Here is a 57,671-nt window from a genome sequence, read left to right on the forward strand (position 1 = left end):
GAAAAGCAGCTCCGGGAAGTAGACAAGAAACTGGACAACCTGATGAAAGCCATTGAGGATGGCTTATTCACCCGGACAACGAAAGAACGTCTGGAAGCGCTGGAAATTCAGAAGGATGAGCTGACTGAAAAAATTGCAGATGAAAAATTGAAGAAGCCCAGCTTCAACGAAGATTTCATTCGGTTCTGGCTGCTGAAATTCAGAAAGTTCGATATTTCGCAGAAAAAACAGCGGAAAGCGCTAATTGAAATTTTTGTGAATGCCATTTTTCTGTACGATGACCGGATGCTGATCACGTTCAACTACAAGGATGGCACCCAAACCGTCCGTTTTGAGGACACTTTGACCGCTGATTGCGGAGAAAAAAGTTTGCGTTTGCGAAGCAACGAAAGCCCCAGTGGGGCTATTGAGCAACAGAACGGTCTTGCGCAAGCAAGATGGAGGGGCCTTGCCCCGACAAGTTCGGATTTGTCCAGTCTTGCTGGACCATAAATCCAACGATTTCACGTTAGAAATCGTTGGATTTTTTTGTTTGTGGGCCGACTTCATTTGGTTTTGACCACAATTTTGACCACAATGCCAACGATTTTATCTGGTCCAATTCGTGTCGTTCCGTCCAATTTTCAGGCCGAAAATGCCTCACTGAACAACTGGATCGCACTCTGCCGAATGGATTCCTGAACATGGAGATAATGCTCAGTCATCTCGGTGTCGGCGTGGCCTACATTGTCTCCATGGGCTGGATCTTGTTTATGCAGAAAAAGGGCCTTTGGCAGCAGCTGATCCACGCAGCCGCCGGATGTGAAAAGTTCTTCTTCACACTGGGTGGTTTAGTGTTGATGATGAACCTGCACATTTTTCCATTCATGCTAACCATCTACGATTATTTCCTCAATAGGTCGCTTTGCATTTTATGCCATGCAAAAGGCAGAATCATATATAAAAAGTTCTTTCGTATGTAAAAGCCTTCAAAAACAACTTGAAACACTTTTGTTGCAATGGTACAATAATAATGTTATTTTATGGAAGCTCGGCGCAAAGCCCATGCGGACAGGCCGCCGGTGTGCTGACAGCCACGGCGGCGGTAAGACCGAAACGGCTAAAGAAGACGATGCGCACGAAGCCGTTACCTTTATGGCACCGTATATGGAGGTAGGAGCCTTTATCGAGCAGGTTCACAGCGTTTACCCGGAAGTGAATGTTGAGATCGTGCCGTACAGCGGCGATAACACCACTACCTGCCTACAGAATATGTTTACGGCGGGCGACCTACCGGATGTATGCACCCTTACGGTCTATGTTTCCAGCTCGCTGACTGTGGACGACTCCCGGATGTCCTATTTGCACGGTTCTTCCTTTGCGGAGGCAAAGGAGCGGCTTGACCGCATCATCCGCCAGCAGGCAGGCCAGCGCCGCCAGACCTTTACGGTAAACACCCATCTGCAGCACGAAAACGTGCTGGCAGACCCCAACCGTCTAAATCAGGTGCTGATGAATATCCTCTCCAACGCAGTCAAGTATACGCCCACCGGCGGGCATATCCGGTTTGAGGTGGACGAGCTGCCCCGAAACGAGCACTACGCCCGATACCGCTTTGTGGTGCAGGATGACGGCATTGGCATGAGCGAGGCCTACCAGAAGACCCTTTTTGACCCCTTTACCCGCGAGGAGCGCTCCGGCACCAACAAGGTGCAGGGCACCGGCCTTGGTATGGCCATCACCAAGAACATTGTTGACCCGCTGAGCAGGATCATTCCCACCCTTGCCATGACCGCCAATGCCTTCCTTGAGGATATGCAGAAGAGCAGGGAAGCCGGCATGGACAAGCGCGTTTCCGCAGAGGAAGCACACAAACGATGTAAATGATGCAGGAGAAGATTAGAACGTGAATACACTTTCCGAGATCGAGGAATATTACAAAGCGCGTGAGCAGCAGCTGTTGGAAAAACTTCATCAACAGGAAGCCGCTCTTGCCGCAGCGGAGCAAACGCTGAAACAATTGACCGAAAATCAGAAAACACGGATGGACGAAACCACCAAGCAGCGTGCTGCACGGGAGCGGGCATTCAAAGAAGAACTCTATCGGGATTCTCTGACAGGTGCTTACAACCGCCGCTATTACGAAGAGGTCGTCCGCAAGACCATCGGCCCGGCGGGTGTCGCACTGCTGGATGTGGACAATTTCAAGATCTGTAACGACACCTATGGGCATTACGCCGGGGACATGGCACTGAAAACGGCAGCAAACGCCATTCAGTCCTGCATCCGGGAGTCGGACCTGCTCATCCGCTACGGCGGGGATGAGTTTCTATTGGTCCTGCCCGGCATTCCGGGAGACTTCCTGCAAACCAAACTGGAACAGATCCGCACTGCCGTGCAGATGGCATCCGTACCCGGCTGTTCGCATTTCCGCATCTCGCTGAGCATTGGCGGAACGATACAGTCCCTCGCCGACCCTATGAAAAACATCGTTCGTCGTGCAGATTGGCTGATGTATCAGGCAAAGTGCCGCAAAAATGCCGTCATGGTGGAGGTTCCGGGGCATAGCCTGACCACACGGGAAACGCTTTTGCAGGAAAAATCCCAGATCCTGCTTGTGGACGACTCTGCAATGAACCGCATGATACTGGCAGAGATCTTAGAAGATAGCTACCATATTCTGGAAGCAGAAAACGGGCAGGAATGCATGGAAAAATTGCAGGCAGAAGCCGGAAACATTGCACTGGTGCTGCTGGACATCAATATGCCGGTCATGAACGGCTTTGAAGTGCTGAAAGCCATGAATGTCAACCACACCATCGAGGATACCCCAGTCATTATGATCTCCAGCGAGGACTCCGACGCTGCAATTCGGAAGTCCTACGAACTGGGCGCAAGTGATTATGTCAACCGCCCCTTCGATGCACGCATCGTATACCGCCGCGTGACCAACACCATCAAGCTGTACGCCAAGCAGCGGCGGCTGGTGCAGATGGTCTCTGACCAGATCCGCGCCCGTGAGAATAATACGGATATGCTGGTGGGTGTACTGAGCCATATCGTAGAATTCCGCAACGGCGAAAGCGGTGCCCATGTGCGGCACATTCGTATCATCACAGAAATGCTGCTCCACTGCCTATTGGGGGTCAGCAACAGGTACTCGATCTCTGCGGAACAGCAGGATATGATCCCGCTGGCCTCCGCCTTGCATGACATCGGAAAAATTGGCATTGACGAAAAAATTCTTAATAAACCCGGAAAACTGGCCCCGGAGGAATTTGAAATCATTAAGACCCACAGTATGCTTGGAGCCGGGATGCTGCATGATCTGGATGAATTTGCCGAGCAGCCGTTGCTGCAAACCGCCTACGAGATCGCCCGCTGGCACCACGAACGCTGGGATGGGCGCGGCTACCCGGATGGGCTGAAGGACGATGAAATTCCCATCAGCGCACAACTGGTTTCGCTGGCCGATGTATACGATGCGCTGACCAGCGAACGCTGCTATAAAAAAGCCTTCTCCCACGAAAAAGCCGTGCAGATGATCCTGAACGGTGAGTGCGGAGCATTCAACCCGCTTCTGCTGCAATGCCTGACGGATATCCAAGCTGCCCTGAAAGAAGAATTACAGCAGCACAACTGAGCTGCGGATGCAATCAAAACAGGAGTATAAAAAGCCCGAATGAAACACAGAATCTCACGCCGTGCATTCCTGAACGGATGCACGCTGCTGGCGGCAGCTGCTGCCGTAAGCAGTCTGACTTCCTGCGGAGGAAAGGAAGTGGAAGACAACGGTCTTGCACAAATCGTTGTGGGAAGCGACACCTATCCACCTTATATCTATCTGAACAATGACGGTGTTCCCACCGGGATCGATGTGGAGATCGCCACCGAGGCGTTCCGCCGCATGGGGTATGCTGCCCGGTTTGAAACGATCAACTGGGAGCAGAAAACAAATCTTGTGGAAAGCGGCGCCATCGACTGCATCTGGGGCTGTTTTTCCATGGATGGACGCGAAGAGGTATACCGCTGGGCGGGGCCTTACATGGTGAGCCGTCAGGTGGTTGCGGTGGATGCCCACAGCAGCATCCGATCCCTCAGCGACCTTGCCGGCAAGACCGTCGCCGTGCAGAGCACCGGCAAGCCGGAGGAGATCTTTCTCAGCGGCTCCGACCCGCGCATCCCGCAGACGGTGGAGGTGCTCAGCATTGAAAACCGCAGCGTGCAGTATGCAATGCTGGCCTGCGGCTATGTGGATGCCATCGCCGCCCATGAGATGGCCATCCTGCAATACATGAAGGACAATGATGTGGAGTTCCGCATTTTGGAGGAACCGCTGCTGGTCACCGGGCTGGGCGTCGCCTTTGCCAAGAACGACACCCGCGGGCTGGACAGCCAGCTGACCGATACCCTTGCGCAGATGCGCGCGGATGGCACGCTGGAGCGGATCGTTGGCCGATACCTTGAAAATGCTTCGCAGTATCTGGAGGTGGACACCGTTGGCGCGTAAAAACAGAACCACCCCGGATAAAAGGATATGGACAGCCTATCTGATCATCGGCGTGCTCTTGATGGCCGGTGTTGCTTTTTTCTCCAGCTGGCGGGCAATGCGCACAGCAGAGGAACGCTTTTGCCAGACCCTTGAGTTTGTCAAATCCCAGTCCACCAGCTTTGAAAAGCACAACGATACCATCACGGCAAAGGCACTCCGCCGCACGGCGGTCGCAGTCCATCAGCTGGCAGAGGACACTGCCCTCGATCTCTCCGACCCACAGTGCCTGAACAGGCAGGCAGAAAAGCTCTGGCTCACCGGCGTTTCGGTTCTGGGACCGGATGGCACGCTCCGGTGCGAGTCCACGACCAACGGCATCGGCTATGACCGGTTTGGCGACCGGCTGAAAAATGACGCTGTTCTGAACGTTTTATCTTACCCGCGAAAGACCTATGTGAAGCGCGTCCTGCTGGAAGATGGCTCTGCTGTGGATGTTGCGGCACACCGGGCAGAAAGCACAGCGCTGCTCCTGCTTGCCTACCGGTACACCCCGGCGGAATTTGTGGAGGAAACGGCGCTGTCCATCCAGAGCATACTGGATGGCTACCCGGCAGAAACCAGCGGCACGCTGTTCATCGTGCAGAACAATCAGGTCGTTGCCGCAAACCGCCCGGAGCTGATTGGGCAGGATGTTGCAGGCAGTCCGCTGGCGCAGGGGATCCGCAAAGCCGGGGCCGCAGAGAAGCTGACCCATACCCGGGACTGGAACGGCTCCGGCTGCTATTTCGGGATGTTCTGCCATGGCAGATCCTTCGATCTCTATGCATATACGGACGAAAAAATAATCTTCCGGGAGGCGCTTTTGCTGATCCTGACGGTTCTGGTTGGCTACATCCTGCTTGTAATGATCCTTCAGCTGCTGCGCCGCCGCTCCGTGCAGGAGATGGAGCTGCAGAAAAAAGAGCAGGAGAGGAAGTACCAGACCCAGCTGGAGGAACAGAACCGCAAGCTGGAGATCGCGCTTCAGCACGAGGGGGCGGCAAACCGCGCCAAGCGGGAGTTCCTGTTCAATATGAGCCACGATATCCGCACCCCCATGAACGCCATCATCGGCTTCACCTCGCTGGCTGCGACCCATATCGACAATAGGGAACAGGTGCTGGACTACCTCAAAAAGATCTCCACCTCCAGCCAGCATCTGCTTTCCCTCATCAATGATGTGCTGGATATGAGCCGCATCGAGAGCGGAAAGGTAAAGATCGAGGAAAAAGCGGTGCATCTGCCGAACCTCGTCCACGATGTGCGCTCCATCATTCAGCCCAATGTTTCGGCAAAGCGGCTGTCGCTTTTTATTGATACCATGGATGTGGAAAACGAGGATATCATCACCGACCCGCTGCGGCTGAACCAGATCCTGCTGAACATTTTGTCCAATGCCATCAAGTTCACTCCCACAGGCGGCATGATCAGCATTCGCATTGCTGAGAAAAACGGTGCGCCTGCGGGCCGGGCCTGCTATGAGTTCCGCATCAAGGACAACGGCATCGGCATGAGCGAGGAATTCCAGAAGCACATCTTTGAGGAGTTCGCCCGTGAGGAAAACTCCACCGTCAGCGGCATTCAGGGTACCGGCCTCGGCATGTCCATCACCAAGAACATTGTGGACCTGATGGGCGGCACCATCGCCATTGAGAGCGAGCCGGGCAAGGGCAGCGAGTTCATCGTGAATCTCTGCTTTGCGCTCAGCGGACAAAAGGTGGAACTCAGGCAGCTCCCGCAGCTGGAAGGGCTGCGGGCACTGGTGGCGGACGACGATACCGACACCTGCCTGAGCGTCAGCACCATGCTGTCCAAGATCGGGATGCGGCCGGAGTGGACGATCTCCGGCAGGGAAGCGGTGATCCGCACCCGGTATGCCATGGAGCAGGGGGATGAATTCAGCGTTTACATCATCGACTGGCTGATCCCCGATATGAACGGCATCGAGATCGTGCGGCAGATCCGCAAGGTGATCGGAAAAAGCTGCCCCATCATCATCCTGACCGCCTACGACTGGGCCGATATTGAAGAGGAAGCCCGCGCTGCCGGTGTTACCGCCTTCTGCGAAAAGCCGCTGTTCCTCTCGGAGCTGCGCAGAGTGCTGGCAGAGCCGTTCGGTGCAGAGCCTGCCTGCAGGCCGGTGCAGCTGAACGCGGAGGCCTTCAAAGGGAAAAAGATCCTGCTGGTGGAGGACAACGAGCTGAACCGTGAGATCGCAGTGGAGATCCTGAAGGAAGCGGGCTTTGAGGTGGAATCTGCCGAGGATGGCGAGATCGCCGTCCGGAAGATGAAGCAGGCGGCAGACGGACAGTATGACCTGATCCTCATGGACATCCAGATGCCCAACATGGACGGCTACGAGGCAACGCGGCAGATTCGTGCGCTGCCGGATGCCGCAAAGGCTGGCATCCCCATCTTTGCAATGACGGCAAATGCCTTTGAGGAAGACCGTCAGAACGCACTGCAGGCCGGTATGAACGGCCATATTGCAAAGCCGCTGGATATTCCGCACCTGCTGCAGGTCCTTGCAGATGTACTGAAATAAACAGCGCCCAAAAGCAAAAGCACCCACAGCAAGCGCCACAGAGGTTTTGAATCTCCGGTGAGCAAATTGCTGTGGGTGCTTTATTTTTTTATGCCTGACAGGCGGCTTGTTACAAAATTTTGCGCAGCTCCTGCACAAGGTCGCCGATCACGATGGGTTTGGACAAAAAGCCGGTCATGCCGCTTTCCAAGGCATTGCGGCGGTCTTCATCGAATGCGTTGGCAGTCATGGCAAGGATCGGGATCTTTGCCAGTGCAGGGTCGCCCAGTGCGCGGATCTGCCGGGTGGCGGTATAGCCGTCCATCACCGGCATCTGCACATCCATCAGCACCAGATCATAGCTGCCCGGTGCGGCAGTGCTTACCTTTTCCACCGCCACGGCACCGTTTTCCGCCGTATCGACCCGGAAGCCGTACTCGCACAGGATCTCCTGCGCGATCTCACGGTTCAGCTCGTTGTCCTCTACCAGCAGGATGTGCCTGCCCTTGAAGTTGGTGTTCTTTTCCGGCAGCAGCTCCTGCGCCGCATCCGTCTGTGTCTGTCCGATGGCGTTCATCAGGGTCTCGCGCAGGTCGGATATGAACATGGGCTTGGAGCAGAAGGCGGTCACACCGGCAGCCTTTGCCTCCACCTCAATGTCGGACCAGTCGTAGGCGGTCAGGATAATGATGGGCGTATCATCGTTCAGGCTGCGGATCTGGCGGGTGACCTCGATGCCGTTCATATCCGGCAAGCGCCAGTCGATGATATAAGCATGGTAAGCGTCGCTCATCTCGATGGACTGCCGTGCACGCAGCACCGCTTCCTTGCCGGAAAGGGTCCACTCGGCACGCATGCCCACCTTGACCAGCATCTTTGTCACGCTGTCGCAGGTGTTGAAATCGTCATCCACCACCAGTGACTTCAGGCCTTCCAGTTCGGTGATCTTTTCCACCGGACGGCGCTCTGCTTGCGCACGCATCGGCACGCGAATGATAAACTCGCTGCCCTTGCCCTGCGCCGTCTGCACCTCGATGGTGCCGCCCATCATATCCACGATGTTTTTGGTAATAGCCATGCCAAGGCCGGTGCCCTGGATCCGGCTTACCGTGGAGGTGCGCTCCCGCTCAAACGGCTCAAAGATCTTTTTGGCGAACTCTTGGCTCATGCCGATGCCGTTGTCCTTGACGCGGAACTCGTACTGCCCGCAGCCGCGCACCGTTCCGGCAAGCTGTCGCACCCGCACCGAGACTGTGCCGCCCGCCGGGGTGAACTTGATGGCGTTGGACAGCAGGTTCAGCAGTACCTGATTCAGCCGGGTCTTATCACAGTAGACATCCTCATCGGTCACATCCATGGCATCCATATAAAGCTCCAGCTGCTTTGCGTAGATCTGCCCGCTGACGATGGTTTTCAGGTCGTGCAGCACATCCGAAAGGTTGACTTCCACTTCTTCCAGATGGATCTTTCCGCTTTCGATACGGCTCATATCCAGCACATCGTTGATGAGGGAAAGCAGATGATTGCTGGAAGCGAGGGTCTTGGCAAGATAATCCTTCACCCGGTCTTTATCGTCAATGTTGCTGAGTGCCAGCGTGGTAAAGCCGATGATGGCGTTCATGGGGGTGCGGATGTCGTGGGACATATTGGAAAGGAAGGTGCTCTTGGCGCGGTTGGCCGTTTCGGCAGCTGCAACGGCATCCGAAAGCGCCTGGTTTATCTGTTTGTCGGCGGTGCGGTCGGACATGACAAGGATATATTTTGTCCTGCCTGCTACATCGCTGCCCATGGCAACGATGTGGAACCAGCGCAGCTCTTTTGTCTCCTGATGCATATACGCCGCATCCCACTCGCGCTGTTCCCCGCGGTGAAGCCTCTCCAGAAAGTTCTTGTCACGGTCCGGGTCGTCTTTCGGGTGCAGGTTCGCCAGAACATGGACATCCTGCCGCACTTCTTTCCACGGGATGCCCAGCAGCCGTTCGACGTTGGGGCTGACATAATCCACCTTGGAGGTTTTTGCGTCCAGCATCAGGAAAACGTCGTCCACGTTCAGCGAAAGCTTTTGGAACAGCTCATCCCGGTACAGGATCTCAGTGTCCTTCCGGCGCAGGGTCGTATGGCTTCTGCGCAGGATCAGCAGGATGATCAGCACAGCAAGGCCAAAGGCGATGCTCGCCACGATCTGCACCGTGTGGAACCACAGCTTATCCAGACTGGCATTGACGATGCTGACCGGCACAAGCCCCACCATCGTCCAGTTCTGGACCGCGGTATTCTCGTAGACCAGATAATAACTGATGTCGCCAAGTTTGACCCTCAGGTTTCCGCTGCGGCCCTGCGCAAAATCATCCGAAAGGGCAAGAATCTGTTCCTCGGAAAGGTCGGAATGGTCGCGCAGCATCGCAATGAAGTTGTAAATGATTTCCTTGCGGTTTACGGAATTGTCGATGACCACCCGCCCATCCGGGTAGATCACATAGTTGCTGGCATTGCCCTGAAAAGCAGAGTTGTCCAGCAATCGCAGCACAGCATCATTATAATAGGTGATGGCAACAGCATCGTAGGCAAAGCCCCGGTAGCTGCCCTGCGTTTCGGGGCAGATGAACGCAAGCATCGGGGCTTTGCCGGGCAGCGCCGTATTCACGACGATATCCTCGCCATCGGAGAGCTTTTCGTCCAGATTGGTCTGCAGGCCAAGGTAGCCGGTTTCCCCGGTCACGGTCGTGTAGTTGCCGTCATAGGAAAGAAAGTAGAAGTCAACAAATCCGGTTGCCTGCTGTGCTTCCTCGATATATGCCTGAATTTCATCCTCATTCGAGGTGCTTTTCAGAAAGCCGTTGTACAGATGCAGATAGGTCAGGTTTTTGCGCACCATCTCTTTCAGCATACTATTGGATTTATACAGTACCTCTTCCAGATGCGAGGTGCTTTCCTGATAGATGGTCTGCGACATAAACGAGATGTACCGGAAGCTGAAACCGGCTGCCAGAAAGACCAAAAGAAGGATGGCAGCGGCGGCAGGCAGCCACTTGTGCCGGGAATAGCAGCTGCGTTTGGATTCGTGCTTTTCGTCTGCCATTCCGCTCACCTCAGTGTCATGTAGTTTTCCGGCTCTGCAAGCGCTGCGCCGCCGGAGACATAATCGCGCCATGTGTTCTTTACCCACGCATCTTCGCCCGCAGACGTGCCGCTATCGCTCGCAAGCAGCGCTTCCATCTGCTTTTCCGTTGCAAGGCAGGTCACGGTAACGGTGTCGCCATCCCCCAGCGGCTGACCGTTCCGGGTGATGTCGGTCAGGGTATAGCTGCCGTTTGCCTCTTTTACCTCCACGGCAATGCCGCTGACCACCGGCAGAGAGCCGTGGTTGAAGGGCACAAACCCGCCCTCGCAGCCTTCCACAAAGGCGCGGACGGTCTCTTTCAGCTCCGCACCGGTCATGGTGCGCTGGCGGGACATCAGACCGTTCGGCATGATCATGGAAGCCGCCATTTTCTGGTTATAATCCGCCTGCAGCACACTGCCGGTAAAGCTGTTTGCGGTGGCAAGCAGCACATCGGTGCCATACACGCCGCGCAGCGTGTTTGCCATCACGGAGAAGGCAGCGCTGCCGCCGTTTGCGTGGAATACGTTGGAATAGGCCTTCCCGGAGGTCAGCACGGTCTCGTTGTCGGCAGGCTCCTCTTCGGCAAGGAGCTTGGCATTGAAGGCCTGATACGCCTGCGCAGCGGTAAGCTCGCCTGCGATCATTTTGGAGACCACATCCTTGGAAACGGCAAAGAAATCGTTGGAGGCGATGCGGATATACATGTGGTTTTCTTCCACTACGCTGCGCACGTCTTTCAGATACTCGGTCAGGCGCAGGGGGACGTTCTGGCTGTAGCTCAGTACGTCCTGCCCCTCCGAGACGATGCGGTTCTGCGCCTGTTCGGAGAGCATGACGTTCAGCACCTTCATGGCTTTTTCGCGGCGCGCAGTGTCCTGCTCCAGATCCCGGTTCAGGGCAACTTGGAAATAGGGGGTGGTCATGATCCACTGTTCGTCGTTCTGGCTGAAGAAGGGCAAAAAGGTGGTGTCGATGCCCTCATCCTGAAACATCTTCACGCCGGCAGAGCTGCCAAAGTACATGGCAACTTCTCCGTTCCGGAACATCCCGGTCACATCGTCGTAATTCAACGCAAGATCGTCTGCCGTAAGGTGGGTATCCTGAATGAACTGCTCCATCCGCTCAAATGCCCCCGGCCACACGGTGTCGTCCAGACCGACCCGTGCGGTGTTGGCGGGGTCGCTGTAGGCAGTACGCCACTTGCGCCCCGCGGTGGTGGTAAGCTCGGCAGCGGAAAGCCCCTGCAGCGTTTCCATGCAGGTGTAGTCGTAGGCGTAATCGGCGGTAAAGCCGCGGATGCCGATCTTTTCAAAAGCCTGACAGGCCGCTGCAAAGCTTGCGTAATCGGTGGGCAGGGGAATATCGTACTGCTCAAAAAGGCTGCGGTTGACCACAAAGCCGTGGGCATCCGCGCACACCGGCAGCCAGTTCACACTGCCATCCTCGTTTTTGAAGCTGTTGAGGTAGGTGTTGTACACAGCGCCCGCCTCATTGGTCATGGCAAGGTTCATCAGGCTGTCCTTCAACGGTGCCGCATCGTGCAGCGAGAAGCGGCAGCAGGTGATGATATCCGGCAGACCGCCGTTCTGCTGCAAAAACTTGTAAAAATCCAGATCGTTGTTGCCTACGATGAATTCAATGTTCACGTCCGGCAGCTGCGCCTGAACATAGGGCGCATAGTTTTCGTACAGGCTGGTGCTCCACAGATACACCTGAATGGTCTGAGCGTCTTCCAGCTTCTGTGTTCGTTCCGCATCTTTTCCGCTGCATCCGGTGAGCAGGGATAGCCCCATCACCAGTGCCGCAAGCATGGAAAATAGGCGGCGCAATGTTTTTGTTTTCATCCGATCCTTCTCCTCACACTTCTTGGGCAGCCATCGTTTTGCGGCTGGCTGCTTTGGCTTACTGATCATACATCACCGCCCGCAAGAGTGTGCGCTGTAAAACCCACCCACGGAAAGGATGCCGCAATTTTTGCGTCTTTTCTGTTTTGCGCTCTCCCTCTACCGCGAAGGGGCACAGAATGACAGAGATATAAAAATATTTTACCACTCCCATGAAGGATTATCAATAAAATTTCATAGATTGATCCATAAAAACTGTATGGGATTACAATAGATGTGTTACAAAGTGAAAAAGACGAATGAGTCGTTCTGTGGTACAGTTAAATTGCTACACCAAACATCACAGAAACACATCATTGACAAACCTGCATTGTGAACTCAAGGAGCCTGTCCAAAAGAAAGCATAAAAATGCGCATAACGCCCTATGAAATGGTGTTGCGGGGCGTTTTGTCTTGTTTTGTGGGCGATGCTGCGGTTTTGCGAAAACTTGCGAGACTAAATAAAAAAATCCTACGGAATTACGATTTTAAACGTAAATTCGTAGGATCTCTGGAGCTACTGACCTGATTCGAACAGGCGACCTGCTCATTACGAGTGAGCTGCTCTACCAGCTGAGCCACAGTAGCAGATGAAATTTTCTTGCATGTTCTGCAACGAGAAATATTCTATCATACTTCCTGTGCGCTGTCAAGATTTGATTTTGCGGCAGAACAGGTGCAAATCGTCTGTGATGCAAAAATATAACTGCCCTCCGAGAAAAACTCGAAGAGCAGCCTTGCACACAAGAATAATCAGTTGAACAGCTTACGGCCGATCCAGATGCAGATGCAGGCACCCACAACGGAAACGAGGATCTCACCCACGATGCCGGTAGCGCTCAGACCGATCAGGCCGAACACGATGCTGCCTACAAAACCGCCCAGAATGCCCAGCACGATATTGCGCACGGTGGAAGTTTCGCTGCCCATAATGCGGCCGGCGATGTAACCAGCCAGAGCGCCGATCAGCAGACTGAAAATAAAACCAAACATAATATTCTACCTCCTGAATTTTAAAGCTCTGCGCTCTGCCCGGCGGTTTCCCGGGCAAAGCGGCAAATATCCTTCAAACAACATTTTTCGCATTCTGGTTTGCGCGCATTGCACACTGCCCGACCATGCATCACAAAGCGGTGGCACAGGTCGCTGCCTTCTTCCGGAGGAACGATCTTCCACAGGGCCATTTCCACCTTCTGCGGTTCCTTGATGCCGTCCACAAGGCCGATCTTGTTGCACAGCCGGATGCAGTGGGTGTCTGTTACGATAGCAGGCTTGCCAAACACATCGCCCATGATAAGGTTTGCGCTCTTGCGGCCTACGCCGGGCAGGGCGAGCAGCTCTTCAAAGGTGGTGGGCACCTGACAACCGTATTTATCGCGCAGCACCCGCATACAGGCGGAGATATCTCGCGCTTTGGAGTGTCCCAACCCGCAGGGCTTGACGATGGCTTCAATGTCTTCGGGTTCCGCAGCAGCCAGCGCAGCAACATTGGGATATCTGGCAAACAGGTCTTCCACCACAATGTTCACGCGGGCATCGGTGCACTGGGCTGCCAGACGCACGCTGACCAGAAGCTGCCAGGCGTGGTCATAATCCAATGTACAGCCGGCATCTGGGTATTCTTTTTTTAACCGGTCGATCACTTCCAGCGCCAGCGCCTTTTTTGCAGTAAGGTCTTCTGGTGCCTTTTTGCGAACAGGCATTTCATCCACTCCCATCAACAAAAGCTGATACGATAATACCATGTTTTGCGTTTTTTGTAAACTGCGGGCAAAAATTATCTGAGAATGATTTTCAGATAAAACCTTGCTCTTACTGACAAAATGCGATATACTATAGAAAAATGCTGGGGGAATCGCACCTCGGTACGGGAGGAGGGAAACACGATGAACGAACCACTGGCACAGCGTCTGCGGCCCAAAACACTGGCAGATGTCTGCGGTCAGCAGCATCTGCTGGCACCGGGCAGGGTGTTCCGCCGTACCATCGAGAGCGGACGCATCCCGAACATGATCTTCTACGGCCCGTCCGGTACCGGAAAAACGACTGTGGCGCGCATCATTGCAGAAAACAGCGGGATGACGCTGCATAAGCTCAATGGTACTTCCTGCGGAACCGGGGATATCAAGGCGGTGCTCAAGGATATCGGCACGCTGGCAGGTGCGGGAGGCATCCTGCTGTATCTGGACGAGATCCAGTACCTGAACAAAAAACAGCAGCAGAGCCTGCTGGAATGCATTGAGGACGGCTCGGTGACGCTCATTGCATCCACCACCGAAAATCCGTACTTCTACATTTATAATGCGCTGCTGTCCCGCTGCACGGTGTTTGAGTTCAAATCGCTTTCGGCGGCGGATGTGGAGCGTGGGGTGCACAATGCGCTGAAAAAGCTTTCGGAAGGGGAGAGCACAAAGGTCTGCATGGACGAGGATGCCTGTGCCTACCTTGCCGAGAGCGCAGGCGGCGACCTGCGCAAGGCGCTGGGCTGTCTTGATTTTGCGGTGACGGCAGCTCCCATTGAGGATGGGGAAAAGCACATTACGCTGGAAATGATCCAGCAGGTCACCCGCCGCACTGCCATGCGGTATGACCGGGAGGGCGATGACCACTACGACATCGTGTCAGCCTACCAGAAGTCCATGCGCGGCTCCGACCCGGATGCGGCGCTGCATTATCTGGCCCGTCTGCTGGAAGCAGGAGATCTGCCCTCGGCCTGCCGTCGCCTGATGGTATGTGCCTGCGAGGATGTGGGCCTTGCCTATCCACAGATCATCCCCATTGTGAAGGCGGCAGTTGATGCCGCCAACATGGTGGGCCTGCCGGAAGCACGGCTCCCGCTGGCAGATGCCGTCATTCTGGTGGCCACCAGTCCCAAGTCCAACAGTGCCCACGATGCCATCAACGCGGCCATTGCGGATGTGCAGGCGGGCCGTACCGGGCCGATCCCGCGCCAACTGCAGAACAAGCACTACGACGGTGAGGATGCGCTGGTAAAGGGACAGAATTACAAATACACCCATGATTACGCCCACCACTGGGTGGAGCAGCAGTACCTGCCAGATGCCATCAAGGACGTAAAATATTATACCTTTGGCGATAACAAAAATGAGCAGGCGGCCCGTGCCTACTGGGCAAAGATCAAGGGCGAAGAGAACGTCTGAACAAGACCTTTTGTATGAGGAGAAAGCAAAGGAGAAGTTATGCGATATTCCAAACAGCGCGAGCTGGTCATGCAGACGGTGCAGAACCTGTGCGACCACCCCACCGCCGAGGAAATTTATGATGCTGCGGTCAAGGAATGCCCGGGCCTGAGCCTTGGCACCGTATACCGTAACCTGAATAGTCTGGTGGATGCGGGCCGGGTGCGCCGGGTGTCCATTCCAGGCAAGGCTGACCGCTTTGACCACACGCTGCCCTGGCACAGCCATCTGTACTGCACCGTGTGCGGCAGCGTGACCGATGCCGAGGTGGACGAAAAGCAGGTAATGAAACTGGTGAAAAACCAGAAGGGCCATGTGCAGGACTGCGCTGTTGTGCTGATCGGCGTATGCGAGGCCTGCTGCGAGAAGCAGGCGCAGGAAAACGCCCACTGAACCATAAAATTTGCACGGAACCTCTTGCCCGGAGCGTATAAACAGGGTATACTATAGAGAAGGCTCTTTTCAGAAAGTGCAAGTAGATTTTCGCCGCACAGGGCACTTCGGCCCGGTGGAGAAGGATGGTTTGATTGGAATACATTAGTTTTGAACATAATAACATTGCCGCTGAGCTGGTAAAGCAGGCCTATGATACGCCGCCGCTGGCCTTTGTGCACAGCTATGGCTGTCAGCAGAACGTGAACGACGGCGAGCGGATCAAGGGCGTGCTGATGGACATCGGCTATGGCCTGTGCGATAAGCCCGAGGATGCAGACCTGATCCTCTTCAACACCTGCGCCGTGCGTGAGCATGCCGAGCAGCGTGTGTTCGGCAACGTAGGTGCCCTGAAGGGACTTAAGGAAAAAAAGCATGATCTCATCATCGGCCTGTGCGGATGCATGGCCAACCAGAAGCACGTGGTAGAAAAGCTGCGCCAGAGCTATCCTTACGTTGACCTTGTGTTTGGCGTGGACGGCATCGACACCCTGCCGCAGCTCATTGCCCAGAAGCTGCAGAAGCATAAGCGTGTGCTGATGGAGCCCGCCCAGCGCCCGGTCATCGTGGAGAATATCCCCATCCGGCGTGAGAGCGAGTTCCGCGCATGGCTGCCCATCATGTACGGCTGCGACAACTTCTGTACCTATTGCATCGTGCCTTATGTGCGCGGCCGCGAAAAGAGCCGCAAGCCCGGAGATATCCTTGCCGAGTTCCGTGGTCTTGTGGAGGCAGGCTATAAGGAGATCACATTGCTGGGACAGAACGTCAACAGCTACGGCAAGGGTCTGGAAGAAAAGGTGGACTTTTCTGATCTGCTCAACCTGCTGTGCACGGTGCCTGGCGATTACCACATCCGCTTTATGACCAGCCACCCCAAGGATGCCAGCCACAAGCTGATCGACACCATTGCCGCCCAGCCGAAGTTGTGCAAGCACCTGCACCTGCCGGTGCAGTGCGGCTCCGATGAACTGCTGAAGAAGATGAACCGCCACTACACGGTGGAGCAGTACATGGAGCTGATCGAATACGCTCGCAAAACGGTGCCCGGCATCACCTTTTCCAGTGACATCATCGTTGGCTTCCCCGGCGAGACCGAAGCGGACTTTGTCAAGACGCTGGAACTGGTGCAGAAGGTGGGCTATATGCAGCTGTTCACCTTTATCTATTCCAAGCGCACCGGCACCAAGGCCGCCGATATGCCGGACCCCACCCCCCGCAAGGAAAAGACCGACCGCATGACCCGCCTGCTCAAGGTGCAGGACGAGATCGCCATGGCGCTGGTCAAGGCGCAGGTTGGCCAGACTGTGAAGGTACTGGTAGAGGGCTTTGGCCGCAATGAGGGCACCCTCTCCGGCCGTCTGGACAACAACCTGACGGTGGAGTTCACGGCAGACGCTTCCCTGATGGGCAGCTATGCCAACGTACATCTCACGGGCGCACGGGCGACTGTGCTGCTGGGTGAGCTTGCCTGAGTGATTCCGGGGCAGTGCCCCTGAACGTATAAATAAGAAGGAGACCATTCAAATGGATTGCATTGATCTTTTCAAGCGCGCAGCCGTTGCGCTGCAGACCGATAGCCGCTACCTCGTTCTGGATCAGACCCGCAAGGCAAACGATAAGGACGAAGAGCTGCAGAACCTGATCGGCGAGTTCAACCTCGCCCGCATGGATCTGAACAATGAGATCGGCAAGAGCGAGCGCAACGATGCCCGCATCGCCGAACTGAATGAAAAGGTGAACAGCCTGTACGGCCAGATCATGGGCAACGAGGGCATGGTGGCTTACAACGAGGCCAAGCGTGACTGCGAGAACCTCGTGAACTATATCGATGCCATCATCAACACTGCCATGAATGGCGGCGATCCCATGACGGTACAGGAGCCTTCTGCTTCCTGCACCGGCAGCTGCTCCACCTGCGGCGGCTGCCACTAAAACCGGCAAAAACAAAACGCGGCTGTGCAAAACAGACCGCGTTTTGTTTGCAAAAGCGGTTACAAGCCGCAAACTTGTGCACAGAACCATAGAACGGGAGAGAGGGTAAACCATGGCAGAGCTGTCGCCCATGATGCAGCAATATCTTGAGATCAAAAAACAACATAAGGACGAAATTCTGTTTTACCGCATCGGCGATTTTTATGAGATGTTCTTTGACGATGCCCTGACGGCATCCAAGGAACTGGACCTGACCCTGACCGGCAAGCAGTGCGGCATGGAAGAGCGGGCACCCATGTGCGGTGTGCCCTTCCACAGCTACGAGGGATATGTGGCGCGGCTGATCGCCAAGGGCTACAAAGTAGCCATCTGTGAGCAGGTGGAAGACCCGGCCAAGGCCAAGGGCCTTGTCAAGCGGGACATCATCCGCGTGGTCACACCCGGCACGGTCATTGAGAGCAGTATGCTGCAGGATGACCGCAATAACTACATTGCCAGTATCTTCCTCAAAGGAAAGAAAGCAGGTTTGTGCTTTGCGGATGTCTCTACCGGTACGGCCCATATCACAGAGCTGAATGCAGACAAGATCGCCCCGGCGGTCATTACGGAGCTGTGCCGCTACCATCCCAGCGAAGTACTGATGAATCCGGGGCTGCTGGACTGCCGCGAGGTGACAGCGTACATCAAAAAGAATATGACTTGTTCGGTGGAGCTGATCGAAGAGGAACGCTATGCACCGGGCCTTGTGGCGGCATCGCTGGAAAACCAGTTTGGCCGCGACTGGGCGCAGACCACCGGCATTGCAGCGGACGGCCTTGTGCGCTTTGCCATGGCGGCACTGCTGGAATATCTGCACGATACCCAGATCAAGGGCGTGGAACGTCTGAAAACGGTCATAACCTATAATAAGGCCCAGTTCATGCGTCTTTCGCCCGTGACCCGCGCCAATCTGGAGCTGACCGAGACGCTGCGCGGCCGCGAAAAGCGGGGTACGCTGCTCTGGGTGCTGGATAAGACCAGTACATCCATGGGCAAGCGTATGCTGCGCAGCTGGATCGAACAGCCGCTTATTTCCAGTGCACTCATCAACCACCGCCTGAACGCTGTGGAGAGCCTTGTCAAGCAGACCATGGCCCGCGGCGACCTGACCGAAGAGCTGGGTTACATTGCGGATATGGAACGCCTGATGACCCGCACGGTTTACGGCTCTGCCACACCCAAGGAGATCTATACGCTGGCCCAGACCTGCGACCGGCTGCCCGGCCTGCGCAGGCTGGCTGAGGCCTGCGGCTGCCCGGAGCTTGCTGAACTGGCAGTACAGATCGATCCGTTGGAGGACATCAAGGCCCGTATTTATGCGGCGGTGGACCCGGAAGCGCCCTCTACCCTCAAGGATGGCGGTGTCATTGCCAAAGGCTACCATGCCGAGGTGGACGAGCTGCGTTCCATCCGCGACAATACCAAGGGCGTTCTGGCGCAGCTGGAAGCCCGCCTGCGGCAGGAGACCGGCATCCCCAAGCTGAAGATCGGCTATAACCATGTGTTTGGCTACTTCATCGAGGTAAGCAACTCCTATAAGAGCATGGTGCCGGAGACCTACATCCGCAAGCAGACCCTGACTTCCGGCGAACGCTACATCACGCAGGAACTGAAAGAGCTGGAAAGCAAGATCTTAGGTGCCCACGAACGGCTCATCACGCTGGAGCACCGCCTGTTCAGCGAACTGCTGGAAAGCATCAGCGCTCAGCTGGACCGCATCCAGCGCACGGCCAATGCGGTGGCCCAGCTGGATGTGCTCACGGCGCTGGCGCAGGTGGCAGCGGAAAACAACTACTGCCGCCCCGTTGTGGACGACAGTGACGAGTTGATCATCACCGAGGGCCGCCATCCTGTGGTGGAGCAGATGCTGAAAGGCAGCCTGTTTGTACCCAATGATACCACCCTGAACTGTGGTGCAGACCGCTGCCTGATCATCACCGGCCCCAACATGGCAGGTAAATCTACGTACATGCGCCAGAATGCACTGATCGCGCTGATGGCGCAGATCGGCTCCTTTGTACCGGCTTCCAGCTGCCATGTGGGTGTGGTGGATGCCATTTTCACTCGCATCGGTGCGTCGGACGACCTGTCTGCCGGTCAGTCCACCTTTATGGTGGAGATGACCGAGGTAGCGGAGATCCTGAAAAATGCCACCGCCAAAAGCCTTGTGGTGCTGGACGAAATCGGCCGCGGCACTTCTACCTTTGACGGCATGAGCATTGCCCGCGCCGTAGTGGAGCACATTGCAGACCCCGCCAAGGGCCTTGGCTGCAAGACTCTGTTTGCCACCCACTACCACGAGCTGACCGAGCTGGAAGGCGGTGTGGACGGCGTAAAAAACTACAATATTGCAGTAAAAAAACGCGGCGAGGACATCACCTTCCTGCGCCGCATCGTGCGCGGCCCGGCGGATGACAGCTACGGCATCGAGGTGGCAAAGCTGGCAGGCCTGCCCGGCAGTGTGACCCGCCGCGCCCATGAGGTGCTGCGCGCGCTGGAAGCAACTGCACCTAAAAATAAAGTAGAGCAGATGGATTTTGATGCCCTGCAGGAGTATAACTCTCCGGCTGTGCCCAGCGAGATGATGGACAAGCTGGAAGCTCTGGATGTGGAAACACTCACCCCCATTGAGGCTTTGAACTTCCTCTACGAGCTGAAAAAGACCCTGAAGGGCAGCCTGAACAGATGAAACTGCTCTACCTGACCCAGACCATACAAGGAGGGAAAACACCATGGCAGTGATCCATGTTCTGGATAAGCACACAGCCGAGCTGATCGCAGCCGGTGAGGTGGTCGAGCGTCCGGCATCCGTTGTTAAGGAGCTGCTGGAAAACTCCATTGATGCCGGTGCCACGCAGGTGACCGTCAGCATTGAATCCGGCGGCGTCAAGCTGATCGAGATCAGCGATAACGGCACCGGCATCGAGGCAGAATATATCTCCACGGCGTTTATCCGCCACGCCACCAGCAAAATTGAAACACCGGACGATCTGACCAACATCCATACGCTTGGCTTCCGCGGTGAAGCACTGGCATCCATTGCCAGCGTGGCCCGTGTAGAGCTGACCACCCGAACCGAGGTGGACGAGTTTGCCACGGTCTACCGCATTGAGGGCGGGGAAGAGGTCTCCCGTGAGCCGGGTGCCAGAGCTGTGGGCACCACCATCCGGGTAAAGGATCTGTTTTACAACACGCCTGCCCGCATGAAGTTCCTCAAAAAGGACTCCTCCGAGGGCACCTTTGTGTCGGATACAGTTACCCATGTAGCGCTCAGCCACCCGGAAGTCAGCGTCAAGTTCATCCGTGAGGGCAAGCTGCAGTATGTCACGCCCGGCGACGGCCAGCTGCGAGGTGCAGCCTATGCGGTGCTGGGCCGGGAGTTCAGCCGGGACCTCATTGAGCTGAAAAATCAGGAGGGCGTGTACCGCATCACCGGTCTGGTCACCCCGCCCAAAAGCTGCCGCGCCAGCCGAAGCATGCAGCATTTTTACATCAATGGCCGCTATGTGCGCAACCGCACCATGATGGCCGGTATGGAGATGGCATTCAAGGGTACCATGATGCAGGGCAAGTTCCCGGGCGGCATTCTGCTGCTGGAAATGCCGGCCGACCTTGTGGATGTCAATGTGCATCCGGCCAAGATCGAAGCCCGCTTTGCCCGCGAAAATGATGTTTTTGATGTGGTGTATCATGCCGTCAAGCTGGCATTGGCTCAGCCCGGCACTGGTGAACGGCTTTTTACCTTTGAAGCAGACAAAGACGAAGAAAAAGCTGGAAATTCAAAAAAAGACACTGATATAATCAAAAATGACGTAAAGAATAATAACTTTACAGGGCTTTCTGCGATCATTCGGGGACAGGCAGACCCGGGCGTTCTGCCACAGCAGCACTGGGAACCGGCAAAACCCGCCGCAGCACCGCAGCAGCCTGCCCCGTCTGCTGCAATGCAAATACCGACAGCACCCAGTGTGCCGCGCTGGAAAGGCAGTGCTCAGAACGAGGATATGCTGGATCCGTTCGTGACCCTTCACAGCCCGAAGCTGGAAACGACAAAGGCACCAGAGCCGTTCCGTGCGGCGGCAAGTGAAACACAGCTGGATGTGGAACCGGAATTTGGTGAAACAAAACTGCATTCGCCTCAGGACCATATGGCAGCGTGGAACCCTGCGCAGGAAGCACCAAAGGAAGAACCTGAGAGTGCACTCTGTGCAGAAACAGAACCGGATGCGCCGGAAACGGCAGAACAGGAAACTGTACTGGCCGAGCCGGAGCAGATGAACTTTGATCCGACGGCGGATCAGCCGGAACCGCTGCGCTATGTGGGCGAGGTGTTCAGAACATATATCCTTGCAGAACGCGGCGACGAGCTGTGCCTGATCGATAAACACGCTGCCCACGAGCGCCAGCTGTACGAAAAACTGGCCGCGAACTATGGCAATGTGCCCAGCCAGATGCTGCTGGAGCCTGCTGCCATCGACCTTGCTGCGGAGGAAAAGCAGGCCCTGCTGGATAACATTCCTCTGCTGGAAAATGCGGGCCTTGAGATCGCGGACTTTGGCGGCAATACCGTGGTGCTGCGCGCGGTGCCCGCAGATGTGGAGCCGCAGAATGCCGAAAGCCTGCTGGTGGAGATCGCAAATAAGCTGCTCAAGGGCGGCCATGATGCGCTGAACGAGCACACCGAGTGGGTGCTGCATTCTATCTCCTGCCGTGCAGCCATCAAGGCGGGGGACAAGTCCTCGCCGCAGGAACTGCTGGCGCTGGCCGAAAAGATCCTTTCCGGCGAGGTGCCGCCGTTCTGCCCGCATGGCCGCCCCTGCGTACTCAAATTGACCCGGAAGGAGCTGGAAAAGCAGTTTGGACGCATCGTATAAACATCCCGTGGTGGCCGTCGTCGGCCCTACCGCAACCGGAAAGACAGCGCTGGGCGTAGAACTTGCAAAACATTTTTCCGGCGAGGTCATCAGCTGTGATTCCATGCAGATCTATAAAGGTCTGGACATAGGCACGGCAAAGGTGACACCGGAGGAGACCTGCGGTATCCCGCATCACGGCGTGGATATCCTTACGCCGGACAAGGCTTTCAGCGTGGCAGACTTTACCGCCATGGCCGGAAAGCTGGAAGAAGGAATCTCTGCCCGGAAGAAGCTGCCCATCCTTGTGGGCGGCACAGGGCTGTATGTTCAGAGCTTTCTGTATGGGGTGCGCTTTACAGAGGAAAAAGCACCTGCCGGTCTGCGGGAGCAGCTGGCGGCGGAACTGGCTGCAAAAGGCGGTGCTGCCATGTACGAAGAACTGAAGCAGGCCGATCCGGAAGCTGCTGCGGCTATCCACCCGAACAATCAGGTGCGGGTGCTGCGCGCACTCGAACATTATCGTGCCACCGGCAAAAAGCTGAGCGAACAGAAGGCGGAGTCTCTCCCACCGGAGCGGCCCTACCGCAGCCTGATCCTTGGTCTGGATTTCCCAGAGCGCGCGGTACTTTACCGCCGCATTGACCTGCGTGTGGACAAAATGCTGGAAGCGGGCCTTATAAAGGAAGCGGAGCATGTCTGGCAGAACCGGGAAAGCTTCCGCACGGCAGCGCAGGCCATCGGATACAAGGAGTTCTTTCCGTATTTTGAGCAGATGGCTCCATTGGAAGCCTGCACGGAAAAGCTCAAGCAGGCGTCCCGCAACTATGCCAAGCGCCAGCTGACCTGGTTCCGCCATATGGACGGTGTGGTCTGGCTGGATGCCGGTGCACCGGATGCAGTGCAGACTGCCATCCGCAAAACGAGCGAATTTTTAGCGAAAGGATGATCGATATGCCGGATGAGACCCAGAAGGAACGCCATGCGCCGCATGTGCTTACCACTCTGGCAGGCGTGCTGATCGCGTTTCTGCTGCTGGCAGCAATTTATGTGGTGTATCAGGCCGCACATATCCTGTTTCCGCAGAATGTTTATGAGACTGCGCTGCCTGCGGTCATTTCGGATACGGTGGAAGCCGACGGAGTTCTGCTGTTCGACGAAAGCTATGTGGCAGGCAGCGGAAACCTTGGATATCTTGCTGCCGACGGCGAGCGCGTTTCAGCGGGCACCGCAGTGGCAGAGGTGTACAGCAACGCTTCGCAGGCTTCGCTGCGCCTGCAGTTGAACCAGCTGAATGATCAGATCGACCTGCTGCAGAAATCGCAGAACACTTCTGCGCTGCAGCTGGATACCCTTTTAAAAGAACGTTCTTCTGCGCTGTATGACCTGCTGGATACGCTGGACGACAGCGATTATGAAGCGGTGGATGATGATGCCAATGCCTACCTGCTGGCCCAGAACAAGCTCTGGGTGGTAACGGGCGAAGCTGCAAACTTTACCGATCAGATCACTGCGCTGGTCCAGCAGTCCCAGAGCGTGCAGGCGCAGCTGGGCAGCCCGGCGCAGATCACTGCACCGCAGACCGGCTATTTTGTGCGCTCTTCCAGCAGCGGACGGCTCAATGCCAGTGCCGATGATATCCTTGCACTGAATGCACAGGAGCTGCAGGGCTATCTGCAGTCCGACCCAGTGCTGGCACTGGACGGCTGCGCCGGTAAGATCGTGGCAGGGTTCACATGGCGCTATGTGGGCGTGTGCACTGCAAAGCAGGGCGAAAAGCTGCTGGGTCAGAACGGCAAGCCGCTGAGCACAGCGGTGGAGATCAGCTTCCCGGGTCAGGTGGAGAACAGCCTCAAGGCCACCGTCACCGAGGTGGAGATCGATCAGGACAGCGGCCTTGCCCGCTTTGTGCTTGCCTGCAACTCCATCAATGGCGATGTGCTTTGCCTGAACCGGGCTGCAGCACGCATCTCGGTAGGAGAGCGCAGCGGCCTGCGAGTGCCTGCTGCGGCTGTGCACTATTTAAAAGAGGATGGCACCGAGGCACAAACGCAGGGCGAAAACTACATTCCCGGTGTGTACGTGAAACTTGGCAACATTGCCCGCTTCTGCCGGATCGACCCGGTGGACGCAGACCATCCCCTCATCACGGACGGCGATTACATCCTTGTTCTGCCCGAAGGGACCGAGGGCTCGGTCAGTAAGGTGAGGCTTTATGACGAAATAATCGTTTCCGGACAAAATTTGTATGATGGAAAGCTTTTGTAGTTATTGACATCTGAGGCAAAAAATCCGATAATAGATAAAGCTATTATTTGCATTCTTTTTGCAAAGAAAGCCAGGCAGCGCCATGCTGCCCGAATGAAAGGAGCAGATTGTATGTCTTTGCTTGACAGCATTAAGAAAGGTCTGTTTGACCAGGAAGACGATTACGAGGATCAGTACATTGACGATGGCCCCCAGATGGTAAACAATAACAATGGCATCGGCCTTGGTGCTGACGACGAAAATGAAGAGCCTGTTGAGGGTGCCAAGAAGAACGGCAAGGTGGTCAACATCAATGCCACCACTCAGCTCAAGGTCGTTCTGGTCAAGCCTGAGCGTTTTGAGGATGCCAGTACCATTGCTGACCACCTGAACAACAAGCGCACCGTGGTGCTCAACCTGGAGTCCACCAACAAGGAAGTGTCCCGCCGTCTGGTGGACTTCCTGTCCGGTGTTGCATATGCAAACAATGGCCAGATCAAGCGCGTGGCCAACAGCACCTTCATCATCACTCCGTACAACGTGGATATCATGGGTGATCTGCTGGACGAGCTGGAGAACAATGGCGCGTTCTATTGATCCGCAACCCAAGGCGGCGCGCGGGTTCATCCCTGCGCGTACCGATGAAGAACGCTATCTCATGCGCCATATCGAGGACTTGGCCCGCACGGCCTTTTCCCGGGACATTGCGCGGTATTCGGCTTTCCTGAGTGACCGCGAGCAGGACTTGGCCCGCGCGGCACTGGGCCGTGCCGGTGTGCAGGAGGGCTTCCGGTTTGAGGGCGGCTGGCTGAATGCGGAGCGCAGGGTGCTCTGTATCGAGCCGGAGTACAGCTGCGGCGAAGCACCCATCTGCTGTGTGCGGCTGCAATGCCGTGCGCAGGCGGGGGCTGTGCTGCCCGCCCACAAGGATTACCTGGGCAGTCTGATGGGCCTTGAGCTGCGGCGCGAGGCGCTGGGAGATATCGTTCTGCCGGAGGATCAGCCGGGCACAGCTTATGTGTTTGCGCTGGAACCGGCAGCACAGCTGATCTGCCGGGAACTGTTTCAGGCTGGACACACGGAGCTGACCACGGAACTGCTGACGCTGGACGAGGTGCCGCAGTTTCCGCAGGCGGAGCGTGAGATGCACAGTGCAACGGTATCGTCCCTGCGGCTGGACGCTGTGCTGGCAGCTATGCTGCACTGCAGCCGAGGACAGGCTTCGGAACTGATCGAGGCGGGCAGGGTGGAGATCAACCACCTGCCGGCGGATAAACCTCATGCGCAGGTATATGAGGGCGATGTGTTCACGGTGCGCGGCAAGGGCCGCTTCAACCTGACTGCACTGCCCGGAAAAAGCAGAAAAGATCGGTCGATCATCGAATTTTTTCAATATTAAAAGCAACGGGAGGAAATGACTATGCTGACTCCGCAGGATGTCCGTTCTGTGCAATTTGAGAAAAACCTCCGCGGCTACCGCACAGAGGACGTAGACCGTTTTCTGGATAAGGTGGAAGAACAGCTGCGGGAAGACGATGCGCAGGCGGAACAGCTTCGCAAGCAGATTGCGGACCTGACTGCTGAAAACCAGAAGCTGCACGATGAACTGAAGAGCTTTGAGGCAGATGGTGAAATGCTCAAGAGCGCGCTGATCAATGCACAGCGCATGGGCGAAAATGTCATCCGCGAAGCAAACCAGAAAGCAGAAGAGATCATCCATCGTGCAAATCTGCGCGGTGATGATATCATCCGCGATGCCAACGAACTGCTGCAGAAGGCAAACGACCGTGCAGACGAGATCGAGAACGAAGCAAACGAGAAGCGCCTTGCAGAGGAGCGCGAGTATGACCGCGTGCGTCTGGAAGTGACCCGCTTCAAGTCTGATGTGCTCAACCTGTACCGCAGCCATGTGGAGTCGCTGAGCCGTCTGCCGGAGTTCCAGAAGGAAACGGCTGCACAGGATGCCGAACAGGCAGAGCCTGCTGCAGAGGAAAGTGAGCCTGCCGCTGCAGCCCAGCCGCAGGCAGCGGACGTGCAGGAGCCGGAAGCAGAGCCTGCACAGCCCGCACAGGAAGATGCAGAACCTGCTGCCGTTGTTGAAAATGACGACGACAAGGCAGCTGACAGCAGCGAGGATTTCTGGGCAAAGGATGAGAGCCAGCTCAAGCTGGACCCGCCGCCCGCGCCTCCTGCTGATTTTAAGCCGGACGAGCCGGACTACGATGCTTTTCAGGGTGTCAAGTTCAGCGAGTAAGGCAACCCCATAAGGAAATATAGAGGAGAGTGTAAACCATTGGCTAAGAACAAATCGCAGTACGATAGTACTCTGAACCTGCCCAAGACCCTGTTTGAAATGCGTGCCGGCCTGCCCAAGAAGGAGCCGGTCATGCTGAAGGATTGGGACGACAACGACCTGTACAATCAGCTCATGAAGCACAACGAGGGCAAGCCGCAGTTCATCCTGCACGACGGCCCTCCGTACGCAAACGGTAATATCCACATGGGTACTGCCCTGAACAAGATCATCAAGGATATCATTATCCGCGACAAGAACATGGAGGGCTTCCAGGCTCCCTACGTGCCCGGCTTTGATACCCACGGCCTGCCCATCGAGCTGAAGGCTCTGTCCTCCGTCGGTGATAAGAAGAAGGACATTTCCAAGCTGGAACTGCGCCAGATCTGCGAAAAGTTTGCTACTGAGCACATCGATATCATGAGCGACCAGTTCAAGCGTCTGGGCGTTATCGGCGATTTCGAGCATCCGTATCTGACCCTGAAGCCTGAGTTCGAGGCACGCCAGATCGAGATCTTTGGCGAGATGGCAAAGAAGGGCTACATCTACAAGGGCCTGAAGCCCGTGTACTGGTGCCCGGACTGCCGCACGGCTCTGGCAGAGGCCGAGATCGAGTACGGCGAGGACGACTGCGATTCCATCTTCGTGCGTTTCCACGTCTCTCAGGACCCCAACGGTGTGCTGGCAAAGCACGGCATCCCGATGGACAAGACCTACTTCGTCATCTGGACCACCACCACTTGGACTCTGCCCGCTAACGAGGCGATCTGCCTGAACGGCCAGTTCGAGTACTCTTTCGTCAAGATCGGCGATGAGTTCCACATCATGGCCACCGAACTGGTCAAGAGCGTCATGGATGCCTGCCACATCGAGAACTACGAGATCGTGGGTGAGCCGGTCTCCGGTGCCGAGTTTGAGCTGATGCGCTACAACCACGTCTACCTGCCCAAGGAGGGCTGGGTCATTCTGGGCGATCACGTCACGCTGGAAAGCGGTTCCGGCTGTGTCCATACCGCAGGCGGCCACGGCGTGGACGACTTCAACGTCTGCCAGAAGTATCCGCAGGTGCCCATCACCGTCCCCGTGGACGATGGCGGCTATCTGACCGAGCTGGCCGGTAAGTATGCAGGTCAGCGCGTGTGGGCTGCCAACAAGACCATTCTGGCCGATTTGACCGAGTCCGGTGCTGTCATGGGTCAGGTGCACATCAAGCATCAGTACCCGCACTGCTGGCGCTGCCATCACCCCATCATCTTCCGTGCAACGGAACAGTGGTTCTGCTCCATCGCAAAGTTCCGCGAGGATGTCTACAAGGCCATCGACACCGTTACCTGGATGCCGGATTGGGGCCATGACCGCATGAAGGGCATGGTGCGCGACCGCAACGACTGGTGCATCAGCCGCCAGCGCACCTGGGGTGTGCCCATCCCCGCATTTTATTGCAAGAAGTGCGGCACCTACCACATCACCGATGCCACCATCAAGGCTGTCAGCGACCTGTTCCGCAAGGAAGGTTCCGATGCATGGTATAAGTACGAAGCCGAGCAGATCATCCCCGCAGGCGAAGTGTGCGAAAAGTGCGGTGCTTCCGAGTGGACCAAGGACACCGACATCATGGACGTCTGGTTCGACTCCGGCTCCACCCACGCCGCTGTGCTGGAGGAGCGTCCGGAACTGCGCTTCCCGGCTGATATGTATATGGAGGGCGGCGACCAGTTCCGCGGCTGGTTCCAGTCCAGCCTGCTGACCAGCGTTGCAAGCAAGGGCTGCGCACCCTATAAGTCTGTTCTGTGCCACGGCTGGGTCGTGGATGAGCAGGGCAAGCAGATGCACAAGAGCGCCGGCAACGGCGTGGAGCCCAGCGAGATCATCAAGGACTACGGCGCTGACATCATCCGCCTGTGGGTGGCTTCTTCCGACTACACCGTGGATGTGCGTGCCGGCAAGAACATCTTCAAGCAGCTGAGCGAGGCTTACCGTAAGATCCGCAACACCGCTCGCTTCATTCTGGGCAATTTGGACGGCTTTGATCCCAACACCGACTGTGTGGCTGACGACCAGCTGCAGGAGATCGACCGCTGGGCACTGGCTGCTCTGGATGACCTGATGGTCAACACCAGCGCAGGCTACGCTGTGTATGACTTCAACAAGGTCTATCATGCAGTGTACAACTTCTGCGTTGTTGCAATGTCCAATTTCTATCTGGATGTGACCAAGGATCGCCTGTACTGCACCAACGGCGCAGGCCGCAAGGCTGCTCAGACCACCATGTACAAGATCCTTGTGGCTCTGGACAAGATCATTGCTCCTATCCTGTGCTTCACCAGTCAGGAGATCTGGGACTTCATGCCCAAGACTGAGGGCATGAACCAGTACGTTGTCTTTGAGGAGATGCCCAAGGCCGGCCAGTATGCCGCCGATGAAGCCTTCAAGGCAAAGTGGGCACAGCTGATCGCCGTCCGTGACGAGGTGAAGAAGGTTCTGGAGCAGGCCCGTGCCGAAAAGGTCATCGGTGCTTCTCTGGAGGCTGCCGTCACCCTGTACTGCAATGATACTGTGTACAGCCTGCTCAACAGCATCCCCATGGACGAGCTGGCCGACCTGATGATCGTCTCTCAGGTAGAGCTGGTCAAGGGCGAAGGCGGCGCTGCAAGTGCTGTCGAGGGCCTGGGTGTTGCTGCTGCACATGCCACCGGCGAAAAGTGCGAGCGCTGCTGGAAGTATTCTTCTTCCATCGGCAGCCATGCCGCACATCCCACCCTGTGCGCACGCTGCGCCAGCGTTGTGGAAGCCTAAGCGTTCCGCATAAAACAATGTTTTAAAGGGCGGCGCTCCCTTATACCGGGGAGCGCCGTTTTTTATACTGAATGATTTTGGGAGTATCCTATGGCATTTGTTGTTTTTAATCTGCTCGCGGCTGCGGCACTCATTGGCATCGATCAGGTCATCAAGCTGTGGGCCACAAATGTGCTGCAGCCCGTTGGTGCAATGCCGCTGATCCCCCATGTGGTGGAGCTGCGGTTCGTGCTCAACCCGGGCATGGCGTTCAGCCTGCTCAGCGGCAAGCAGCTGTTCCTCATCATCGCTACCAGCATAGCGCTGATCCTTGTGGCCTACGGGCTGTTCTTCCGCAGCCGCGGCAGATACCTGCAGCAGGCCGCACTGCTGCTGATCCTTGCCGGCGGTGTCGGCAACCTGATCGACCGTGTGCTCAACGGCGAGGTGGTGGACTACATCAATCTGCTGTTCATGCAGTTTGCGGTGTTCAATTTTGCGGATATCTGCGTGTGTGTGGGCGTGGGCCTCTGGGTGCTGGTAATTTTTCTGGAAGAGCTGCACGCTGAGAACGGGCAGTCCCCGAAGGAGCAGTGAGCCATGGAACAGCGTGAATTTGTGGTGGAGCAGGAGACGGCAGGCCAGCGCATCGACCGCTTTCTGAGCGGCGAGGACACCGGCCTTTCCCGGTCTGCTCTGCAGGCGCTGGTGGCCGACGGTCATGTGTTGTGCAACGGCAAGCTGGTCGCCAAAAGCCTGAAGCTCAAGGCGGGCGACACCATCCTTTTGGAAATTCCGGACGCAAAGCCCATTGAGGCCGTGCCGCAGGACATCCCGCTGGAAATCGTCTATGAGGACGAGCATCTGCTGGTGGTCAACAAGCCCAAAGGCATGGTGGTGCACCCGGCTCCCGGCAACCCGGACGGCACGCTGGTGAACGCGCTGCTGTGGCACTGCAAGGGAAGCCTGTCCGGTATCGGCGGCGAGATTCGCCCCGGCATCGTGCACCGCATCGATAAGGACACCAGCGGCCTGCTGGTGGTGGCAAAGGACGATGCAACGCACATCGGCCTTTCCCAGCAGATGGCGGTGCACAGTGTGGAGCGCGCGTATCGCACCATCGTGTACGGCGGCTTTGCACAAGATGAGGGCTTTGTGGAAAGCAATCTGGGCCGCAGCAAGACCGACCGCAAAAAGATGGCGGTCTACCCGGCCAGTGAGCCGCACACCAAATATGCCTATACCGGCTATCAGGTGCTGGAACGGTTGAACAACTTTACCATGCTGGAATGCCGCCTGAAGACCGGCCGCACCCATCAGATCCGCGTGCACATGGCATCCATCCAGCACCCGGTGGCGGGCGACCCGGTGTATGGCCCGCACAATTGCATCACCAGCCTGCACGGCCAGTGCCTGCACGCCAAAACGCTTGGCTTTGTGCACCCGATCACCGGCGAACATCTGCGGTTCGATTCGGAATTGCCGGAATACTTCACTCGTTTTCTTGCAACGCTCAGGAGGGGAACGGTATGAACCATCTTTCTTCAACGCTTGTACTGTGTGATCTGGACCATCTGCTTTTGGGTACCGACGGCAACCTGACGCAGGTGGTGCGGGATGTGCTGCAGCTGTTCGTCCGCCGCGGCGGACGTTTTACGGTGTTTTCCCAGCGCACGCCGCGGGCAGTGCGGTCCATTCTGGGCAGTGTGCGGCTCAGCGCTCCTGCGCTGGTATGCGGCGGTGCCATGGCCTACCATTTTGCCGATGGCACCCGCCAGCCGCTGTGCACCTTTGCCGGGCAGGATGCCGACCTGTTCGCCCGCCTGCCGGTGGCAGAGGGCGTGGGCATTGCCCTGCAGATGACCGACGGTACCACCCGCGTGCTGCGCATGAGCGAGGCATTGGAGCGTCATCTGCGGCAGGAATGGACCCCTTATCTGCTGGCAAACGCGGCAGACATCAAGGGGGAAGAAGTGCTGCGGGTGCTGCTGTATCAGGACAGCAAGGCAGTGCCCATGATCTCGCTGCTGGAAAAATCTCTGGGCGACCGCACAGCGGTGCTGCTGGGCGAGCGTGCCGCAGCGGATACGCTGATCCTGACCCCCAGAACCGTCTCTGGCCGTGAAATGCTGGATGCCGTGTGTATGCCGGTGGGCATCGACCCGGAAGATGTGCTGGTACTTGCCGGAGGGCTGCCTATGCTGGACATGGTGCGCGCTTCCAGCCAGAGCACCGCAGCTGCGGATGCCCCGGCTGAGCTGCGTCTTGCTGCCCAAAAGGTCACTTTGACCGATGCTGCGGCAGGTTCTGCAGTGGAAGTGCTGTACCGTATGGTGCGGGATGCTGAAAATTTGGCGTAAAATTTGTGCAAGGCTTCTGCAAATTCTTTCGCAGAAGCCTTTCTTTTTGGAGGAAAGTCAGGTACAATGAGAGAAACGCATCTTCTGGTCCTGCAAAAGAAGGAAAAACTCTTTCTTGCGCTGTCGCTGGCGGCGGCGGTTTTGTGCACAGTGCTGGCCTTTGGCTTTGCCGTGCCGCTGCAGGCTGCCGAACCGCAGGTCCTGCCGGATACGACCGGGCTGGAACAGTATGTGCTGGTGGATCTGAACACTGCCGATCTCTCTGCGCTGTGCACACTGCCGGGCGTAGGGGAAAAGCGCGCACAGACGATTCTGGATTACCGGACGCAGAATGGCCCGTTTGAACGGGTAGAAGATGCAGCCAATGTTCCGGGCCTGACACAGACCATTGTGGATTCCTGGGCAGGAATGGCAACCGTGAGCTGAGCCGCAGCCGGCGGCCCGGCGCAGCAAAAAGGGGAATGATTATGAGTGACGATACCATTTTTATCAACCGGGAACTGAGCTGGCTGGATTTCAACCGGCGCGTTCTTGCATTGGGCAAAGATAAAAATGTTCCGCTTGCAGAGCGGGTCAAATTTCTTGCGATCTACGGCTCCAATCTGGACGAGTTTTTTATGGTGCGCGTGGGTTCTCTGCAGGAGCGCGCCAATCTGGAACAGGAACAGGGCAAAAAGGTCAAGAGGGAAAACAAGACCAACATGTCCGCGGCGGAACAGCTGACTGCCATCATGCCCAAAACGGCACAGCTGCAGGAGGAGTGCGATAAATACTACGCAAAGGCGCTGGAAGCACTGGCGGAGTGCGGCTGGTGCAAGGTGGATCTTGACCACTTGTCCAAGGAGGACGAGCACTTCTGGAAGAAGTACTTCCAAACGGAGCTGTTCCCCATCCTCAGCCCGCAGATCGTGGATAACCGCCATCCGTTCCCATTCCTGCGCAATAAGGAGATTTACCTTGGCGTTCTGCTCAAGGAAAAACACCCGGCAGGGCAGAGCCTTGGCATCATTCCCATTTCCAGCCAGATGGAACGAATGCACGTTGTAAAAAAAGACGGCGAAACGCAGTTTGCACTTACCGAAGAGCTGGTGCTGCACTTTGCGGCCAGCATCTTTGGCAAAGAGACGATTCAGGAAAAATGTCTCTTCCGTGTTACCCGCAATGCGGATATCGACGTAAAAGAGGGCATGATGGATCATGATATCGACTACCGCGAGATCATGACCGAGCTGCTCAAGCGCCGCCGCAAGCTGGCTGCGGTGCGTCTGCAGATCACGCCTGCCCCGGCCCCGGAGGTAGAACGCCTGCTGTGCAACCGTCTGCTGCTCACCCATAAACGGGTGTTCGAGCAGAAAAGCCCGCTGGATCTGAGCTTTTTCTACAAGCTCACCGGCCGCATGGAAGCGGAGGGTCAGCCGGAACTGTTCTACCCGGCTGCACGGCCCATGCTGCCGCCGCCGGACTACGACCTTGCCGCTGAGGTGCAGAAGCACGATGTGTTGCTCAGCTATCCGTACCAGTCCATCCGGCCCTTCATTGCCATGCTCAAAAAGGCTGCCCATGATCCTGAGGTCATTTCCATCAAAATGACACTGTACCGTATGGCGCGGGAGTCCCAGATCGTGCAGGCGCTGATGGAAGCCGCTGAGAACGGCAAAGAGGTGGTGGCGCTGGTGGAGCTGCGCGCCCGCTTTGACGAGCAGAACAATATCGACTGGTCGAAGCAGCTGGAAAGCGCAGGCTGTACGGTCATTTATGGCTTTGATGATTATAAAGTGCACTCCAAGCTGACCCTTATCACCAAAAAGAGCAAAGAGGGCTACTCTTATATCACCCAGATCGGCACCGGCAACTACAACGAAAAGACCAGTGAGCTTTACACGGACTATTCCTTCATTACGGCAGACCATGGCATTGGTGAGGAAGCTTCCAATGTGTTCCAGAACCTTGCCGTGCAGAAGCTGACTGAGGAGAGCGACCGGATGCTGGTAGCACCGCTGCGCTTCAAGAGCGTATTGCTGGAAGAGATGGATCGTGTCATTGCCGCCGCCCGCATGGGCCGTCCGGCATCCATGATCCTGAAAAACAATTCCATCAGCGACCGGGATATCATCCTCAAGCTGCAGGAAGCCAGCTGTGCCGGTGTGCGCATTGATATGATCGTGCGCGGCATCTGCTGCGTGCGCGCCGGCGTGCCCGGCAAGACGGAGAACCTGCATATCCGCAGCCTTGTGGGTCGTTATCTGGAGCATGGCCGCATTTACAGCTTCTTCGATGGTGCACATACCCGCATCTATATTGCATCCGGCGATTTCCTCACCCGCAACACCGAGTGCCGCGTGGAGGTGGGCGTGCGCGTGGAGGATCCCGTGCTGGTGCGGAAGCTTACCGACATTCTGCAGCTGCAGCTGCGGGATAACGTCAATGCCCGCGAGATGCGCCCGGACGGCAGCTACCAGAAGGTAAAGCCCGCTGAGGGCGAAGCACTGGTGAACGGCCAGATGGGCATGTATGAGCTGTTGAAAAATGACTGGATGCAGCCGGAGCCTTGGAGGCTTTCTGCCGCTGCGCAGGAAAAACAGCCTGAACCTTCTGCCGAAGCAGCAAAGCCAGAACCTGCGAAAACGGAAGCGGCTCCCGCTGCAAAACAGGCAGAAGTTTCTCACCCGGAATCTGCTGCGGCACCGGAAAGCGGCGACCGCTTTGACCAGCTGGAACAGATGGTCAATCATAAAAAGCGTACAGAGCCGCAGCCTGCCCCTGCAGCCAAGCCGATAAAGCCGGTGGTGGTGGAGACACCCGCCCCCAGAAGCCGCCTGAAACGGATTTTGGATTTTTTCAAGTTACGCAGATAATATTTGCAAGACCCGACAGAGCAAACCCACTGCCGGGTCTTTTTGCGTGTTTGCCTGCATAAATAAAAAGCAAACGGAAGGCGGGAGGCAGAAGGTGCGGGCAAAGCGATGGGGACGAGCCGGGCACGGCAGGGAGCAGCCCAGACGGAGGGTGATTTTTCTGGCAGTTTTAGCCGGACTGCTGGTGTGCTTGGTGCTTCCGGTGCGGGCGCAGAAAAAAACGGGGAAGCTCTGTTTCCCGCTGGACACCACACAGTACCGTGTTTCGGACGGATACGGCTGGCGGCAGGATCCTTTTACCGGGGAAAGGACGTTCCATAAGGGCATTGATCTTGCCTGTGCAGAGGGAACAGAAGTGCTTGCTGCGGAAGGCGGTGCGGTGGTGCAGGCATACCGCAGCACAAGCTATGGCACCTGTCTGCGTGTTCTTCATACAGATGGCAGCGAGTCACTTTACGCCCATTTGCAGTACGCCTATGTCCGCCCGGGCGAGGTGGTGGAAGCAGGGCAGCTGCTGGGCGCAGCAGGGCGCAGCGGGCGCGCTACGGGAGCACACCTGCATTTTGAACTGTACCGGCAGGGAACAGCCTGTGACCCGGCGGATGCGCTGGGCCTTTCCTCATGAAGCTGCATGATTCCCGGCAGCTGGGGCCGCTGGTGTTCCGCGACCCGCTGCTTTTGTGTAGCGCACTGTATTTTCTACTCTACTTTGATGCAAGCGGCTTTCTGCGGCTGGGGCTGCTGGCGGCGTTCCTGCACGAGTGCGGGCACATTCTGGTGTATTGTGTGTTTCTGCGCCGCTTTCCGGTCATTGAGGTGACCATGACTGGCTTTTGTATGCGGATGGACGCTCCGGCCCGGGGCCTTTCACCGGGGCGGCTCTTCTGGCTGGCTGCTGCAGGCCCGGCGGTCAATTTCATGCTGGCAGGCATCTGGGCGCTGCGGCTGGAACAGGAACTGACCATCCGCGGCAGTGCCTTCTGGGCGGCAAATCTGCTGACCGGGGGATTCAATCTGCTGCCCGTTCCACCGCTGGATGGGGCGCAGCTGGCATCCTGCCTGTGCGAAATGCGGCGTGCAGGCAAAAAGTTTAAGGGAAATGATTGAAAAAACAGCTCATTTCGGGTACAATAAAATGACGTGTAAAAATGGACTGTTTATTGGAGGACTCGATGTTTGATCCAAAACTGAAAGAAGCACTGGGACGGGTACAGAAGCCTGGTCGTTATACCGGCGGAGAACCCGGCAGTGTATATAAGGACAAAGAAAAAGTGGATGTCCGCTTTGCGTTCTGCTTTCCGGACACCTATGAGGTAGGTATGTCCTTCCTCGGCGAAAAGATCCTGTATGAGCTGCTCAACAGCCACGAAAACTGGTGGTGCGAGCGTGCTTTTATGCCGTGGCTGGATATGAAGGCTGAGATGGAGCGTCTTGGTCTGCCGCTCTACACCATGGAGAGCAAGGACCCGCTCACCGCTTTTGATGCAGTGGGCTTCACCCTGCAGTACGAGCTTTCCTATACCAATATTCTGGCTATGCTGGATCTGGCGGGCATCCCGTTCTATTCCAAGGATCGCGATGAAAGCTGGCCGCTGATCGTGGCGGGTGGCCCCTGCGCCTGCAACGCGGAACCCATTGCGGACTTTTTTGATGTGGTCCAGCTGGGTGAGGGCGAAAACCAGCTGCCCGGCATCTGCGCCGAGATCGAAAAGGCCAAGAAGGAGGGCGGCGTTTCCAAAAAGGAACTGCTGCTGCGCATTGCAAAGATCCCCGGCGTCTATATCCCGGCGTTCTACGATGTGGAGTATTACGAAGATGGCCGGGTCAAGGCCATCACCCCCAATGAGCCGGGCATCCCAGCGCGCATCACCAAGGCGATCATCAAGGACCTGAACGAGTTTGCCCCGCCTACGAATTTCGTGGTGCCCATGGTGGGTGCCATTCAGGACCGCGCCAGCATCGAGGTGCTGCGCGGCTGTGTGCGTGGCTGCCGTTTCTGTCAGGCGGGCTTTCTGTACCGTCCCATGCGCCAGCGTGACGCGGGCCTTCTGAACAGGGCGGCGCAGGAGCTGTGCGCTAACACCGGCTATGAAGAACTGAGCCTTTCCAGCCTGTCCACCTCTGACCACGGCCAGCTGGAAGAGCTGCTGGACGATCTGAACGAGTGGGCACCCAAGGAGCATGTGAGTCTGTCGCTGCCTTCGCTGCGCGTGGACAACTTCTCCCAGAGCCTCATTGAAAAGACCACCAAGGTGCGCAAGAGCGGCCTGACCTTCGCCGCCGAAGCCGGCACCCAGCGCCTGCGCAACGTCATCAACAAGAATGTCACATGGGATGAGATCGAAAAGACCTGCACCATCGCATTCAACGCGGGTTATACCTCGGTCAAACTCTACTTCATGATGGGCCTGCCCACTGAGACCATGGAGGACATTGAGGGCATCGCAGAGACGGCGCAGAAGGTGGTCGATCTTTACTATTCTCTGCCCAAGCGCGGCAAGGGAAAGGGCGTTCAGGTGACCATCAGCTGTGCCTGCTTTGTGCCCAAGCCCCATACGCCGTTTGAGTTCGTGCCCATGGACACTGAAGAAATGCTGCGCGCCAAGCAGAAGCACCTGCTGGAAAGTGTGCGCAGCCGCAAGATCAAGGTGAACTACCACGACAGCACCACCAGCTTTCTGGAGGGCGTGTTCGCCAAGGGCGACCGCCGTCTGGCACCGGTCATTGTGGAAGCCTACAAACGCGGCTGCTACTTCGACGGCTGGGAGGAGTGCTTCAAGTACGATACTTGGCTGCAGACCTTTGCTGATCTGGGCATCGACCCGGCATTTTACTGTCAGCGCCCCATTGGTCTGGACGAGGTAACGCCCTGGTCCCATATGGACTACGGTGTTACCCACGAATATCTGGTGCGGGAGTACCAAAAGGCTCTTGCCGCCCAGACCACCCAGCCCTGCAACCGTGCCTGCCACGGCTGCGGCGCAAATCATCTGTTAGGAGGTCCCTGCTTTGATTACAGTCAGAATCTCGTTTGAGAAAAAGAATGAGGCCTCCTACATTTCCCTGCTGGACCTGCAGCGGGTGATGCAGCGTGTGCTCAAGCGCAGCGGCCTGCCGGTGTGGCATACGCTGGGCTTCAATCCCCACATCTATATGACCTTTGCCTGCCCGCTTTCTCTGGGGCAGGAGAGTGAGTGCGAGTGCGTGGACGTCAAGACCGAAGCGGAAGCCCCGGATTTTGAACAGTGGAAAGCGGCCCTCAATGCCATCATGCCCGCAGGCATCGTGATCACGCACGTTGGCCCGGTGCAGATGAAGGCGGACCTCATTGCCTACGCATGCTATCGCATCACCTACCCGGCGGCAGCGGCTGCGGCGCTGGATGCGTACAACGCGCTGGAAAGCGCCCCGGTGGAAAAGCACGGCAAAAAGGGCAACAAGATCATTGAGTTGAAGGAACATCTGCCCAAAGTGGAGTACACCACGGAGGGGGACAGCGTGCACATTGAGCTGTGCCTGCCCGCTGCGCAGGAGCTGAACCTGAACCCCTCGCTGCTCACCGGCTTTCTGGAAGAAAAATTCGGCCTGCCTGCCGTCAGCGCCAACATCCTGCGCAAAAAGTTTTTGACGGCAGATAAGCAGCTGTTTGTCTGATCGGAGCGTGAAAGACTGTCTGTTGGGCAAAACAGAAAATTTTTGCATTTATTTTGGTCAGAACGCTTGCATTCACGCAGGTTTTGTGATATCCTATTTAGGCGTTAGTGTCCGCTGAGACCACAGCGGGGTTAATGACAATATCATTAAACGGGCGGTCCTCTGACGGTAAAGTGCCGTGTATGAACGTCTAAAAACAAATGGAGGATTCAAAAATGGACGCACTGAAGATTATTTCTGAAGGCAGCATCAAGGCTGAAAAGCCCCAGTTCAACGTTGGCGACACCGTCCGCGTTGATGTTCGTATCAAGGAAGGCGACCGTGAGCGCATCCAGGCCTTTGAGGGCACTGTGATCGCAAAGAAGCACGGCGGCGTTGCTGAGACCTTCACCGTTCGCCGCGTTGCTTACGGTGTTGGCATCGAGCGTGTCTTCCCCATCAACAGCCCCTTCGTTGAGAAGGTCACCGTTGTCCGCAAGGGCAAGGTCCGCCGCGCAAAGCTGTTCTACCTGCGTGGTCGTACGGGCAAGGCTGCCAAGGTCAAGAGCGATATTTGATCATCCCCGATTTGAAACGGGAGAAAAGGGACAACCTTGTTGTCCCTTTTTTCTTTATCAAAATTTCGGAAAAAATGCGGCTTTTTGCAGGCACCGTTCTTGCGAAGAGCCTGTCGGCTGCGGTATAATCGGGTCAGCAGTGTAAAACCAGAAGGTGAGGTGTACCGGATATGGAAAAACAGGAACAGGCAAAGCCCGTGCGTGGGCAGAACCTGCTGGAATGGTACGAGGCATTGATCTCGGCAGCGCTGGTGCTGGTGCTGATCTTTTCGTTTTTCTTCCGCATCATTCAGGTGGACGGCAGCTCCATGGTGCCCACACTGGTGAACGGTGATAAGCTCATCGTGTGGGGAGCAGGCTATACACCGCAGCGTGGTGACGTGGTCATTGTGGACAGCTATACCTCCTACGGCAAGCCGCTGGTCAAGCGTGTCATCGCCAAAGGTGGAGATACCATCAGCATTGATTACGATTCCGGTATGGTCATGGTGAACGGCGAGGTCTTGCAGGAGGACTACATTGCAGAGCCTACCTATCTTGGCTACGATGTGCAGTTCCCGTACACAGTGTCGGAGGGCACGGTGTTCGTGATGGGTGATAACCGCAACCAATCACTGGACAGCCGTTCCACCTATGTGGGCTGCATTGACGAACGGGACATTCTGGGCAGGGTGCTTTTGTGCTTTATGCCCTTTACAGATTTTGGGGTGGTAAAATGAACGAAATGGATACCCGCTTTGCAAACCAGTACAATATTCAGTGGTTCCCGGGCCACATGACCAAGACTCTGCGCATGATGGAGCAGGAGATCCAGCACGTGGATGCCAGCCTTGTGCTGCTGGATGCCCGCATCCCGCTTTCCAGCCTGAACCCGGAGATCGAGCGCATCACGGCCCGCAAGCCGAAGCTATACGCGCTGAACAAGGCTGATCTGGCAGACCCGGCTGTAACGGAAGAATGGATCAAGTATTTCCGTGCGGCAGATGCCGGCTGTGTGGCCATCAGCGCCAAGCAGAAGGGCGGTGCCAATGCGGTAAAGGCTGCCATTGAAAAAGAACTGGCGGGCCTGCTGGAACGCCGCCAGAACCGCGGCATGGGCGGTGCCAAAACACAGGTGATGCTGTGCGGCATCCCCAATGTGGGCAAATCCACCTTCATCAACACCTTTGCAGGCTCTGCCCGCGCCAAGGCGGCAGACCGCCCGGGCGTAACCAAGGGAAAACAGTGGGTCAGCACCGACAAATTTGATCTGCTGGATATGCCCGGCGTACTGTGGAAGAAGTTTGACTCCAAGACCATTGCGTCCAATCTGGCCTTTATCGGCTCCATCAAGGATGATATTCTGGATGTGGAAGAGCTGGCCATGAACCTGCTGGACGAGGTGCGCCGCAACTACCCCGACCTTGTGGCCCAGCGCTACAAGCTGGATGCCGAAACGCTGGTCCTGCCGCCCTACGAGCTGATGGAAGCCATCGGCCGCAAGCGCGGTCTGCTGGTGCGCGGCGGCGAGGTAAACACCGAGCGCTGCGCCATTATGCTGGTGGACGAGTTCCGCGCCTGCAAGTGGGGCCGCATCTCGTTGGAGCGTCCGCCGCAGCGGGATGATCTGGCTGATTTTGCCGAGGAGGATGACGAATGAAGCGCCGTTCCGACGAGGAGATCTCGGCTCCGCTGTATGAGTACGATGCCGCTGTACGCAGTCAGTATGGCTGCTTTGCAGGCGTGGACGAAGCCGGACGCGGCCCTCTGTGCGGCCCGGTGTGCGTAGCGGCCTGTATTCTGAACCCGGAGAATCCGGTCTTTGGCATCAACGACTCCAAAAAGCTTACCGAGAAAAAGCGGGAAGCTCTGTTTGATGAGATCATTGAAAAGGCGTTGGCCTACAAAATTGTTTTTGTGGGGCCGGAGATCATTGACCGGGAAAACATCCTCAACGCCACCATGGGCGGCATGAAGCAGGCCGTGGAAGAGCTGGACATCGTGCCGAACCTTGTTCTCGTGGATGGGAACCGCACCCCGGCAGGGCTGCTGGTCCCGGCACAGCCGGTGGTCAAGGGCGATGCCACCAGTGCCAGCATCGGCGCAGCATCCGTCCTTGCAAAGGTCAGCCGTGACCGCTATATGCTGGAACTGGACAGACAGTATCCGCAGTATCAGCTGGCAAAGCACAAGGGCTACCCGACCAAGCTCCACTATGAGCTGATCGCCCAGTACGGCATCCAGCCGTTCTACCGCCGCAGCTTCCTCAAAAAGCAGGGCTACTGGCCGGAGAACGGAAAGTGAACCGCGCCGAGACAGGGCGCAGGGGAGAAGCTGCTGCGGCCCGCTGGTATCAGAAGCAGGGCTGCAGGCTGCTGGCACACAACTTCCACACCCGGATGGGTGAGCTGGATGTTGTGGTGCAGGAGCCGGATGGGACCATTGTCATCTGTGAGGTCAAGACCCGTGCGGAAGGCTCTCTGGCCAGCCCGGCAGAAGCGGTGGACCGGCCCAAACAGCGCCGCCTGATCCGTGCAGCACAGTATTATCTGCAGCAGAACGGCCTGAGCGATGCACCGGTACGATTTGACGTGGCAGAAGTGTTCCCTCTTGACAGCGGGCGCTGGATGGTACATATTATAAGGGGCGCTTTCCTCACGTAAAGCAACGGCCCCGGTGGGAAAATGTACGGGCAGAGGGCTTCTCTGCTACAGCAGAAGAGCGTGCTTTGCACGTTCTACGGCGAAAAAGGAGCAACAACAATGCAGTTTTTTAGTACCAGAGACCAAAACCGCAAAGTGACTTCCTCGGAAGCGATCGCACAGGGCCTGTCCAATGAGGGCGGTCTGTTTGTACCGGAAAGCTTTCCGCAGGTGGATGTGAAGGCACTGTGTGAGCTGGACTACCCGGCCATGGCAGCTGCCGTCATCAAAGAGTATCTGACCGACTACTCGCAGGATTTCCTGACTGAAGCTGCCCACAAGACCTACGGAGAGGCCTTTGGCGGCAAGGCAGGCTATCTTGCCCCGGTGGAAGGGGACACCTATGCCTTAGAGCTGTGGCATGGCCCTACCTGTGCATTCAAGGATTATGCTCTGCAGCTGATGCCGAAGCTTCTGGTGGAAGCCAAAAAGAATCTGGGCCGCACGGAAAAGACCCTGATCCTTGTGGCGACCAGCGGCGATACCGGCAAGGCAGCTCTGGACGGCTACCATGATATCCCGGGCGTGGAGATCGCAGTGTTCTATCCCACGGGCGGCACCAGCGAGATCCAGCGCCTGCAGATGGCAACGCAGGAGGGTGCCAACGTGGCAGTGTACGCTGTGCGCGGCAACTTTGATGATGCACAGACCGGCGTGAAGAAGGTCTTTGGTGACACTGCCATTGCAGCAGAGCTTGCCAAGCGGAACATCCGCCTGTCCAGCGCCAACTCCATCAACTGGGGCCGTCTGGTGCCGCAGATCGTCTATTACTTTGCCGCCTATGCCCAGCTGCTCAAGGCGGGCAGGATCACCTTCGGCGATGAAGTGGACTTCTGCGTACCCACCGGCAACTTCGGCGACATTCTGGCAGGCTACTATGCAAAGCGCATGGGCCTGCCCGTGGGCAAGCTGGTCTGCGCTTCCAATGAGAACAACGTGCTGACCGATTTCCTCACCACCGGCACCTACACCGCAAAGCGGGAGTTCTTCAAGACCACCTCGCCCAGCATGGACATTCTTGTGTCCTCGAACCTCGAGCGCCTTCTGTACCATGTCATCGGCAGTGATGCCGAGGTGGCGGGCCTGATGAAGAGCCTTGCCGAGACCGGCAGCTATACTGTGCGTCCGGAGACGCTGGCTGCCATTCAGGAGAACTTCTCCTGCGGCTGGAGCAGTGAGGAAGAAGTGGCAGGGGAGATCCGTGTCCGCTACGAGAAGGACAATTACCTGTGTGATACCCACACCGCCGTTGCGTTCCATGTGGCAGCGCAGAAAAAGCGCGAGGGCGTGCCCATGGTGGTGCTGTCCACCGCGTCTCCCTTCAAGTTCCCGCGCAGTGTGCTGGAAGCACTGGGCCGCACCGCCCCGGAAAATGATTTTGAAGCAATGCAGCAGCTGGAAGCAGTCTCTGCGCATACCGCACCGGCAAGCCTTGCCGCACTGCGCCAGAAGCCGGAGCGCTTTAACACCGTGATCGATCCTGCACAGATCGCCGAGGTGGCGCTGGGCTATCAGGAATAACACATCCTGCTGCATTTAGAACAGGAGTAAAAACATGGCACTTTTTGTGCTTGGCGATACCCACCTTTCTCTGGGCGCTTCCAAGCCGATGGATATTTTTCCCGGCTGGAATGATTATGTGGAGCGCCTTGAGAAAAACTGGCGCAAGCTCATCAAACCAGAGGATACCATTGTATTGGCGGGCGATATCAGCTGGGCCATGCGCCTGACCGATACCCGTAAGGATTTTGAATTTCTGCAGAGCCTGCCCGGGCAGAAGATCATCATGAAGGGCAACCACGATTACTGGTGGTCTACCGTGAACAAGATGAATGCCTACCTCAAAGCAGAAGGCTTTGATACCCTGCACATTCTGCACAACAACTCCTACAGTGTAGAGGGGTATGCACTGTGCGGTACCCGCGGCTGGCTGTTTGATGCAGGCGAGGCCCACGACGAAAAGGTGATGAACCGTGAGATCGGACGGCTGCGCATGAGTCTGGATGCCGCCGAACCCGGGCTGGAAAAGCTGGTGTTCCTGCACTATCCGCCGGTGTATACCGGCACCAGTGCGCCGGAGATCGTGGCCACCTTAAAGGAATACAGCATCAGGACCTGCTACTATGGCCATCTGCACGGCAATGCCATCCGCTATGCGGTGCAGGGCGATGTGGATGGCATCCACTACAAGCTGGTCAGTGCCGATGGGCTGCGTTTTTGCCCGTACCGCATCAATTGAACCGTTAAAACCAATAAAAATTAACAATTTGGGCTGGCAATTGTGTCAGGAGCGTGCTATAATAGTTTTTGACGCGATTGTTGCACCCAATTGAGCGCGCGCGTCCCCGCATATTGCAAAAGCAAGTTCATCCAGGACGCAGTGCGCGGTTGCAAAGGGCAAAAACTTCCTGCCCTGCGCAATAGAATTTTTGAGTGGAGGAAAAACAAATGAATTTCATCAAGTGTGAAAAGCTCGAGAAGAGCATGGCAGAACTGCAGTTCTCCATCGACGCAGAGGCTTTCAAGAAGGCTGTTGCCGATGTTTTCAAGAAGGAAGGCAAGAAGTACGCTGTTCCCGGCTTCCGTAAGGGCAAGGCTCCCCGCGCTCTGATCGAGAAGATGTACGGCGCTGATGTCTTTACCTATGATGCCATCAATGAGCTGTTCCCCGAGGCTTTCGAGGCTGCTGTCAAGGAAGCTGGCGTTGAGCCGGTCGGCCGTCCGGAGGTCACTGTTGACTCTGCTGATGAGACCAACGGTGTCACCCTGACCGTCAAGGTCGCTGTCAAGCCCGAAGTCAAGGTTGGCAGCTACAATGGTCTGACGGTTGAAAAGACTGTCCATACTGTTTCTGACGAGGCTGTTGAAGCTGAGCTGAAGCGTGTGCAGGAGCGCAATGCCCGTGAGCTGACCCGTGAGGGCGCTGCTGAGAACGGCGACATCGCTGATATCGACTTCGAGGGCTTCGTCGATGGCGTGGCTTTCGAGGGCGGCAAGGCTGAGCACTACAGCCTGACTCTGGGCAGCGGCAGCTTCATCCCCGGCTTTGAGGATCAGATCGTGGGCCACTCCGCTGGCGAAGAGTTCGACGTGAACGTTACCTTCCCCACCGAGTATCAGGCTGCCGAACTGGCTGGCAAGGCTGCTGTGTTCAAGATCAAGCTGCACGAAGTGAAGTACAAGGAGCTGCCTGCTCTGGATGACGAGCTGGCTAAGGATTGCTCTGAGTACGACACTCTGGACGAGTTCAAGGCTTCCATCCGCAAGAACAATCAGGAGCAGCTGGACAAGCAGGACGATCTGGCTGTTGAGAACGCTCTGGTGGATCAGGTCATCGAGAGCATGGAGGGTGAGATCCCCCAGGCAATGTATGATGCCCGCATGGACGAGATGGTCAACGACTTCGCATTCCGCGTGGAGCAGCAGGGCCTGCGCCTCGAGGACTACCTGAAGTATATGGGCCAGACTATGGAGCAGTTCCGCGCTTCCTTCATGCCGCAGGCTGAGAAGCAGGTCAAGATCCGTCTGGCTCTGGAGGCTGTTGCTGCTGCTGAGAACATCGGGGCTTCCGAGGAGGAAGTTTCCGCTGAGATCAAGCGCATCGCTGACCAGTACAAGATGGAAGAGGACAAGGTTCGTGAGCTGGTCAATGTTGACGACCTGAAGAAGGATCTGGCCATCAACAAGGCCATCGACTTCATCAAGAGCCACGCAAACATCGTGGAGAAGGCTGCTGAGGAAGAGAAGACTGCAGACGCTGAGTAATCAGCTCCTGTGTTCCTTTGAAGCGGGCAGTATGCTGCACGGTTTCAATCAAAGGTTGTAAAAATTGACCGATACGGCAGAACCGGCAGGGAAACCGTATCGGTCAATTTTGCAAATACTATATTCCATTTCAGGAGGCGAACTTTATGAGTTTTGTTCCTTACGTTGTGGAACAGTCGTCCCATGGCGAGCGTTCCTATGATATTTTCTCCCGTCTTTTGAACGATCGCATCATCGTTCTGAGCGAGGATGTCAACGATACCTCCGCCAGCCTTGTTGTGGCACAGCTGCTGTATCTGGAAGGGCAGGACCCGGACAAGGACATCAGCCTGTATATCAACAGCCCCGGCGGCTCCATCAGCGCCGGCATGGCCATCCACGATACCATGCAGTATATCAAGTGCGATGTTTCCACCATCTGCATGGGCATGGCAGCTTCCATGGGTGCCTTCCTGCTGGCAAGCGGCACCAAGGGGAAGCGTTTTGCACTGCCCAACTCGGAAATTCTGATCCATCAGCCGCTGATCGGCGGGCAGGGCGGCGGCCTTTCCGGCCAGACCACCGATATCAAGATCCATGCCGAGCACATGGTGTATATCCGCGATAAGATGAACCGCATGCTCAGCGAGTACACCGGACAGCCGCTGGAAAAGATCCAGCTGGATACTGAGCGCGACAACTATATGTCCGCACTGCAGGCAAAGGAATACGGCCTGATCGATGAGGTCATTGCCCACCGCTGAGCCGCCGACATTTAATTTACCCAGGATAAGGAAAAACAGCTATGGCAAATAACAATTCCGGCAGAGACAAAAACGAAAAGGATCTGGTCTGCAGCTTCTGCGGAAAGCATCAGGACGAAGTGGAGCGTATGATCATCGGCCCCGGTGTCAATATCTGCAGCGAATGCATCGGCCTGTGCCACGACCTGCTTTCCGACAAGCCGGATCAGCCCAAAAGCGCCCGACCGGCCCGCGGTGCAAACCGTGCACACATCCAGCCTGCGGACGATCTGGATATCAACATCCTGACCCCGGCCGAGATCAAGGAAGGTTTGGATCAGTATGTGATCGGTCAGGACGAGGCAAAGCGTGTGCTGGCCGTCTCGGTCTACAACCACTACAAGCGCATCCTCAGCGGCAAGGGCAGCGATGTGGAGCTGCAGAAGTCCAACGTGCTGCTGCTGGGTCCTTCCGGCGTGGGCAAGACCCTGCTGGCACAGACTCTGGCAAAAATGCTGGGCGTTCCCTTCGCCATTGCCGATGCCACCACCCTGACCGAAGCCGGTTATGTGGGCGAAGATGTGGAAAACATTCTGCTCAAGTTGATCCAAGCAGCGGATTTTGATGTGCAGAAGGCACAGATCGGTATTATCTATATCGACGAGATCGACAAGATCACCCGCAAGAGTGAGAACCCCTCCATCACCCGCGATGTGGGCGGTGAGGGCGTGCAGCAGGCCCTGTTGAAGATTTTGGAGGGCACTGTGAGCAATGTTCCTCCGCAGGGCGGCCGCAAGCACCCGCAGCAGGAGTTCATCCAGATCGACACCACCAACATCCTGTTCATCTGCGGCGGTGCATTTGATGGCTTGGATAAGTATATCCTGCGCCGCACCGACAAGTCCGCACTGGGTTTCGGCAGCAGCCTGAAGGATAATTCCAGCGAAGCGGAGAAGGCTTTGCTGCGCAAGGTGGAACCCCACGATCTGGTCAAGTTCGGCCTGATCCCGGAACTGATCGGCCGTCTGCCGGTCATTACCGTGCTGGACGATCTGGACGAGGACGCTCTGGTTCGCGTGCTCAAGGAGCCGCGCAACAGCCTTGTGAAGCAGTATAAGGAACTTCTGAGCATGGATAATGTGGAACTGAACTTCACTGATGAAGCACTCCACGCCATTGCCCGCAAGACGATCGAGCGCAAGACCGGTGCCCGCGGCCTGCGCAGCGTGATGGAAAGCATTCTGCTGCCCATCATGTACGAGGTGCCCACCGATGCTACCATCATCCGCGTAACTGTGGATGAAGACACCGTGGAAGGCGGCGAAGCACATCTGGAATACGGCGCGGTGCGCAAGCGCTATAAAAATCAGGTCGCTCTGAGCTGACGCTTTTAGCGTACAGCAGGGGAGCAAAGAACCGGCATTCAAGCTCTGTTTCAAAAGCTTTTTGCTTTTGGCAGGGCTTTTTGCTTTATTATTCTTGTTTCCGAGGGCAAAATGTACTATAATATTAAGGTCTGGAATGGCATGGGGAACGCTCCCTGGCAGGAATGCTCCGCAAAATGCCGCTCTGGCGCTATGGGTAACAGGAAGTACGATAAAGGAGTGTGTTTCCAATGGCAAATTATCTTGCAATGAATCGTGATGAACTCACTGCCGAAAAGGCAGCGCTCGAAGCAGAGTATAAAAAATTTCAGGCCAAGGGTCTCAAGCTGAACATGGCCCGCGGCAAGCCCGGTCCTCACCAGATGGATCTGGCTATGGACCTGCTGAAGATGAATGACTATACCACCGATGCCGGTACGGATGCCCGCAACTATGGCGAGCTGGAAGGCCTGCAGGAGGCCCGCGTGCTGTTTGCGGATGTCTTTGGCGTAAAGCCGGAGGAAGTGTTCGTGGGCGGCAACTCCAGCCTGCAGCTGATGTATAACCTCGTCAATATCGGCTATGTGTTCGGTTTCCCGGAGTCTCCGTGCCCCTGGTCTCAGGTGGAGAAGCGCAAGTTCCTCTGCCCGGTGCCCGGCTATGACCGTCACTTTGCTATTACCGAGGAGTTTGGCTTTGAGCTGGTCAGCGTGCCTATGACCCCCAATGGCCCGGATATGGACATTGTGGAAAAGCTGGTGGCCGAGGATCCTGACATCAAGGGCATCTGGTGTGTGCCGCAGTATTCCAACCCCGATGGCTACACCTACAGCGATGAGACCATCGAGCGTTTTGCCAAGATGAAGACCGCTGCGCCTGATTTCAAGATCTTCTGGGATGAAGCCTATATCGTCCATCACCTGACCGATGAGATCATCGAGACTCCGGTGCTGCTGAACGAGAGCAAGAAGTACGGCAACGAAAACCGTGTGTTCATGTTCACTTCCACCAGCAAGATCACCTTCCCGGGCGCAGGTGTCTCTGCCATTGCCTGCAGCGAGAGCAGCATGAAGTATATCTGCAAGCGCTTCTCGGTCATGATCATCAGCTACGACAAGATGAACCAGCTGCGCCACGTCCGCTTCCTGAAGAACAAGGAAGGTGTGCTGGCCCACATGGCAAAGCACCGTCGTCGTCTGGTGCCCTGCTTTGATGCCGTCAAGACCGCATTCAAGAACAACCTCATCCCCTGCGGGGATATTGCCCACTGGACGGACCCCAAGGGCGGCTACTTCATCAGCCTGTATGTGATGCCCGGCTGTGCAAAGCGCGTGGCGGGTCTGTGCAAGGATGCGGGCCTGACCCTGACCGGTGCCGGTTCTGCATATCCCTATCACAAGGACCCCGAGGATTCTCACCTGCGCATTGCGCCCACCTATCCCAGTCTGGACGAGGTGGAAACCGCTTCCGAACTGCTGTGCATCTGTGTGCGTCTGGCTGTGGCAGAAAAACTGCTGGCTGACAAGGCAGACTAACATTTTTTGATTTTATCTCCTCTGTGCGGCCCATCTGGGCCGTCAGGGGAGTTTTGTCGCAAGAAAGCCGGCACGACGGCCCCCTTGCGGAAATGATAAGGCCCGCCGAAGCAGGCGGTCCGCGCTAGAATACGGGCGGCAGCTGCAAGAACTGCTGCTTTTGGAGGTTCTCTGAATTTTATGAAAACAAAAGGCAAAGCATGGCATCTGATCGCCACAGTGCTGTTGATCGTGGTATTTGTGTATACTGCGTTCTTCGGTGTGTATGCCAAGTACGGCGATACGACCACGACCTACATCAAAGGTGCAAAGGATATCCGCTTCGGTGTGGATATCAAGGGCGGTGTCAACGTCACCTTTGTGCCGTCGGATGGCTACGATGCTACCGAAGAACAGCTGGAAGCAGCCCAGCTCGTCATTGAGAACCGTCTCGTGGCGCTGAATGTGACCGACTACGAGCTGTATGTGGACAACAATTCCGACAGCCTGATCCTGGAGTTCCCGTGGCAGTCCGGTGAGACAGATTTTGACCCGGAAGCTGCGATCGATGAGATCGGCACCACCGCCTATCTGACCTTCCGCGAGGGAAGCAGTGCGGACGGTGAGCTGATCCTGGACGGCTCCATGATCGAGAGCGCCGCAGCTCAGTATGGCCCCGTCAGCAATGGCGGCGCTTCGGAATATTTCGTCTCCCTCAAATTTACAGAGGACGGTGCCAAGGCATTTGGCGATGCTACCACAAAGCTGGCTGCATCAGGCGGCACCATCAGCATCTGGCTGGACGATGAAAACGTGAGCACGGCTACGGTCAACACCGCTATTACCGATGGCTCTGCCATCATTACAAGCTCGGCTTCCAATCCTTTCACGCAGGAGCAGGTCGTCAAGATGGCCCGCCAGATCAACTCCGGCGCACTGCCCTTTGCACTGACGGTGGACAGCTATTCCACCGTCAGCCCCAGCCTGGGCGAGAACAGCCTGAGCGCCATGGTTTTGGCTGGCCTGATCGCCTTTGCACTGATCGTGGTGTTCATGACGATGCTGTACCGTCTGCCGGGCTTCCTTGCATGTATTGCACTGGCTGGTCAGGTGGCAGCAACGCTGGCGTTCGTTTCCGGCTACTTCCCGGTGTTTGAAAGCTTTACCATGACCCTGCCCGGCATCGCAGGCATCATCCTTGCCATCGGCATGGGCGTGGATGCCAATGTTATCACGGCAGAACGCATCAAGGAAGAGCTGAAAAACGGCAAGTCTCTGGATGGCGCACTCAAGAGCGGTTTTGCCCGCGGCCTGACCCCCATCGTTGACGGCAACGTGACCATCGTCATCGTGGCCATCGTGCTGATGGGTGCCTTTGGCCCCTCGGACGGCATGTTTGCAAAGGCACTCCACTTTGTGTTCTTTGCCTTTGGCCCCTCCACCGCAGGCACTATTTATGCCTTCGGTTACACGCTGCTCACCGGCGTGCTGCTGAACTTTGTGTTTGGCGTGTTTGCTACCCGTGTGATGATCCGCGGTGCGGCATCCATCAAGGCACTGCGCAACCCTTGGCTTTACGGCGCTGAAAAGCCCGGCAAGGAAAAAACCGAGAAGAAGTCCATCGACTTTGTGGGCCTGCGCAAGCGCTTCCTGACGATCTCCTCCTGCCTGATGGCAGCCATCGTGCTGTGCGCTGTGGTTTTGGGTGTCCATCTGGATACCGAGTTTACCGGCGGTGCCATGATCACCCTGAGCTACGAGGGCAGCTTTACCATGTCGGATGTGCAGAAGGTTGCATCCTCTGCATTGGAGAATAACGGCCTGACCCTGCAGACCGGCGAGAATGTTGCTACCGGTGGCCAAACCCTGAAAATCTCGATGCCCGGTACCGAAACAGTGACTACCGAGCAGGTGGCTAAGCTGCTGGACAGCCTGAACGAAAGCTGCCCGGACAACAATTTTGAACAGCTGTCGCTAAGCAACGTCAGCGCTGCCATGGGCACCAAGTTCCTGCAGAAGAGTCTGGTTGCCGTGGTGTTTGCACTGGTGCTGATCCTGCTGTACATCGCCCTGCGCTTCAAGAATATCGGTGGCCTGACCGGCGGCATGATGGCAGTGCTGGCGCTTGTGAACGACCTGATGGTGGTGTTTGGCACCTTCGTGCTGCTGCGCACCGCGCTGGATGGCAACTTCATTGCCGCCATGCTTACCATCCTTGGCTACTCCATCAACGATACCGTTGTGGTCTACGATCGTATCCGCGAGAACCGCACCCTGATGGGCAAAAAGGCATCCTTTGAAGAGCTGGTGAACCACTCGGTGAACCAGTCCGCCCGCCGCACCCTGATCACCACCATTACCACGGTGATGGCGCTGGGCGTTATGTGCATCGTGGCAAAGCTGTATGGTCTGGACAGCATCTTTACCTTTGCATTCCCGCTGATGATGGGCATGATCAGCGGCGTGTACACTTCGCTGTGCGTTTCCACCTCTGCGTGGGTGCTGTGGAGTGAGCGCAAGCCCAAGACCAAAGCCTAAAAACACAGCCCGGTCAGACCGGACAGGAGGAACAGAACATGAAGTGTCCCTATTGCGGAGCCGAGGAATCCAAAGTGATCGATTCCCGCCCCACCGAAGACAGCGAGCGCATCCGCCGCCGCCGCGAATGCCTGAGCTGCCATATGCGCTTTACGACCTATGAGGTCGTGGAGACTGTTCCGCTTGTGGTCATCAAAAAGGACAGCTCCCGTGAGCCGTTCGACCGGCAGAAGCTGCTCAACGCCATGGTGCGTGCCTGCGCCAAGCGGCCGGTCAGCTACGAATCGCTGGAGCGTGCGGTAAGCAGCATTGAGCAGACGCTGCTCAGCTCCTACGACCGTGAGATCCCCAGCGTGCGCATCGGTGAGCTGACCATGCAGGAACTGAAAAAGATCGACGAAGTGGCATATGTTCGCTTTGCATCGGTCTACCGTCAGTTTGCAGACGTGGAAAGTTTTTTCAATGAGCTGAAAAAGCTGATGGGCGACCGCAAGGAACCACAGAAATAATTTGCATCAGAACACCGGCTTTCGCCCAATGGGGCAGGGCCGGTGTTTTTGTTTATACCAGCCGGTGCGAGAGCCATTCCAGTGTTTCCACCTGTACCTGTGCGCGGCGCAGCTCACCAAAGGCTTCCTCTGGGGCACCCATTTCCAGGTGTCCGTCCGCCGCCCGCAGTGCAGCTTCCAGCTCGGTAAAATCTGCGGTGCGCAGCAGGTGGTTCATTTTGGTGCGCATTTGGTCGCACCGGTCGGCACCATCAGCAAGCGCCTGCCGGGCGGCAGGGTAGTCGGCATTGCGGATGGCTTCGGCGGCGGTGTCAAGGTCTGCCGAGATCACATCCGCAAAACTCTGCACCTTCCAGCTGCTGTAAAAGGCCACGCTCAGCAGTACGGCCACAATGGCGATACATGCATAGATCCGCTTCATCCGCTCACCTCAATGGGAGCCGCCGGCACGGCGGTTCTCTTTTTTTAGCAAAAAATAATCCTCGGTCTCGTTGCCGATCAGCAGCAAAATTTCTTCCGGCAGCAGGGTGTTGGCCTGCGCCGTGCATTCCAGCCACGCGCGGTCCTTGCCGCACCAGCGCAGGTTGTCTTCCAGCACCTGTCCGTCCAGCACAAAGGGAATGGTGGCGTTGGTATGGGTCACCTTCAGCTGCAGGTCAGCAAGACGGGCTGGCTCTTTTTCTGGCCGCAGTGCTGCCGAAAGGGTGCCGTTCGTCTCGATCACCGCGTAGGAGACCTCCCGTGGGTCAAAAATATTTTTACCGCGCAGCGCTTCCATCAGGTCAGCTGTAGTCAGCCGCAGCATCCGCAAGGCTTTCTGATCGATCTGCCCGTCCAAGATCACCGTTTTGGGTCTGCCGGAGAGAAAGTTGAAGAATTTCTGGCTGCGGAAGCTCAGCACGGAGCCCAGCAGCTCCAGCGCTGCAATGAGAAACAGCGGGATCAGGCTGGATGTGATGGGCACCTCTTCCGATTCAATGGAGATGGATGCCAGATTGGAAATGAGAATGGTGGACACCAGTTCTTCGGGCTGCAGTTCGCCCAGCTGGCGTTTGCCCATCAGCCGCATGGCAAACAGAACGCACAGATAAATGATGATCGTGCGGCAGATCAGAAGCTTCAAGTAACAAGACCTCCTGTCGTTTCTGGCGGAATGGATGCCGCTGCAGCCGGGCATACTGCTGTGCAAAGGAGTGGTTGGATGCGGCAGTTATCACAGAGCCTTGCGGCAAATCTTGCGGTGCTGGACAAAATGTTTGGCACCTCTGCGGATTATTATGCCAAGGAGATCACGATTTATCATTGCAGGGGAAGCATCCTGCTGTTTGACGGCATGGCAAGTCTGGATTCTTTGTGGGAGCTTTTACTGGATGCGGCCAGCCGTCAGGCACCGCCGCAGCAGGCAGGCCAGCGTTGCACCGGGCCGCAGGTCTTTGAGCTGATCCTGCACGGCTCAGCCTTTCCGGCAGAAAGTGAGCCGGTAACAGATCTGGCTGATCTGATCAAACGAATGACGGCAGGCATGGCGGTCTTACTGCTGGACGGCTGTGCAAAGGGCATTGCCTTCTCGGTGCAGGGACTGAAGTTCCGCTCGGTAGACGAGCCTTCTGGGGAAGGTAATCTGCGCGGCTCCCGCGAAGGTTTTGCCGACCTGCTGCGGGTCAATCTGAGCCTGCTGCGGCGGCTCATCCGTACCGAACATCTGGTGCAGGAGGTGGCGCAGGCCGATACCGAAATGCAAACGGAATACGCCATCTGCTACTGCAAAAACAGGGCAGACTCCGCCATGGTGATCCGTGTGCGCAAAGCGCTTGCCGCTGCAAAGCCGGAGCTTTTGCTGGATTCCAGTTACTTTGTGCCGTGGCTGCTGCCGGGCAGGGCGCGGCTGTTCACGCCGGTAAGCTACACCGAGCGGCCTGCCGTGGCGGCGGCAAAGATCTGTGAGGGCAAGATCGTGGTGCTGGTTAACGGAAGTCCCTCTGCCATGGTGCTTCCGGCTCTTTTCTGCGAAAATTTTGAGTGCTTGGACGATTATGCATCCACCGCCGTGTTTTCCTCTTTTCTGCGCATCCTCAAATATGTTTCGTTCTACCTCACAGTATTTCTGCCGGGTGTGTTCGTCTGTCTGGCGGTCTACCTGCCGGAGCTGATCCCACCGCAGCTTCTGTACAAGATCGAAGCGGCGGAGAAGGCCACACCGCTGCCGCTGTTTGCGGAAATGCTGCTGGTCATACTCATTTTGGAGGTCATCCGGGAAGCAGGTCTGCGGATGCCGCAGTCGCTGGGGCATTCGGTCAGTCTGGTGTCCGCGTTGATCATCGGCGATGCTGCCATTGCCACCGGGCTTATGAGCACGCCGGTGATCTTTGTGGCAAGCATCACGGCCATCGCGGTGTTCGTCACGCCCTCTTTGTACGAGCCTGCTACGCTGCTGCGTCTGGGTGTGGTGCTGGCTGCAGGTCTTGCCGGGCCGGTGGGCCTTGCGGGGGCTTTTTTTGCAGTTCTGCTCAGTCTTTCCGGCACAGCCTGCCTGCAGGTGCCATATCTGGCGGCGCATCCGTTCCCGCAGCGGCCCATGGAAGAGGATGGCATCATCCGCCGCAACTACCGCCGTCTTTCAGCGCACGACTTTAATATCTGGCAGAAACGGGAGGGAAAATGATACAAAAACAGAAAGGCTTTTCTGCTCCCGTGCTGGCACTGAGCGTGTGGACAGCTGCGCTGGCAGAAGAAATGCAGACCGGTATCTCTCCGCGTGGGATGATCATTCATGGGGCGGTTCAGGCTCTTTTGCTCACATGCATCAGTGGGGTGTTCTCTGCCTGCTGGCAGCGGGCAGCCATGCAGTGGGTCTGGCTGTTTTCCGCAGGAGCATGGTTTCTGGCAGAGTTGTTTGGAACCGTAATGCAGGCCCAGAACATCTGCCAGCAGGAGTTCCGCTCCATGGCGCTGATCGGCCTGCTGCCGCTTTTGCTCTGGGCAGGGTGGTGTATTCCGCCTTCCGGCTGGGATGCTCCGGCACGGGTGCTGTGGTGGTTCGTGCTGCTGGGTGGGCTGGTCTGTCTGACAGGGCTTGCCGGGCAGATGGACTGGGCGCACCTGCTGACGGCAGATGCTGTGCAACTGGCCCGCTGGCCGCGTGTTCCGCTGTATGCGGAGTATTTGTTCTGGCCGCTTCTTGCAGGTTATGAAGATCCGCGCAGCATGTCCTGGCTGCCATGGCTCACCTTTCTGGTACAGGCGGGTCTTACTGCCGGGATGTGCCTCGTATTTGGCGCAGCGGATTACCCGGCACAGGAGCTGCTGCGGGCATGGAGCGCAGATGTTTTCTCCCGCATGGATGCGCTGCTTTTGCTCATCTGGCTCACCTGCGCGATCTTCCGCACCGGCTTTCTCTGCGCGGCAGTGCGTACCGTGTGGCAGCGCGCGGTGCAGTGCGGGAAAGGAGCGGTAAAATGAAGCAGAAGAAACTGCGCTCTCTCAGTGCGGTGCTTTTGATCGGGTGGTGCCTGATTTTTCTGCGCTGCGAGACCACCGAAAAAAGCATGGTTCGTGCGCTGTATCTTGCTCAGAAGGAACAGTCCATCACCGTAGGGCTGCTGTATCAGGCTCCGGAAGCCGCCGCCGATGCATCCGAGGCTTCTGGTGCTGTGCAGCTGCAGTTGGCGCAGGCGGACACGCTGGCAAAAGCGCTGGCGGCGGCTCAAAAGCAACTGCCGCAAAAGGCGGATTACCGCCTGTGCGATTATCTGCTGATCGATCAGGATGCATCGGCAGAGCTGCTTGCAGCGTATGAGCGTACGGTGCTGGAAAACAGGCAGGGCAGGGTATCGGCAAAAGTTTCTGTGCTGGAAATGGACGATGGATTTTTGGAGGAACTTCCAGCAGAAAAGCAGGAATTTCCGAACAAACTGCTTGAGCAGCTCAAGCAGTGCGCAGACCAGATGCCGAGGCTTTACCAGTATCAGGACGGAATGCTTCTGCCGCAGCTGCGGGCAGAGAAACAGGAAGTGGCACTTGCAGATACAAGCATCCTCTGGCGAGTGGAAAACAGCATTGAGCTGGAGGCCCGGCAGGCGGAAACAGCGCGGCTTTTGCTGGAAATGGGCGGCGTGCATACGTTCTGGCTGGAAGGTGAGCCGGTAACGGTCCGCCGATGCAGCGTGTCTGTCACCCTGCAGGAAGAAACTGCCAGTCTGCGGCTGGACTGTCAGCGCAGCTATGATACGCCGCAGCCCAGCGCCGCACAGTGCGAACAGCTGGCAGAACTGTGCACGCAGACGGTGCAGTCTTTCTGGCAGCAGGGCATCGACCTTGTGCATCTGCAGCAGCGCAGTGCATTGCAGAACGGTGTGGGCAGAGAAAAGATCACAATAAAAAACGCCTGCCCGCAATTGCAGGCAGACGTGAAATTTTTACCGATGTGATTCAGTTGGCAGTGGGGAAGGTGACAGTAATGGTAGTGCCCACATCCACCTGACTTTCCAGTTTGATGCGTGCGTTGTGGATGCGCGCGATATGCTTGACGATGGCAAGGCCCAGACCGGTACCGCCGGTAGCCTTGCTGCGGCTCTTATCCACACGATAGAAGCGCTCAAACACGCTGGACTGTGCTTCTTTCGGGATGCCGATGCCGTTATCGGCCACAGTCAGGGTGCAGTGTCCGTCGCGGCTGCAGGCTGTGGTGATCTGTACCTTACCGCCGGGACGATTATAACGGATCGCATTATCGCACAGGTTCTGGCATAGCTCGTCCAGCAGGGCACGGTTGCCGTGCACAAGAGCACTTTCGCCCAGACAGTTCAGCGAGATGTAAGCCCGGCGGGCATTCAGCTTCTGGCGCTCTACGCAGTCCTTGGCAACGGTAAGCAGATCCACTGTCTCCATCTCCGGCTCAGAACCGGCTTCGCTGGCGTTGTCCAGACTGGAAAGCTGCAGGATATCGTTCACCAGCTGGATCATACGGCTGGCCTCCACATGGATCTTCTGGGCAAAGCCCGGCACATCCTCAGGCTTTGCAATGCCGGTCTCGATCAGCTCCGCATAGCCGGAAATACTGGTCAGCGGGGTTTTCAGCTCATGACTGACATTGGCAGTAAACTCCTGCCGCATCTTTTCATTGTTCTCACGGAGGATGCGGTCAGAGTGGATGCTTTCGGCAAAGGGGACAAGCTCCTTATAGGGAACATTGTCCTGAATATGATCCAGATCTTCGGTCATGCTCAGCACAGGGGAGACCAATGCACGGGTGAGCAGAGCTGCCAGCACAGCGGCGGCCAGCATGAGTGCAACGCAGCTCAGCACGATGGCAGGCAGGGTCGAATCATAAATAGACCAGACCGTTTCTGCATCCTGTGC

At 56.7% G+C, this 57,671-nt stretch carries 49 protein-coding genes, 1 tRNA gene and 1 pseudogene (1 of these 51 running past the window's edge); 43 read left to right on the top strand and 8 right to left on the bottom strand.

Going from position 1 to position 57,671, the window contains the following annotated elements; translation table 11 throughout:
* From DW937_RS15120 to DW937_RS00535, 6 genes and pseudogenes are all read left to right on the top strand, one after another.
* A pseudogene (locus tag DW937_RS15120) lies at nucleotides 1-492 on the top strand (hypothetical protein); the annotation flags it as partial.
* A gap of 26 nt (nucleotides 493-518) precedes the next feature.
* Nucleotides 519-962: a hypothetical protein gene (locus DW937_RS14770; RefSeq protein ID WP_165852843.1), complete on the top strand. Its 444-nt coding sequence runs from the start codon at nucleotides 519-521 to the stop codon at nucleotides 960-962.
* A gap of 82 nt (nucleotides 963-1,044) precedes the next feature.
* On the top strand, nucleotides 1,045-1,866 hold the full coding sequence (locus tag DW937_RS15125; RefSeq protein ID WP_243089093.1) for an ATP-binding protein: 822 nt from the start codon (nucleotides 1,045-1,047) through the stop codon (nucleotides 1,864-1,866).
* Between the two features lie 19 nt (nucleotides 1,867-1,885).
* Entirely contained in the window at nucleotides 1,886-3,622 is a 1,737-nt protein-coding gene (locus DW937_RS00525) for a diguanylate cyclase (RefSeq protein WP_120119767.1), read from the top strand.
* Nucleotides 3,623-3,661: 39 nt separating this feature from the next.
* Nucleotides 3,662-4,489, top strand: a complete 828-nt coding sequence (locus DW937_RS00530) for a transporter substrate-binding domain-containing protein (RefSeq protein WP_120020200.1) — start codon at nucleotides 3,662-3,664, stop codon at nucleotides 4,487-4,489.
* Complete coding sequence (locus tag DW937_RS00535; protein ID WP_120119768.1) at nucleotides 4,479-7,055, top strand: response regulator; 2,577 nt, start codon at nucleotides 4,479-4,481, stop codon at nucleotides 7,053-7,055. The genes DW937_RS00530 and DW937_RS00535 overlap by 11 nt, the downstream gene beginning before the upstream one ends.
* Nucleotides 7,056-7,164: 109 nt before the next feature.
* Here the strand turns inward: DW937_RS00535 and DW937_RS00540 are convergent, their stop codons facing one another.
* From DW937_RS00540 to nth, 5 genes are all read right to left on the bottom strand, one after another.
* The gene (locus DW937_RS00540) at nucleotides 7,165-10,113 is read right to left on the bottom strand and encodes a PAS domain-containing hybrid sensor histidine kinase/response regulator (RefSeq protein ID WP_120119769.1); all 2,949 of its coding nucleotides are present in this window, start codon (nucleotides 10,111-10,113) and stop codon (nucleotides 7,165-7,167) included.
* Between the two features lie 5 nt (nucleotides 10,114-10,118).
* On the bottom strand, nucleotides 10,119-11,981 hold the full coding sequence (locus DW937_RS00545) for an ABC transporter substrate-binding protein (protein ID WP_120119770.1): 1,863 nt from the start codon (nucleotides 11,979-11,981) through the stop codon (nucleotides 10,119-10,121).
* Nucleotides 11,982-12,532: 551 nt separating this feature from the next.
* Nucleotides 12,533-12,608 (bottom strand) — tRNA-Thr (locus DW937_RS00550).
* A 165-nt stretch (nucleotides 12,609-12,773) separates the two neighbouring features.
* Nucleotides 12,774-13,013, bottom strand: coding sequence for a GlsB/YeaQ/YmgE family stress response membrane protein (locus DW937_RS00555; protein WP_005941717.1), 240 nt, complete (start codon nucleotides 13,011-13,013; stop codon nucleotides 12,774-12,776).
* Nucleotides 13,014-13,033: 20 nt separating this feature from the next.
* Nucleotides 13,034-13,723: an endonuclease III gene (gene nth, locus DW937_RS00560; protein ID WP_120119771.1), complete on the bottom strand. Its 690-nt coding sequence runs from the start codon at nucleotides 13,721-13,723 to the stop codon at nucleotides 13,034-13,036.
* Between the two features lie 183 nt (nucleotides 13,724-13,906).
* Between nth and DW937_RS00565 the strand changes: the two genes are divergently transcribed.
* The 34 genes from DW937_RS00565 to nrdR all read left to right on the top strand — a co-directional run bounded on the left by DW937_RS00565 (nucleotide 13,907) and on the right by nrdR (nucleotide 52,313).
* Nucleotides 13,907-15,181 carry a replication-associated recombination protein A gene (locus tag DW937_RS00565; RefSeq protein WP_120119772.1) on the top strand — a complete coding sequence of 425 codons (1,275 nt, stop codon included), beginning with the start codon at nucleotides 13,907-13,909 and terminating at the stop codon, nucleotides 15,179-15,181.
* A 39-nt stretch (nucleotides 15,182-15,220) separates the two neighbouring features.
* Complete coding sequence (locus DW937_RS00570; protein ID WP_097777727.1) at nucleotides 15,221-15,613, top strand: transcriptional repressor; 393 nt, start codon at nucleotides 15,221-15,223, stop codon at nucleotides 15,611-15,613.
* A 134-nt stretch (nucleotides 15,614-15,747) separates the two neighbouring features.
* A complete protein-coding gene (gene miaB, locus DW937_RS00575) occupies nucleotides 15,748-17,127 on the top strand; it encodes a tRNA (N6-isopentenyl adenosine(37)-C2)-methylthiotransferase MiaB (RefSeq protein WP_120119773.1) in 1,380 nt (459 codons plus the stop codon).
* A 52-nt stretch (nucleotides 17,128-17,179) separates the two neighbouring features.
* The gene (locus DW937_RS00580) at nucleotides 17,180-17,587 is read left to right on the top strand and encodes a YlbF family regulator (RefSeq protein ID WP_097775655.1); all 408 of its coding nucleotides are present in this window, start codon (nucleotides 17,180-17,182) and stop codon (nucleotides 17,585-17,587) included.
* 112 nt (nucleotides 17,588-17,699) lie between these two features.
* Nucleotides 17,700-20,315 carry a DNA mismatch repair protein MutS gene (gene mutS / locus DW937_RS00585; protein ID WP_120119774.1) on the top strand — a complete coding sequence of 872 codons (2,616 nt, stop codon included), beginning with the start codon at nucleotides 17,700-17,702 and terminating at the stop codon, nucleotides 20,313-20,315.
* A 43-nt stretch (nucleotides 20,316-20,358) separates the two neighbouring features.
* The gene (gene mutL / locus DW937_RS00590; RefSeq protein WP_120119775.1) at nucleotides 20,359-22,500 is read left to right on the top strand and encodes a DNA mismatch repair endonuclease MutL; all 2,142 of its coding nucleotides are present in this window, start codon (nucleotides 20,359-20,361) and stop codon (nucleotides 22,498-22,500) included.
* Nucleotides 22,484-23,428 (top strand): tRNA (adenosine(37)-N6)-dimethylallyltransferase MiaA, encoded by a 945-nt coding sequence (gene miaA / locus DW937_RS00595; RefSeq protein WP_243111392.1) that lies wholly within the window; start codon nucleotides 22,484-22,486, stop codon nucleotides 23,426-23,428. Before mutL ends, miaA begins: the two co-directional genes overlap by 17 nt.
* Before the next feature lie 5 nt (nucleotides 23,429-23,433).
* Nucleotides 23,434-24,747, top strand: coding sequence for an HlyD family efflux transporter periplasmic adaptor subunit (locus tag DW937_RS00600; RefSeq protein WP_243089035.1), 1,314 nt, complete (start codon nucleotides 23,434-23,436; stop codon nucleotides 24,745-24,747).
* A 111-nt stretch (nucleotides 24,748-24,858) separates the two neighbouring features.
* Entirely contained in the window at nucleotides 24,859-25,323 is a 465-nt protein-coding gene (locus tag DW937_RS00605) for a cell division protein SepF (RefSeq protein ID WP_044953672.1), read from the top strand.
* Complete coding sequence (locus tag DW937_RS00610) at nucleotides 25,307-26,125, top strand: S4 domain-containing protein (protein WP_120119776.1); 819 nt, start codon at nucleotides 25,307-25,309, stop codon at nucleotides 26,123-26,125. The genes DW937_RS00605 and DW937_RS00610 overlap by 17 nt, the downstream gene beginning before the upstream one ends.
* A 21-nt stretch (nucleotides 26,126-26,146) precedes the next feature.
* Entirely contained in the window at nucleotides 26,147-26,980 is an 834-nt protein-coding gene (locus DW937_RS00615) for a DivIVA domain-containing protein (protein WP_242959295.1), read from the top strand.
* A gap of 39 nt (nucleotides 26,981-27,019) precedes the next feature.
* Nucleotides 27,020-29,815 carry an isoleucine--tRNA ligase gene (ileS, locus tag DW937_RS00620; protein ID WP_120020208.1) on the top strand — a complete coding sequence of 932 codons (2,796 nt, stop codon included), beginning with the start codon at nucleotides 27,020-27,022 and terminating at the stop codon, nucleotides 29,813-29,815.
* Between the two features lie 90 nt (nucleotides 29,816-29,905).
* A complete protein-coding gene (gene lspA / locus DW937_RS00625) occupies nucleotides 29,906-30,391 on the top strand; it encodes a signal peptidase II (protein ID WP_120020209.1) in 486 nt (161 codons plus the stop codon).
* 3 nt (nucleotides 30,392-30,394) lie between these two features.
* The gene (locus tag DW937_RS00630; RefSeq protein WP_118527368.1) at nucleotides 30,395-31,327 is read left to right on the top strand and encodes an RluA family pseudouridine synthase; all 933 of its coding nucleotides are present in this window, start codon (nucleotides 30,395-30,397) and stop codon (nucleotides 31,325-31,327) included.
* Nucleotides 31,324-32,154: an HAD hydrolase family protein gene (locus DW937_RS00635; protein WP_120119777.1), complete on the top strand. Its 831-nt coding sequence runs from the start codon at nucleotides 31,324-31,326 to the stop codon at nucleotides 32,152-32,154. The genes DW937_RS00630 and DW937_RS00635 overlap by 4 nt, the downstream gene beginning before the upstream one ends.
* A 66-nt stretch (nucleotides 32,155-32,220) precedes the next feature.
* Nucleotides 32,221-32,580: a helix-hairpin-helix domain-containing protein gene (locus DW937_RS00640; protein WP_120119778.1), complete on the top strand. Its 360-nt coding sequence runs from the start codon at nucleotides 32,221-32,223 to the stop codon at nucleotides 32,578-32,580.
* A 41-nt stretch (nucleotides 32,581-32,621) separates the two neighbouring features.
* On the top strand, nucleotides 32,622-35,009 hold the full coding sequence (gene ppk1 / locus DW937_RS00645) for a polyphosphate kinase 1 (RefSeq protein WP_243111393.1): 2,388 nt from the start codon (nucleotides 32,622-32,624) through the stop codon (nucleotides 35,007-35,009).
* Nucleotides 35,010-35,103: 94 nt separating this feature from the next.
* Complete coding sequence (locus DW937_RS00650) at nucleotides 35,104-35,634, top strand: M23 family metallopeptidase (RefSeq protein WP_120119780.1); 531 nt, start codon at nucleotides 35,104-35,106, stop codon at nucleotides 35,632-35,634.
* Nucleotides 35,631-36,116 carry a peptidase gene (locus tag DW937_RS00655; RefSeq protein ID WP_120020213.1) on the top strand — a complete coding sequence of 162 codons (486 nt, stop codon included), beginning with the start codon at nucleotides 35,631-35,633 and terminating at the stop codon, nucleotides 36,114-36,116. The genes DW937_RS00650 and DW937_RS00655 overlap by 4 nt, the downstream gene beginning before the upstream one ends.
* Nucleotides 36,117-36,181: 65 nt before the next feature.
* Nucleotides 36,182-38,044, top strand: a complete 1,863-nt coding sequence (locus tag DW937_RS00660) for a TIGR03960 family B12-binding radical SAM protein (RefSeq protein ID WP_097775642.1) — start codon at nucleotides 36,182-36,184, stop codon at nucleotides 38,042-38,044.
* The gene (locus tag DW937_RS00665) at nucleotides 38,019-38,663 is read left to right on the top strand and encodes a TIGR03936 family radical SAM-associated protein (RefSeq protein WP_120119781.1); all 645 of its coding nucleotides are present in this window, start codon (nucleotides 38,019-38,021) and stop codon (nucleotides 38,661-38,663) included. The genes DW937_RS00660 and DW937_RS00665 overlap by 26 nt, the downstream gene beginning before the upstream one ends.
* Before the next feature lie 215 nt (nucleotides 38,664-38,878).
* The gene (gene rplS, locus DW937_RS00670) at nucleotides 38,879-39,220 is read left to right on the top strand and encodes a 50S ribosomal protein L19 (RefSeq protein ID WP_022257134.1); all 342 of its coding nucleotides are present in this window, start codon (nucleotides 38,879-38,881) and stop codon (nucleotides 39,218-39,220) included.
* A 170-nt stretch (nucleotides 39,221-39,390) separates the two neighbouring features.
* A complete protein-coding gene (gene lepB / locus DW937_RS00675) occupies nucleotides 39,391-39,939 on the top strand; it encodes a signal peptidase I (protein WP_120119782.1) in 549 nt (182 codons plus the stop codon).
* Nucleotides 39,936-40,859 (top strand): ribosome biogenesis GTPase YlqF, encoded by a 924-nt coding sequence (ylqF, locus tag DW937_RS00680; protein WP_120119783.1) that lies wholly within the window; start codon nucleotides 39,936-39,938, stop codon nucleotides 40,857-40,859. The genes lepB and ylqF overlap by 4 nt, the downstream gene beginning before the upstream one ends.
* The gene (locus DW937_RS00685; RefSeq protein ID WP_120119784.1) at nucleotides 40,856-41,503 is read left to right on the top strand and encodes a ribonuclease HII; all 648 of its coding nucleotides are present in this window, start codon (nucleotides 40,856-40,858) and stop codon (nucleotides 41,501-41,503) included. The genes ylqF and DW937_RS00685 overlap by 4 nt, the downstream gene beginning before the upstream one ends.
* Entirely contained in the window at nucleotides 41,500-41,862 is a 363-nt protein-coding gene (locus DW937_RS00690) for a YraN family protein (protein WP_005941923.1), read from the top strand. Before DW937_RS00685 ends, DW937_RS00690 begins: the two co-directional genes overlap by 4 nt.
* Before the next feature lie 99 nt (nucleotides 41,863-41,961).
* Nucleotides 41,962-43,422 carry a threonine synthase gene (thrC, locus tag DW937_RS00695; RefSeq protein WP_120119785.1) on the top strand — a complete coding sequence of 487 codons (1,461 nt, stop codon included), beginning with the start codon at nucleotides 41,962-41,964 and terminating at the stop codon, nucleotides 43,420-43,422.
* A 34-nt stretch (nucleotides 43,423-43,456) separates the two neighbouring features.
* Complete coding sequence (locus tag DW937_RS00700) at nucleotides 43,457-44,140, top strand: metallophosphoesterase (RefSeq protein WP_005941928.1); 684 nt, start codon at nucleotides 43,457-43,459, stop codon at nucleotides 44,138-44,140.
* A 209-nt stretch (nucleotides 44,141-44,349) separates the two neighbouring features.
* Nucleotides 44,350-45,666: a trigger factor gene (gene tig / locus DW937_RS00705; RefSeq protein WP_120119786.1), complete on the top strand. Its 1,317-nt coding sequence runs from the start codon at nucleotides 44,350-44,352 to the stop codon at nucleotides 45,664-45,666.
* Between the two features lie 146 nt (nucleotides 45,667-45,812).
* Complete coding sequence (clpP, locus tag DW937_RS00710; protein WP_005941935.1) at nucleotides 45,813-46,409, top strand: ATP-dependent Clp endopeptidase proteolytic subunit ClpP; 597 nt, start codon at nucleotides 45,813-45,815, stop codon at nucleotides 46,407-46,409.
* Between the two features lie 41 nt (nucleotides 46,410-46,450).
* Nucleotides 46,451-47,773 (top strand): ATP-dependent Clp protease ATP-binding subunit ClpX, encoded by a 1,323-nt coding sequence (gene clpX / locus DW937_RS00715; RefSeq protein WP_097777745.1) that lies wholly within the window; start codon nucleotides 46,451-46,453, stop codon nucleotides 47,771-47,773.
* A 230-nt stretch (nucleotides 47,774-48,003) separates the two neighbouring features.
* Nucleotides 48,004-49,287 (top strand): aminotransferase class I/II-fold pyridoxal phosphate-dependent enzyme, encoded by a 1,284-nt coding sequence (locus DW937_RS00720; RefSeq protein ID WP_118527346.1) that lies wholly within the window; start codon nucleotides 48,004-48,006, stop codon nucleotides 49,285-49,287.
* A 180-nt stretch (nucleotides 49,288-49,467) separates the two neighbouring features.
* Entirely contained in the window at nucleotides 49,468-51,804 is a 2,337-nt protein-coding gene (secF, locus tag DW937_RS00725) for a protein translocase subunit SecF (RefSeq protein WP_120119787.1), read from the top strand.
* Between the two features lie 38 nt (nucleotides 51,805-51,842).
* Nucleotides 51,843-52,313 carry a transcriptional regulator NrdR gene (gene nrdR, locus DW937_RS00730; protein ID WP_044953681.1) on the top strand — a complete coding sequence of 157 codons (471 nt, stop codon included), beginning with the start codon at nucleotides 51,843-51,845 and terminating at the stop codon, nucleotides 52,311-52,313.
* Between the two features lie 52 nt (nucleotides 52,314-52,365).
* Here the strand turns inward: nrdR and DW937_RS00735 are convergent, their stop codons facing one another.
* Both DW937_RS00735 and DW937_RS00740 read right to left on the bottom strand, forming a co-directional pair.
* Nucleotides 52,366-52,734: a DUF4363 family protein gene (locus DW937_RS00735; protein WP_005941949.1), complete on the bottom strand. Its 369-nt coding sequence runs from the start codon at nucleotides 52,732-52,734 to the stop codon at nucleotides 52,366-52,368.
* Between the two features lie 9 nt (nucleotides 52,735-52,743).
* Entirely contained in the window at nucleotides 52,744-53,436 is a 693-nt protein-coding gene (locus DW937_RS00740) for a DUF421 domain-containing protein (protein WP_243111394.1), read from the bottom strand.
* A gap of 78 nt (nucleotides 53,437-53,514) precedes the next feature.
* On the opposite strand from DW937_RS00740, the gene DW937_RS00745 reads away from it, so the two are divergent.
* The 3 genes from DW937_RS00745 to DW937_RS00755 are packed head-to-tail and all read left to right on the top strand — an operon-like array spanning nucleotide 53,515 to nucleotide 56,740.
* The gene (locus DW937_RS00745; protein WP_243111395.1) at nucleotides 53,515-54,975 is read left to right on the top strand and encodes a spore germination protein; all 1,461 of its coding nucleotides are present in this window, start codon (nucleotides 53,515-53,517) and stop codon (nucleotides 54,973-54,975) included.
* On the top strand, nucleotides 54,972-55,772 hold the full coding sequence (locus DW937_RS00750; RefSeq protein ID WP_120119790.1) for a hypothetical protein: 801 nt from the start codon (nucleotides 54,972-54,974) through the stop codon (nucleotides 55,770-55,772). The genes DW937_RS00745 and DW937_RS00750 overlap by 4 nt, the downstream gene beginning before the upstream one ends.
* Complete coding sequence (locus DW937_RS00755; protein ID WP_120119791.1) at nucleotides 55,769-56,740, top strand: hypothetical protein; 972 nt, start codon at nucleotides 55,769-55,771, stop codon at nucleotides 56,738-56,740. Before DW937_RS00750 ends, DW937_RS00755 begins: the two co-directional genes overlap by 4 nt.
* 1 nt (nucleotide 56,741) lies before the next feature.
* On the opposite strand, the gene DW937_RS00760 is transcribed toward DW937_RS00755, so the two are convergent.
* Nucleotides 56,742-57,671: the 3' portion of an ATP-binding protein gene (locus DW937_RS00760; RefSeq protein ID WP_120119792.1), read on the bottom strand. Its footprint extends 420 nt past the window's final position; the window shows 930 of its 1,350 coding nt (coding positions 421-1,350); its start codon lies off the right edge, out of view; the stop codon is at nucleotides 56,742-56,744.

Origin of the sequence: Faecalibacterium sp. AM43-5AT, from assembly GCF_003603345.1 — a bacterium.
In the GTDB taxonomy this organism is placed as follows: Bacteria; Bacillota; Clostridia; order Oscillospirales; family Ruminococcaceae; genus Faecalibacterium; species Faecalibacterium taiwanense.

Coding starts and splice junctions, on each gene's coding strand:
- DW937_RS00600 (WP_243089035.1), top strand. CDS start 23,434: ATGCCGGATGAGACCCAGAAGGAACGCCATGCGCCGCATGTGCTTACC.
- DW937_RS00735 (WP_005941949.1), bottom strand. CDS start 52,734: ATGAAGCGGATCTATGCATGTATCGCCATTGTGGCCGTACTGCTGAGC.
- DW937_RS00530 (WP_120020200.1), top strand. CDS start 3,662: ATGAAACACAGAATCTCACGCCGTGCATTCCTGAACGGATGCACGCTG.
- DW937_RS15125 (WP_243089093.1), top strand. CDS start 1,045: ATGCGGACAGGCCGCCGGTGTGCTGACAGCCACGGCGGCGGTAAGACC.
- DW937_RS00745 (WP_243111395.1), top strand. CDS start 53,515: ATGCGGCAGTTATCACAGAGCCTTGCGGCAAATCTTGCGGTGCTGGAC.
- DW937_RS00555 (WP_005941717.1), bottom strand. CDS start 13,013: ATGTTTGGTTTTATTTTCAGTCTGCTGATCGGCGCTCTGGCTGGTTAC.
- DW937_RS00605 (WP_044953672.1), top strand. CDS start 24,859: ATGTCTTTGCTTGACAGCATTAAGAAAGGTCTGTTTGACCAGGAAGAC.
- DW937_RS00570 (WP_097777727.1), top strand. CDS start 15,221: ATGCGATATTCCAAACAGCGCGAGCTGGTCATGCAGACGGTGCAGAAC.
- lspA (WP_120020209.1), top strand. CDS start 29,906: ATGGCATTTGTTGTTTTTAATCTGCTCGCGGCTGCGGCACTCATTGGC.
- clpP (WP_005941935.1), top strand. CDS start 45,813: ATGAGTTTTGTTCCTTACGTTGTGGAACAGTCGTCCCATGGCGAGCGT.
- ylqF (WP_120119783.1), top strand. CDS start 39,936: ATGAACGAAATGGATACCCGCTTTGCAAACCAGTACAATATTCAGTGG.
- nrdR (WP_044953681.1), top strand. CDS start 51,843: ATGAAGTGTCCCTATTGCGGAGCCGAGGAATCCAAAGTGATCGATTCC.
- ppk1 (WP_243111393.1), top strand. CDS start 32,622: ATGAGTGACGATACCATTTTTATCAACCGGGAACTGAGCTGGCTGGAT.
- clpX (WP_097777745.1), top strand. CDS start 46,451: ATGGCAAATAACAATTCCGGCAGAGACAAAAACGAAAAGGATCTGGTC.
- DW937_RS00685 (WP_120119784.1), top strand. CDS start 40,856: ATGAAGCGCCGTTCCGACGAGGAGATCTCGGCTCCGCTGTATGAGTAC.
- DW937_RS00755 (WP_120119791.1), top strand. CDS start 55,769: ATGAAGCAGAAGAAACTGCGCTCTCTCAGTGCGGTGCTTTTGATCGGG.
- rplS (WP_022257134.1), top strand. CDS start 38,879: ATGGACGCACTGAAGATTATTTCTGAAGGCAGCATCAAGGCTGAAAAG.
- DW937_RS00615 (WP_242959295.1), top strand. CDS start 26,147: ATGCTGACTCCGCAGGATGTCCGTTCTGTGCAATTTGAGAAAAACCTC.
- DW937_RS00635 (WP_120119777.1), top strand. CDS start 31,324: ATGAACCATCTTTCTTCAACGCTTGTACTGTGTGATCTGGACCATCTG.
- DW937_RS00720 (WP_118527346.1), top strand. CDS start 48,004: ATGGCAAATTATCTTGCAATGAATCGTGATGAACTCACTGCCGAAAAG.
- DW937_RS00610 (WP_120119776.1), top strand. CDS start 25,307: ATGGCGCGTTCTATTGATCCGCAACCCAAGGCGGCGCGCGGGTTCATC.
- nth (WP_120119771.1), bottom strand. CDS start 13,723: ATGCCTGTTCGCAAAAAGGCACCAGAAGACCTTACTGCAAAAAAGGCG.
- DW937_RS00655 (WP_120020213.1), top strand. CDS start 35,631: ATGAAGCTGCATGATTCCCGGCAGCTGGGGCCGCTGGTGTTCCGCGAC.
- DW937_RS00750 (WP_120119790.1), top strand. CDS start 54,972: ATGATACAAAAACAGAAAGGCTTTTCTGCTCCCGTGCTGGCACTGAGC.
- DW937_RS00660 (WP_097775642.1), top strand. CDS start 36,182: ATGTTTGATCCAAAACTGAAAGAAGCACTGGGACGGGTACAGAAGCCT.
- lepB (WP_120119782.1), top strand. CDS start 39,391: ATGGAAAAACAGGAACAGGCAAAGCCCGTGCGTGGGCAGAACCTGCTG.
- thrC (WP_120119785.1), top strand. CDS start 41,962: ATGCAGTTTTTTAGTACCAGAGACCAAAACCGCAAAGTGACTTCCTCG.
- secF (WP_120119787.1), top strand. CDS start 49,468: ATGAAAACAAAAGGCAAAGCATGGCATCTGATCGCCACAGTGCTGTTG.
- DW937_RS00565 (WP_120119772.1), top strand. CDS start 13,907: ATGAACGAACCACTGGCACAGCGTCTGCGGCCCAAAACACTGGCAGAT.
- DW937_RS00640 (WP_120119778.1), top strand. CDS start 32,221: ATGAGAGAAACGCATCTTCTGGTCCTGCAAAAGAAGGAAAAACTCTTT.
- DW937_RS00545 (WP_120119770.1), bottom strand. CDS start 11,981: ATGAAAACAAAAACATTGCGCCGCCTATTTTCCATGCTTGCGGCACTG.
- DW937_RS00580 (WP_097775655.1), top strand. CDS start 17,180: ATGGATTGCATTGATCTTTTCAAGCGCGCAGCCGTTGCGCTGCAGACC.
- mutL (WP_120119775.1), top strand. CDS start 20,359: ATGGCAGTGATCCATGTTCTGGATAAGCACACAGCCGAGCTGATCGCA.
- DW937_RS00540 (WP_120119769.1), bottom strand. CDS start 10,113: ATGGCAGACGAAAAGCACGAATCCAAACGCAGCTGCTATTCCCGGCAC.
- DW937_RS00700 (WP_005941928.1), top strand. CDS start 43,457: ATGGCACTTTTTGTGCTTGGCGATACCCACCTTTCTCTGGGCGCTTCC.
- DW937_RS00630 (WP_118527368.1), top strand. CDS start 30,395: ATGGAACAGCGTGAATTTGTGGTGGAGCAGGAGACGGCAGGCCAGCGC.
- mutS (WP_120119774.1), top strand. CDS start 17,700: ATGGCAGAGCTGTCGCCCATGATGCAGCAATATCTTGAGATCAAAAAA.
- tig (WP_120119786.1), top strand. CDS start 44,350: ATGAATTTCATCAAGTGTGAAAAGCTCGAGAAGAGCATGGCAGAACTG.